This is a genomic window from Pseudomonas yamanorum (assembly GCF_013386765.1).
Taxonomy (GTDB): Bacteria; Pseudomonadota; Gammaproteobacteria; order Pseudomonadales; family Pseudomonadaceae; genus Aquipseudomonas; species Aquipseudomonas yamanorum_A.
Genome location: NZ_JACARE010000017.1, coordinates 13,852 through 70,293, shown reverse-complemented (window position 1 = coordinate 70,293; position 56,442 = coordinate 13,852). Strand labels below are relative to the sequence as shown.

The 56,442-nt window shown below is 62.0% G+C and carries 54 protein-coding genes (1 of these 54 only partly in view); 24 read left to right on the top strand and 30 right to left on the bottom strand.

From position 1 onward, the window contains the following. A protein-coding gene (gene hrpB / locus HX875_RS11780; RefSeq protein WP_177043324.1) for an ATP-dependent helicase HrpB crosses the window boundary here: on the bottom strand, window positions 1-2,418 show its 5' portion. Its footprint begins 90 nt before the window's first position; 2,418 of the gene's 2,508 nt are visible here — the first part of the coding sequence; the start codon lies at window positions 2,416-2,418; its stop codon lies beyond the left edge, outside the window. Window positions 2,419-2,668: 250 nt separating this feature from the next. Between hrpB and HX875_RS11775 the strand changes: the two genes are divergently transcribed. Beyond that, window positions 2,669-3,088, top strand: coding sequence for a polyribonucleotide nucleotidyltransferase (locus HX875_RS11775; protein WP_177043323.1), 420 nt, complete (start codon window positions 2,669-2,671; stop codon window positions 3,086-3,088). A gap of 15 nt (window positions 3,089-3,103) precedes the next feature. Continuing rightward, window positions 3,104-3,997 (top strand): cation diffusion facilitator family transporter, encoded by an 894-nt coding sequence (locus tag HX875_RS11770; protein WP_177043322.1) that lies wholly within the window; start codon window positions 3,104-3,106, stop codon window positions 3,995-3,997. Here the strand turns inward: HX875_RS11770 and HX875_RS11765 are convergent. Continuing rightward, a complete protein-coding gene (locus HX875_RS11765; protein ID WP_177043321.1) occupies window positions 3,994-5,106 on the bottom strand; it encodes a DUF6515 family protein in 1,113 nt (370 codons plus the stop codon). The two genes, HX875_RS11770 and HX875_RS11765, sit on opposite strands and share 4 nt — an antisense overlap. Window positions 5,107-5,520: 414 nt before the next feature. On the opposite strand from HX875_RS11765, the gene HX875_RS11760 reads away from it, so the two are divergent. Beyond that, window positions 5,521-6,000, top strand: coding sequence for an Lrp/AsnC family transcriptional regulator (locus tag HX875_RS11760; RefSeq protein ID WP_003194418.1), 480 nt, complete (start codon window positions 5,521-5,523; stop codon window positions 5,998-6,000). Window positions 6,001-6,187: 187 nt separating this feature from the next. Beyond that, window positions 6,188-6,397: a DUF2788 domain-containing protein gene (locus HX875_RS11755; protein ID WP_026077819.1), complete on the top strand. Its 210-nt coding sequence runs from the start codon at window positions 6,188-6,190 to the stop codon at window positions 6,395-6,397. Here the strand turns inward: HX875_RS11755 and HX875_RS11750 are convergent. From HX875_RS11750 to HX875_RS11735, 4 genes are all read right to left on the bottom strand, one after another. Then, complete coding sequence (locus HX875_RS11750) at window positions 6,392-7,033, bottom strand: pseudouridine synthase (protein ID WP_029616066.1); 642 nt, start codon at window positions 7,031-7,033, stop codon at window positions 6,392-6,394. The two genes, HX875_RS11755 and HX875_RS11750, sit on opposite strands and share 6 nt — an antisense overlap. A gap of 71 nt (window positions 7,034-7,104) precedes the next feature. Then, window positions 7,105-8,604 carry an AMP nucleosidase gene (gene amn / locus HX875_RS11745; RefSeq protein WP_177043320.1) on the bottom strand — a complete coding sequence of 500 codons (1,500 nt, stop codon included), beginning with the start codon at window positions 8,602-8,604 and terminating at the stop codon, window positions 7,105-7,107. Window positions 8,605-8,776: 172 nt separating this feature from the next. Beyond that, complete coding sequence (locus tag HX875_RS11740) at window positions 8,777-10,429, bottom strand: acyl-CoA dehydrogenase family protein (RefSeq protein ID WP_177043319.1); 1,653 nt, start codon at window positions 10,427-10,429, stop codon at window positions 8,777-8,779. 91 nt (window positions 10,430-10,520) lie between these two features. After that, entirely contained in the window at window positions 10,521-12,887 is a 2,367-nt protein-coding gene (locus tag HX875_RS11735) for a hybrid sensor histidine kinase/response regulator (RefSeq protein ID WP_177043318.1), read from the bottom strand. 286 nt (window positions 12,888-13,173) lie between these two features. Here HX875_RS11735 and HX875_RS11730 point away from each other — a divergent pair, with 286 nt between their 5' ends. The 4 genes from HX875_RS11730 (at window position 13,174) to HX875_RS11715 (ending at window position 16,706) form a co-directional block, all read left to right on the top strand. Further along, window positions 13,174-13,971 (top strand): hydroxymethylpyrimidine/phosphomethylpyrimidine kinase, encoded by a 798-nt coding sequence (locus tag HX875_RS11730; RefSeq protein ID WP_003215474.1) that lies wholly within the window; start codon window positions 13,174-13,176, stop codon window positions 13,969-13,971. Window positions 13,972-13,989: 18 nt separating this feature from the next. After that, window positions 13,990-14,613: a thiamine phosphate synthase gene (gene thiE, locus HX875_RS11725; protein WP_177020941.1), complete on the top strand. Its 624-nt coding sequence runs from the start codon at window positions 13,990-13,992 to the stop codon at window positions 14,611-14,613. A gap of 17 nt (window positions 14,614-14,630) precedes the next feature. After that, window positions 14,631-15,914, top strand: a complete 1,284-nt coding sequence (gene hemL, locus HX875_RS11720) for a glutamate-1-semialdehyde 2,1-aminomutase (protein ID WP_177043317.1) — start codon at window positions 14,631-14,633, stop codon at window positions 15,912-15,914. A 225-nt stretch (window positions 15,915-16,139) separates the two neighbouring features. After that, window positions 16,140-16,706 (top strand): tetratricopeptide repeat protein, encoded by a 567-nt coding sequence (locus HX875_RS11715; protein ID WP_063026921.1) that lies wholly within the window; start codon window positions 16,140-16,142, stop codon window positions 16,704-16,706. A gap of 40 nt (window positions 16,707-16,746) precedes the next feature. Here HX875_RS11715 and HX875_RS11710 read toward each other — a convergent pair whose 3' ends face one another. After that, window positions 16,747-17,073 (bottom strand): DUF1820 family protein, encoded by a 327-nt coding sequence (locus HX875_RS11710; RefSeq protein ID WP_003215457.1) that lies wholly within the window; start codon window positions 17,071-17,073, stop codon window positions 16,747-16,749. Window positions 17,074-17,205: 132 nt separating this feature from the next. On the opposite strand from HX875_RS11710, the gene miaB reads away from it, so the two are divergent. The 5 genes from miaB to lnt all read left to right on the top strand — a co-directional run bounded on the left by miaB (window position 17,206) and on the right by lnt (window position 22,638). Continuing rightward, window positions 17,206-18,534: a tRNA (N6-isopentenyl adenosine(37)-C2)-methylthiotransferase MiaB gene (miaB, locus tag HX875_RS11705; protein WP_177043316.1), complete on the top strand. Its 1,329-nt coding sequence runs from the start codon at window positions 17,206-17,208 to the stop codon at window positions 18,532-18,534. 237 nt (window positions 18,535-18,771) lie between these two features. Then, window positions 18,772-19,773: a PhoH family protein gene (locus HX875_RS11700; RefSeq protein WP_177043315.1), complete on the top strand. Its 1,002-nt coding sequence runs from the start codon at window positions 18,772-18,774 to the stop codon at window positions 19,771-19,773. After that, the gene (ybeY, locus tag HX875_RS11695) at window positions 19,766-20,239 is read left to right on the top strand and encodes an rRNA maturation RNase YbeY (protein ID WP_177043314.1); all 474 of its coding nucleotides are present in this window, start codon (window positions 19,766-19,768) and stop codon (window positions 20,237-20,239) included. Before HX875_RS11700 ends, ybeY begins: the two co-directional genes overlap by 8 nt. A gap of 27 nt (window positions 20,240-20,266) precedes the next feature. Continuing rightward, complete coding sequence (locus tag HX875_RS11690) at window positions 20,267-21,106, top strand: HlyC/CorC family transporter (RefSeq protein ID WP_003215451.1); 840 nt, start codon at window positions 20,267-20,269, stop codon at window positions 21,104-21,106. Window positions 21,107-21,114: 8 nt separating this feature from the next. Next, window positions 21,115-22,638, top strand: a complete 1,524-nt coding sequence (gene lnt, locus HX875_RS11685; protein WP_177043313.1) for an apolipoprotein N-acyltransferase — start codon at window positions 21,115-21,117, stop codon at window positions 22,636-22,638. A gap of 120 nt (window positions 22,639-22,758) precedes the next feature. Here lnt and HX875_RS11680 read toward each other — a convergent pair whose 3' ends face one another. Together HX875_RS11680 and HX875_RS11675 are read right to left on the bottom strand one after the other, a co-directional pair. Beyond that, complete coding sequence (locus HX875_RS11680) at window positions 22,759-23,520, bottom strand: YdcF family protein (protein ID WP_177043312.1); 762 nt, start codon at window positions 23,518-23,520, stop codon at window positions 22,759-22,761. A gap of 100 nt (window positions 23,521-23,620) precedes the next feature. Beyond that, a complete protein-coding gene (locus HX875_RS11675; RefSeq protein ID WP_177043311.1) occupies window positions 23,621-23,938 on the bottom strand; it encodes a hypothetical protein in 318 nt (105 codons plus the stop codon). A 261-nt stretch (window positions 23,939-24,199) separates the two neighbouring features. Here HX875_RS11675 and leuS point away from each other — a divergent pair, with 261 nt between their 5' ends. The 5 genes from leuS (at window position 24,200) to HX875_RS11650 (ending at window position 30,214) form a co-directional block, all read left to right on the top strand. After that, window positions 24,200-26,806 carry a leucine--tRNA ligase gene (leuS, locus tag HX875_RS11670; protein WP_177043310.1) on the top strand — a complete coding sequence of 869 codons (2,607 nt, stop codon included), beginning with the start codon at window positions 24,200-24,202 and terminating at the stop codon, window positions 26,804-26,806. Window positions 26,807-26,895: 89 nt separating this feature from the next. Next, on the top strand, window positions 26,896-27,501 hold the full coding sequence (locus HX875_RS11665; protein ID WP_177043309.1) for an LPS-assembly lipoprotein LptE: 606 nt from the start codon (window positions 26,896-26,898) through the stop codon (window positions 27,499-27,501). Between the two features lie 39 nt (window positions 27,502-27,540). Continuing rightward, a complete protein-coding gene (holA, locus tag HX875_RS11660) occupies window positions 27,541-28,578 on the top strand; it encodes a DNA polymerase III subunit delta (protein WP_177043308.1) in 1,038 nt (345 codons plus the stop codon). Window positions 28,579-28,662: 84 nt separating this feature from the next. Next, window positions 28,663-28,827 carry an alternative ribosome rescue factor ArfA gene (gene arfA / locus HX875_RS11655; RefSeq protein WP_003176285.1) on the top strand — a complete coding sequence of 55 codons (165 nt, stop codon included), beginning with the start codon at window positions 28,663-28,665 and terminating at the stop codon, window positions 28,825-28,827. Window positions 28,828-28,888: 61 nt separating this feature from the next. Continuing rightward, window positions 28,889-30,214: a lytic murein transglycosylase gene (locus tag HX875_RS11650; RefSeq protein WP_177043307.1), complete on the top strand. Its 1,326-nt coding sequence runs from the start codon at window positions 28,889-28,891 to the stop codon at window positions 30,212-30,214. A gap of 130 nt (window positions 30,215-30,344) precedes the next feature. Here HX875_RS11650 and HX875_RS11645 read toward each other — a convergent pair whose 3' ends face one another. From HX875_RS11645 to HX875_RS11585, 13 genes are all read right to left on the bottom strand, one after another. After that, complete coding sequence (locus tag HX875_RS11645) at window positions 30,345-31,280, bottom strand: S66 peptidase family protein (protein WP_177043306.1); 936 nt, start codon at window positions 31,278-31,280, stop codon at window positions 30,345-30,347. A 195-nt stretch (window positions 31,281-31,475) separates the two neighbouring features. Then, entirely contained in the window at window positions 31,476-32,495 is a 1,020-nt protein-coding gene (gene lipA, locus HX875_RS11640) for a lipoyl synthase (protein ID WP_371132027.1), read from the bottom strand. Between the two features lie 2 nt (window positions 32,496-32,497). Beyond that, a complete protein-coding gene (gene lipB / locus HX875_RS11635) occupies window positions 32,498-33,145 on the bottom strand; it encodes a lipoyl(octanoyl) transferase LipB (RefSeq protein ID WP_177043305.1) in 648 nt (215 codons plus the stop codon). Next, window positions 33,145-33,420, bottom strand: coding sequence for a DUF493 domain-containing protein (locus HX875_RS11630; protein WP_177043304.1), 276 nt, complete (start codon window positions 33,418-33,420; stop codon window positions 33,145-33,147). Before HX875_RS11630 ends, lipB begins: the two co-directional genes overlap by 1 nt. A gap of 84 nt (window positions 33,421-33,504) precedes the next feature. Beyond that, window positions 33,505-34,662: a D-alanyl-D-alanine carboxypeptidase family protein gene (locus HX875_RS11625; RefSeq protein ID WP_177043303.1), complete on the bottom strand. Its 1,158-nt coding sequence runs from the start codon at window positions 34,660-34,662 to the stop codon at window positions 33,505-33,507. Between the two features lie 185 nt (window positions 34,663-34,847). Then, on the bottom strand, window positions 34,848-35,846 hold the full coding sequence (locus tag HX875_RS11620; RefSeq protein WP_177043302.1) for a septal ring lytic transglycosylase RlpA family protein: 999 nt from the start codon (window positions 35,844-35,846) through the stop codon (window positions 34,848-34,850). Next, window positions 35,846-36,859 (bottom strand): lytic murein transglycosylase B, encoded by a 1,014-nt coding sequence (mltB, locus tag HX875_RS11615; protein WP_177043511.1) that lies wholly within the window; start codon window positions 36,857-36,859, stop codon window positions 35,846-35,848. Before mltB ends, HX875_RS11620 begins: the two co-directional genes overlap by 1 nt. A gap of 17 nt (window positions 36,860-36,876) precedes the next feature. Next, a complete protein-coding gene (gene rodA, locus HX875_RS11610; RefSeq protein WP_050442794.1) occupies window positions 36,877-37,980 on the bottom strand; it encodes a rod shape-determining protein RodA in 1,104 nt (367 codons plus the stop codon). 31 nt (window positions 37,981-38,011) lie between these two features. Further along, window positions 38,012-39,910, bottom strand: a complete 1,899-nt coding sequence (gene mrdA / locus HX875_RS11605; RefSeq protein WP_010174783.1) for a penicillin-binding protein 2 — start codon at window positions 39,908-39,910, stop codon at window positions 38,012-38,014. 15 nt (window positions 39,911-39,925) lie between these two features. After that, window positions 39,926-40,393, bottom strand: a complete 468-nt coding sequence (gene rlmH, locus HX875_RS11600; RefSeq protein ID WP_003185785.1) for a 23S rRNA (pseudouridine(1915)-N(3))-methyltransferase RlmH — start codon at window positions 40,391-40,393, stop codon at window positions 39,926-39,928. 9 nt (window positions 40,394-40,402) lie between these two features. Further along, entirely contained in the window at window positions 40,403-40,897 is a 495-nt protein-coding gene (gene rsfS, locus HX875_RS11595) for a ribosome silencing factor (protein ID WP_003215432.1), read from the bottom strand. Window positions 40,898-40,966: 69 nt separating this feature from the next. Further along, on the bottom strand, window positions 40,967-41,611 hold the full coding sequence (nadD, locus tag HX875_RS11590; RefSeq protein ID WP_177043301.1) for a nicotinate-nucleotide adenylyltransferase: 645 nt from the start codon (window positions 41,609-41,611) through the stop codon (window positions 40,967-40,969). Next, the gene (locus HX875_RS11585) at window positions 41,611-42,876 is read right to left on the bottom strand and encodes a glutamate-5-semialdehyde dehydrogenase (protein WP_177043300.1); all 1,266 of its coding nucleotides are present in this window, start codon (window positions 42,874-42,876) and stop codon (window positions 41,611-41,613) included. The genes nadD and HX875_RS11585 overlap by 1 nt, the downstream gene beginning before the upstream one ends. A 176-nt stretch (window positions 42,877-43,052) precedes the next feature. On the opposite strand from HX875_RS11585, the gene HX875_RS11580 reads away from it, so the two are divergent. Together HX875_RS11580 and HX875_RS11575 are read left to right on the top strand one after the other, a co-directional pair. Next, window positions 43,053-43,736, top strand: a complete 684-nt coding sequence (locus tag HX875_RS11580; protein WP_177043299.1) for a DNA-3-methyladenine glycosylase — start codon at window positions 43,053-43,055, stop codon at window positions 43,734-43,736. A 112-nt stretch (window positions 43,737-43,848) separates the two neighbouring features. Next, complete coding sequence (locus HX875_RS11575) at window positions 43,849-45,165, top strand: bifunctional DedA family/phosphatase PAP2 family protein (protein WP_177043298.1); 1,317 nt, start codon at window positions 43,849-43,851, stop codon at window positions 45,163-45,165. Here HX875_RS11575 and HX875_RS11570 read toward each other — a convergent pair. The 4 genes from HX875_RS11570 to HX875_RS11555 form a co-directional block, all read right to left on the bottom strand. Beyond that, entirely contained in the window at window positions 45,162-45,368 is a 207-nt protein-coding gene (locus HX875_RS11570; protein ID WP_177043297.1) for a hypothetical protein, read from the bottom strand. The two genes, HX875_RS11575 and HX875_RS11570, sit on opposite strands and share 4 nt — an antisense overlap. Window positions 45,369-45,468: 100 nt before the next feature. Beyond that, on the bottom strand, window positions 45,469-46,059 hold the full coding sequence (locus HX875_RS11565) for an LON peptidase substrate-binding domain-containing protein (protein ID WP_177043296.1): 591 nt from the start codon (window positions 46,057-46,059) through the stop codon (window positions 45,469-45,471). Between the two features lie 21 nt (window positions 46,060-46,080). Then, window positions 46,081-46,797: an LrgB family protein gene (locus HX875_RS11560; protein ID WP_177043295.1), complete on the bottom strand. Its 717-nt coding sequence runs from the start codon at window positions 46,795-46,797 to the stop codon at window positions 46,081-46,083. Continuing rightward, window positions 46,794-47,156: a CidA/LrgA family protein gene (locus tag HX875_RS11555; RefSeq protein ID WP_177043294.1), complete on the bottom strand. Its 363-nt coding sequence runs from the start codon at window positions 47,154-47,156 to the stop codon at window positions 46,794-46,796. Before HX875_RS11555 ends, HX875_RS11560 begins: the two co-directional genes overlap by 4 nt. Before the next feature lie 165 nt (window positions 47,157-47,321). On the opposite strand from HX875_RS11555, the gene HX875_RS11550 reads away from it, so the two are divergent. The 3 genes from HX875_RS11550 (at window position 47,322) to HX875_RS11540 (ending at window position 50,268) form a co-directional block, all read left to right on the top strand. Next, window positions 47,322-47,777 (top strand): MaoC family dehydratase, encoded by a 456-nt coding sequence (locus tag HX875_RS11550; RefSeq protein ID WP_010174760.1) that lies wholly within the window; start codon window positions 47,322-47,324, stop codon window positions 47,775-47,777. A gap of 102 nt (window positions 47,778-47,879) precedes the next feature. Continuing rightward, window positions 47,880-49,598, top strand: coding sequence for a C13 family peptidase (locus HX875_RS11545; RefSeq protein ID WP_177043293.1), 1,719 nt, complete (start codon window positions 47,880-47,882; stop codon window positions 49,596-49,598). 28 nt (window positions 49,599-49,626) lie between these two features. Beyond that, window positions 49,627-50,268 (top strand): oxidoreductase, encoded by a 642-nt coding sequence (locus HX875_RS11540; RefSeq protein WP_010174756.1) that lies wholly within the window; start codon window positions 49,627-49,629, stop codon window positions 50,266-50,268. A gap of 127 nt (window positions 50,269-50,395) precedes the next feature. On the opposite strand, the gene HX875_RS11535 is transcribed toward HX875_RS11540, so the two are convergent. From HX875_RS11535 to HX875_RS11520, 4 genes are all read right to left on the bottom strand, one after another. Then, window positions 50,396-50,680 (bottom strand): YceK/YidQ family lipoprotein, encoded by a 285-nt coding sequence (locus HX875_RS11535; protein ID WP_177043292.1) that lies wholly within the window; start codon window positions 50,678-50,680, stop codon window positions 50,396-50,398. Next, window positions 50,673-51,302 (bottom strand): flavin prenyltransferase UbiX, encoded by a 630-nt coding sequence (gene ubiX / locus HX875_RS11530; protein WP_003219402.1) that lies wholly within the window; start codon window positions 51,300-51,302, stop codon window positions 50,673-50,675. The genes HX875_RS11535 and ubiX overlap by 8 nt, the downstream gene beginning before the upstream one ends. Beyond that, window positions 51,299-52,648 (bottom strand): UDP-N-acetylmuramate:L-alanyl-gamma-D-glutamyl-meso-diaminopimelate ligase, encoded by a 1,350-nt coding sequence (mpl, locus tag HX875_RS11525; RefSeq protein ID WP_177043291.1) that lies wholly within the window; start codon window positions 52,646-52,648, stop codon window positions 51,299-51,301. Before mpl ends, ubiX begins: the two co-directional genes overlap by 4 nt. Window positions 52,649-52,709: 61 nt before the next feature. Then, entirely contained in the window at window positions 52,710-54,614 is a 1,905-nt protein-coding gene (locus HX875_RS11520) for a sigma-54-dependent Fis family transcriptional regulator (protein ID WP_177043290.1), read from the bottom strand. A 288-nt stretch (window positions 54,615-54,902) separates the two neighbouring features. On the opposite strand from HX875_RS11520, the gene exaC reads away from it, so the two are divergent. After that, on the top strand, window positions 54,903-56,423 hold the full coding sequence (gene exaC / locus HX875_RS11515; RefSeq protein ID WP_177043289.1) for an acetaldehyde dehydrogenase ExaC: 1,521 nt from the start codon (window positions 54,903-54,905) through the stop codon (window positions 56,421-56,423). The last annotated feature ends 19 nt before the right edge of the window (window positions 56,424-56,442 follow it).

Sequence of the window (56,442 nt, the reverse complement as noted above, 5' to 3'; positions counted from 1 at the left end):
CTTCACCTCGGCGTACGTACTGCGCCAGAAGTTCGCCAGGTCCTGGGTTACCTGCACCGGGCGCCTGGCCGGTGACAGCAGATGCAGCTTGACCACCTGCCGCCCGCCGGCAATGCGCGGCGTGTCCGCCAACCCGAACAATTCCTGCAAGCGCACCGCCAGAATCGGCGGCTGCTCGCTGTAGTCCAGACGCACCGACGAACCCGACGGCACCTTCAGATGGTGCGGCGCCAACTCGTCCAGACGCTGGGGCAACGGCCACGGCAGCAGGTTATGCAGGAAGCTTGCAATATCCAGATTGGCGAAATGGCTCAGGCGCGACACCTTGCCCAGGTACGGCATCAACCAGTGTTCCAGGCTGGCGAGCAAGGCGCTGTCGCTGACGTCCGGCCATTCACTGGCCTTGCCGGTATCCAGATCACGCAGCAGCTTCACACGCGCTTGCCATTGGCGCAGCTCCGGGGTCCAGGGCAATAGCTCCAGGCCTTTGCGCCTTACCAGGTTGACCAGCGCCTGGCTGCGGGCAGACTCGTCGAGGCCGGTCAGCGGCTCGCGGCTGAGCACCAGTTCGCCGACCTTGCGCTGGCGTTCGGCGCGCAGCACGCCTTCGCGCTCGTCCCAATCGAGTTGGTCGACATTGCGCACCTGCTCGGCCAGCACCGAGTCGAACAGCACCGGGTCAAAATCCGCCGCGAGGTAAATCCGTTCTTCGCGCTGGCCCTGGCGGCTGCCCAAGTCGGCGATCACCAGCCAGGGCTGTTTCATCAGGCTGTCGGCTTCGGCGAACAGCGCGGCGCGGCCGTTGGCCAGGCGGTATTCGGCGCCGCCCGCACGGCGTTGTTGCGCTACTCGATCGGGATAGGCCAGCGCCAGCAAGGCGCCAAGCCAGCGCGGGTGATCGGGATCAGCCACTGGCTGCTCGGCCTTGCCTCTTAAATAGCCACGGTATTGCCGGGCCAGTTGCCGGGCGCGCTGCACGCCACCTTGAGTGCCACGGGCCTTTTCTTCGCCGGACAGCAAGGCCAGACGGCTGTGCAAGTCCGCGCCGGCACCACGCAGGATATCGCGCTCCCCCAGCAGTGCTGCCACGTCACAGGCCATGTTTGCCAGACCCAGATCCTGGCCGCGCAACAACAGATGAGCGATACGTGGATGCGCCGGTAACCCGGCCATTTTCTGGCCATGGGCGGTCAGCTTGTCGCCGCTTAACGCGCCGAGGCGCTCAAGCAAATCCTGAGCCTGTGCATAAGCAGCGGTGGGCGGTACGTCGAGCCACACCAACTGCGTGGGCGCCACGCCCCAACGGCCCAGTTGCAGAGCCAGACCGGAAAGATCCGCCGAGAGAATTTCCGCACTGGAATACGCCGCCAGCCCTTCATGCTGGTCCTCGGACCACAACCGGTAACACACCCCCGGCTCCAGGCGCCCTGCCCGGCCTGCGCGCTGGGTGGCGCTGGCGCGGGAGATGCGCTGGGTGTCGAGGCGGGTCATGCCGCTGCCCGGGTCGAAACGCGGGACCCGCGCCAGCCCGGCATCGATCACCACGCGCACGCCGTTGATGGTCAGGCTGGTCTCGGCAATGTTGGTGGCCAGCACCACCTTGCGCTTGCCGGCGGGCGCCGGGTCGATGGCGGCGCGTTGGGCGGCCAGGTCCAGCTCGCCATGCAACGGGCACAGCAACACATCGGTGTTACCACCGAGTGCGTCAGCCAACTGCTGATGGACCCGACGAATCTCCGCCTGGCCCGGCAGGAAAACCAACACACTGCCGGTCTCATCGTGCAGGGCTTCAAGGATGGTCTGCACCAGCCGTGGCTCGATAAACTCCCCAGGCTGGAACGGCCGGCCCCAGCGCATCTGCACCGGGTACATGCGCCCTTCACTGCGCAGGATCGGCGCATCGTCCAGCAACCCGGCCAGGCGTTCGCCTTCCAGGGTGGCGGACATCAACAAGATTTTCAGTGGCTGCTCGTCGCGAAACAGGTCCCGGCCATTCAGGCTCAGGGCCAGCGCCAGGTCGGCGTCCAGGCTGCGCTCGTGGAATTCGTCGAAGATCAGCAAACCCACGCCGTCCAGCGCCGGGTCATCCTGCAGGCGACGGGTGAGGATGCCTTCGGTGACCACTTCGATCCGGGTGTTGGGGCCGACTTTACTGTCCAGCCGGATGCGGTAGCCGACGGTTTCACCGACCTTTTCCCCCAGCTCGCTGGCCAGGCGCTCGGCAGCGGCACGGGCGGCCAGGCGCCGGGGTTCGAGCATCAGGATGGTCTGCCCGGCCAGCCAGGGTTCATTCAATAGCGCCAGCGGCACCCGCGTGGTTTTACCGGCGCCGGGCGGTGCTTCGAGCACGGCTTCATGGCGCGTCGCCAAGGCGTCACGCAGGGCGGGTAAAACATCATCGATTGGCAACGAATTCATACTGGCTCCAAAGCAGAGCGGCGAGTATAACGGCGAACTGCCGGGTGTCGGTGGTGGTCTCAACGACACTGCCCCGTCCTGATGGGAATGCGGTCAAAGGTGGGAGCTGGCTTGCCTGCGATAGCGGTGTGTCAGCCAATACACCAGACACTGAACCACCGCCATCGCAGGCAAGCCAGCTCCCACATTTGATCATCGTCGCCTTGTAGACTGGCTTATAGTCACTTTCATTATGTTCAAGGAGAGTCCCATGCGTGTTGCTTCCCGTATCATCGGCGGTGTTCTGGCCGTCACCCTGCTGAGCCAGTTGACGGCCTGCGGCTCGATTTTCTACCCCGACCGCCGTGGCCAGATCGACGGCAAGATCGACCCGGCGATTGCCGTGCTCGATGCAGTCGGCCTGCTGTTCTATGTAATCCCGGGCCTGATTGCCTTCGGTGTCGACTTCGCCACCGGCGCGATTTACTTCGAGCCTGGCAAGACCGCACAGGTCGCTCCGGAAAAACTCCAGCAAGCCATCGGCGCCGACGGCAAGGTCGACAACGCCAAGCTGCAAACCATCATCCAGAAAGAAACCGGGCGTAACCTGCCGCTGGACGACCCGCGCATGATTCAGTTCAAGGGCAGCGTGCAACAGCTCGCCACCCTGGGCCTGCAACCCGCCGCTTAAGGACTGACCCGCCCCATGACCACCAGTCCCGAACACGCCCGGCTATTGCGCCTGGCCACCCGCGCTTCCGTCGGCGTGGCCTGTGTGCTGATTGTGACCAAGGCCATCGCCTGGTGGCTCAGTGGCTCGGTGAGCATGCTCGCCGGGTTGACCGACTCGCTGCTCGACGGCGTCACCTCGTTGCTTAACTTGCTGGCGGTGCACTACGCATTGCGCCCGGCCGATGACGATCACCGTTATGGCCACGGCAAGGCGGAATCCCTGTCGGGCATGGCCCAGGCACTTTTTATCGCCGGCAGTGCAGTGTTGATCGCGTTCCAGGCGTTCCAGCGCTTGCAGCATCCGGAACCTGTGGGCGCACCGTGGCTGAGTATCGGCGTGATCATCCTGTCCCTGGCGTTGACGGCGGCGCTGCTCATCCTGCAACACCGGGTAATCCGCGAAACCGGCTCCAACGCCATCCGCGCCGACTCGCTGCACTACCGCTCAGACATGATGCTCAACGGCAGCATCCTGCTGGCGCTGGTGCTGGCGGCATTCGGTTTTCATCAGGTGGACGCCTGGTTTGGCCTGGGCATCGCGGCCTACATCTTGTGGAGCGCAATCCAGATCGCCCGGGAGAGCTTCTCGGTGCTGATGGACGAGGAACTGCCGCCGGATGTCAGCCAGCACATGCTGGAACTGGCGTGCAGTGTGCCCGGGGTATTGGGCGCCCATGACTTGCGCACGCGGATTTCCGGCAGCCACTGGTTTGTGCAGTTGCACCTGGAATTACCGGGGGAATTGAGCCTGTCAGTGGCCCATGGCATCAGCGACCAGGCCGCCGATGCCATCCACAAAGCCTACCCGCGAGCCGAAGTGCTGGTGCACGCCGACCCGCAGGAAGTGGTCACGGGCGCGAAGGCCTAGTACTGCACCTGATACCCGCGACTGGTCAGGCAGTTGCCCTGGGCCTGGCGGTAGGTTTGCACCACCGCCGGGTCGGGTGCGTAGGTGACGGTCCTTGGGTCAAAACCACTTTGCTGCACGGCCCAGCGATAGCAGTCATAGCCATCCTGCTGGACTTGCGCCGGTGACTGGCCATTGGCCGGGTAAGCCACCACGTCATAACCATTGCCCTGAGGCACGGGTTGCGGCGCTGGCGCGGCCGGTGGCGGCTGCACCACTACGTACTGCTGGCTGCTTTCTTCGTAGGTGTAATAGGCACCCGCGGCGAGGAAGAACAGCGCACTGCCCACCCACACTTCCCGCGCGTAATCCGGCAGGTATTGCACACGAATCCCGTAAGGCGGCGTTACGACGACGTAGCGCGGGCCTTGTGGACGGTACCAGTAGCCACCCGAGAAGAAGTAGTCCTGGCCGCGATATGGCACGCGGTAGTTGCGATCGGGGAAGCGGTCGACCATGTAGCCCGGGCGGTATTGCGGGCCAGGGCCCCAACCATTGCCGTGCCCGTCGGGGCGGCCTGGCCAGCGGTGATCATTGGGATGGTTATTGCCGCCGCCGTTGCCTCCGTTGAAACCGGGACGGCCCGGACCACCCTGGCCGCCGTTGCCGGCTTGCCAATGCTGGTTGCCATCGTTGTTGCGACGGGGAATGTCCTGGTAGTTGCCGGGACGCGGTTCCTGGGTCTGGCGCACGGTGTCCGGGCGACCCTGGATCGGCAGGTTATTCGCCGGATGCGGCTGTTGCTGTGGCTGCTGGTTGCCTTGCGGACGACCTTGCCACTGGCCCCCGCCATTCGGGCGCTCGACATTCTGATTCTGCGGCCGTGGCTGATTATTTTCGAAATGCTGGTTCTGCGGACGCGGCTGATTGTTCTCCGGGCGAGGAGCTTCAGGACGCGGTTGATTGTTTTGCGGTCGAGGCTGGTTATTCTGCGGCCGCGGCTGGTTGCCCGGGCGCCCTTCCTCATGCTGGCCACCGCCTTCAGAGCGTGGCTGTTCGTCGGCCATCACTTGCGCACCAACGGTTACCATCAGCAAACCAACACCTGCCAAACGCCAGATGCGCTTCATGCTATTCCTCACTGCGGATTAGGGCCTACACGTAAGACTGGAAAACCGGGGCCCGGTTCTGCGACAGGTTATCAGTCACGAGAAGTATTTTCGCAGGCAATAAAAAGGGGCGACCCGTCGGTCGCCCCTTGAGAACTTCGTCCTGGCTCAACGCTTTTGACGTTGGCTCACCTCACGCCGTCTTGTGGACAGTGTGCAGCCCGGGGGCCGGGGCAACCCTGTGGGGTTGGCGGCCGCAGCCGGCCTTATTGGCGGGCTGCAGTGGACTGTATGTCCGGGCAGTGATTCTGTTGATAACTCTACGCCTGGGCCTCGGGCAGATGATTGCGAAGATTGCGTCAATAAACAGTGCTTGCGCAATTTTTAACCCTGGATAGATAATTCGCCGCAATAGTTACGACAAAGGCCAGCCCCATGAGCAAACTTGACCGATACGACCTGAGTATTTTGGCGGAATTGCAGCGCGACGCGAGGATCTCCAACCAGGAGTTGGCCGAGCGCATCGGCCTGTCGCCTTCGCCGTGCTCACGCCGGGTCAAGCAATTGGAGGACGACGGCTACATCGCCCGCCAGGTCGCACTGCTCGACCGCAAGATGCTCGGCCTGAGCCTGACGGCCTACGTGCTGATCGGCATGGACCGACACACACCCGAGCGTTTCGAGAATTTCGAGGCGGCCATCCGCACCTTGCCGCAAGTGCTGGAATGCAGCCTGGTGACCGGGATGGACGCCGACTACCAACTGAAGGTGGTGGTGCCAGACATGGATCACTATCAGAAACTGCTGCTGGGCCACCTGACCCGCATCGAAGGTGTCACCAGCGTGCGTTCGAGCTTTGTGCTGAACCAGGTGCTCAACAGCACCGAATTGCCGCTGACCCACCTGCGCACCTAAGGCCGGAGCGGAACAAATGTGGGAGCTGGCTTGCCTGCGATGCAAACGACTCGGTCTTTCAGAGACACCGAGGTGATGCAATCGCAGGCAAGCCAGCTCCCACAGACCGACGCAGGTCAATGTCGCGCCGACTGCCCTGGCGTATAATCGGCACCCTGCCCCCGCCGGAAACGACCCGATGAACTCGATTGACCCCGCCGTGTTTGAAGAATGGATGATGACCGGCCTGGTCAGCATCCTGATCATTTTCATGGGCTTTATCGTCTGGGACCTGGCGAAGAAATCCAAGGCCGGGCGCTTTGGCTCGATGATCCTGTTCTTCGTGCTGGGACTGGGCGTTGCTGCGTTCATCATCAAGAGCGTGGTGATCGGCCTGATCGAGTCCGGCGCCTTATAAGCGCGCCGGCACTTCCTTCCACTGGCCCTGGTCCAGGCCGTCGATCGACCAGTCGCCAATCCGCACCCGCACCAGCCGCAACGTCGGCAAACCCACCGCCGCCGTCATGCGTCGTACCTGACGATTACGCCCCTCACGAATCACCAACTCCAGCCAATGGGTCGGTACGCTTTTGCGAAACCGCACCGGCGGGTTGCGCGGCCACAGTTGCGGCTCGTCCAGTTGCCGGGCTTCAGCGGGCAGGGTCATGCCGTCGTTGAGTTCCACACCGTCGCGCAGGCGTTGCAGCTGTTCCTCGGTCGGCTCGCCTTCCACCTGCACCCAATAAGTTTTCGCCAGCTTGTGCTTGGGATCGGCGATGCGCGCCTGTAGCTGGCCGTCGTTGGTCAGCAGCAACAGGCCTTCACTGTCACGGTCCAGCCGCCCGGCCGGGTAGATGCCGGGGATGTCGATGAAATCCTTGAGGGTCGCGCGCCCGCCTTCGTCGCTGAACTGGGTCAGTACATCGAAGGGTTTATTGAACAGGATCAATTTGGGCTCGGCCGGTGGCGCCTTGGCGACACGACGCGGGGCTGACGAGGTTTGCGGACTTTTCACACCGGGGCGGCGGGAAACGGGACGGGCAGGACGGGACATGGCAAAGGAACATCTAACGGTCAGGACCGACAATGCTAGTGGCCTGACCGTTAAATAACCATCCCAACCGTTTAGCGGAACGGCGGCTCGTCGAAGCTGCGCAGTTTGCGCGAGTGCAGCGAGTTGAGTTCAGTGCGCAACAGGTCCACCGCCTCGATGCCGATCTTCAAGTGCTGGCTCACCGCACGCTCATAGAACGCGTTGGCCGAACCCGGCAGCTTGATCTCGCTGTGCAGCGGTTTGTCCGACACACACAGCAACGTGCCGTACGGCACCCGCAGGCGGTAGCCCTGGGCGGCGATAGTGCCGCTTTCCATGTCCACGGCCACGGCGCGGGACAGGTTGATCAGCGGACGTTCCTGGGCCCAGCGCAGCTCCCAATTGCGGTCGTCGTAGGTCAGCACGGTGCCGGTGCGCAGGCGTTTTTTCAGCTCTTCGCCCTTCTCGCCGGTGACGTTGGCCGCCGCTTGCTGCAAGGCCATCTGCACTTCGGCCAGGGCCGGGATCGGGATGTTCGGCGGTACGACGCGGTCGAGAATCCCGTCGCGTCGCATGTAGGCGTGAGCCAGCACGTAGTCGCCGATGGTCTGGGATTGGCGCAGGCCGCCGCAGTGACCAATCATCAGCCAGCAATGCGGGCGCAACACGGCCAGGTGGTCGGTGATGTTCTTGGCGTTGGACGGGCCGACGCCGATGTTCACCAGGGTCACGCCGTGGCCATCGCTGGCCTGCAGGTGGTAGGCCGGCATCTGGTAACGGTGCCAGACCACGCCCGCGGCGATGGCAGACGCTTCGCCGTGGTCCATGCTCTTGTCGATGACCACGTTGCCCGGCAGCACCATGCGGATAAAGCGCGGGTCACTGCGCAGCTGTTCCAGGCCGTGCACGATGAACTGGTCAACGTAGCGGTGGTAGTTGGTCAGCAGAATCCACGGCTGCACATGGCGCCAGTCGCTGCCGGTGTAGTGCACCAGGCGGCGCAGGGAGAAGTCGACGCGGGCTGCGTCGAACAGCGCCAACGGCAGCGGGTCGGTGTTTTCCCAGTCGTAGAGACCGTCGGCGATGCCATCGGTGGCAGCCGACAGGTCGGTACTCGGGAACACCCGCGCGAGCGTGGCGGCAGTCACGCCGGAGCCGGCAAGTTCGTCGCCCTGCTCAACCACGTACGGGTAGGGAATGTTCTGCTGGCTGACGCCCACTTCCACCGTCACGGTGAAGTCGTGCATCAACGGCACCAGTTGCTCCAGCAGGTATTTGCGGAAGGCTGACGGATGGGTGACGGTGACGCTGTAGGTCCCCGGCAGCTGGACCTTGGCATATGCCCGGGTGGTCTGTGGGACTTCACCCTGCACCAGGTAGGTCAGGCGAAGTTCCGGGTAACGAAACATCGCACGTTGTTCGGCGTCGGGTTCGACGCGGTCTTTGAGGTAGCGCTTGAGGGCTTGATTGAGCGCGCCAGTGGCACGCTCATGGAGAGCCGCCAGCCGATCCACGGCTTCTTCGGCGGTTTGAACGACAACAAAAGCTTCGGTCACGGTAAGCATCCTGTGTTCTGACTTGCAGGCCCTCATCTTGCCTGTATCCCTGGCGCACTGGAACACCGGAATTGGAATGCGCCTGCAAGAACCCTGCATTCCCTGTGGGAGCTGGCTTGCCTGCGATGGCGGTCTGCCTATTACATTGATGCCAGCTGGCCCACCGCTATCGCAGGCAAGCCAGCTCCCACGTTTTGACCGTGTTTGTTCAGGAAAATAGAGGTGTCGATCGAGCGACAATGGCCTCCACCTCCACACCACGCGGCAAGGTGCCATATACCCGGCCCGACGACTCGCCCAGCCGGCTGGCGATAAAGCCATCACTCACACTGGCGTTGCCCGCCTCCAGCAGCAGCTTGGCCTGCAACGCCACGGCAATGTCCTCGGTGAGCTGCCGGGCACGGTACTGGATGTCCTGGGTGTCCATGAAGGCCGACTTCAACTGTTCGATGTGCCGCGCCAGTTGCCGGTGACCGTGGCCATCCCCCAGTTCGACAAACAATGCCTCCAACACGCCCGGCTCTTTCGACAACGCCCGCAGCACATCAAGGCACTGCACATTCCCGGAACCTTCCCACGTCGAGTTGACCGGCGCCTCACGGTACAAACGCGGCAGGATGCTGTCCTCCACATACCCGGCGCCGCCCATGCATTCGGCGGCTTCGTTGATCATCGCGGGGGCGCGTTTGCAGATCCAATATTTGCCGACCGCCGTCACCAGCCGGGCGAATTTGGCTTCCTGTTCGTTATCCAGGTGGTCCAGCGCGCGGCCCATGCGCATGCTCAAGGCCAGGGACGCTTCGCTTTCCAGGGCCAGGTCGGCCAGCACGTTTTGCATCAGCGGTTGCTCGCTGAGCACCCGGCCGCCCACCAGGCGATGGGCGCAGTGATGGCTGGCCTGGGTCAGCGCCTGGCGCATCAAGGCGCTGGAGCCGACCATGCAATCGAAACGGGTCATGGCCACCATCTCGATAATGGTCGGTACACCGCGCCCTTCCTCGCCGATCATCCAGGCCAACGCACCACGAAACTCCACTTCGCTGGAGGCGTTGGAGCAGTTGCCAAGTTTGTTCTTCAGGCGCTGGATGTAGAACTCGTTGCGCGTGTCGTCCGGGCGGTGCCGGGGCAGCAGGAAACAGGTCAGGCCCTTGTCGGTCTGGGCCAGGGTGAGAAAGGCGTCGCACATCGGCGCCGAACAGAACCACTTGTGCCCCACCAGCTCATACGCCTGGCCCGGGCCGCCGGCACCCACCGGGTAAGCGCGGGTGGTGTTGGCGCGCACGTCGGTGCCGCCCTGTTTCTCGGTCATGGCCATGCCGATGGTGGCGCCGGCCTTGTGGGCAATGCCGACGTTGCGCGGGTCATATTCGGTGGCGAGGATTTTCGGCAGCCAGGTTTCTGCCAGGTCCGGCTGCAAACGCAGGGCCGGGACGCAGGCGAAGGTCATGGTCAACGGGCAGCCGGTGCCGGCTTCGGCCTGGCTGTGCAAGTAGGTCATGGCCGCACGGGCCACGTGGGCGCCGGATTGCGGATGGGCCCACGGCAACGACGGCAAGCCATGCTCGACGGCGGTGCGCATCAGTTCGTGATAGGCCGGATGAAATTCCACCAGATCGATGCGATGGCCAAAACGGTCGTGGCTGTTGAACACCGGTTTGTTCTGGTTGGCCAGGAACCCGGCTTCCATCAACGGCCCGCCCGCCAGTGCGCCGTAGGTATCAATGCGCTGCTCGGCCCAGCCGGCGCCAAAGCGCCGGGACCAGTCTTGCAACGGCAAATCGATACGGTACAGGTTGGTGCCGTCCAGGGACGGTGGCTGGTTGGTGACGTCGTGGGTTTCGGCGAACTGGTGCAGGTTCATGGCAGCCTCCTCGAAAAAGTTGGCCTGCTGATTCAAAGGCCTGTTTCTGAGTTAAGCACCACCCCACCAGAAAGAAAAAGGGGATAAATGCCTAAATGTCTGCACTTTCGCCCTTTTCCGTTGACAGCAACCGAATATGCAACATCGCCTGCAAGGCATCAAATCGTACCGGTTTTGCCAATCGATCCGTCACGCCCACACCGTGGCAATCGTCTCGCTCGGGGCTTTGCGCCGAGCTGCTCAGGGCAATCACCGGCAGCTCTCCACAACCCGGCAATGCACGAATCTGGCAGCACAGCGAAAACCCGCCCTCCGGTACGTCCAGCAGCACCGCATCGAAGGTGTCACTTTGCAACAGCGCCAGGGCCGCTGGCCCGTTGTCGACGGTTTTCACGCGGTAACCGAGCTTGAGCAACATGCCGCGCACCACCAATTGCGCCACACCGTTGTCGTCTACCAGCAACACCGTGCACTCCTGCGGTGTGCGTTGTGCCTGGGGTGCTCGCCGCACGGGCGGCAGCGGGCTGACCGCAAGCTCCAGCTGGAAGCGACTGCCGCGGCGAGGCTCGGAATTGTGGGTGAGGCGCCCACCGAGCAATTCGATCAATTGCCGGCAGATCGCCAGGCCGATGCCCATGCCGCCGTAGCGACGGGTGGTCGAGCCATCCAGCTGGAAGAAGCGTTGGTACAGGGTCGCCTCGTCGAGGTAAGCGAACCCGATGCCGGTGTCGGTGACGATAAAGGTCAGGCGCAACGTCCCGTCGGCCTGTGGCACGCCGACTACCCGCACCCGCACCGACCCTTCGTGGGTGAACTTGAAGGCGTTGTCCAGCAGGCAATCCAGGCATTGCGCCAGCTTGCCGGGGTCGCCGCTGACTCGGTCCGGCAACTCATCCGCCAGATCGATGGAAAACTCCAGGCCCTTGCTCTGGGCGCTGGCCGCGAACTGCTGGCTCAAGGTGTCGAGCAACCCACGCAGGCTGAACACCTCGGGCTGCGGGCTGAGGCGCCCGGCCTGCAATTCGGTGAGGGTGAGGATGCCGTTGACCATGCGCATCATCTCGCGGGCCGAGCCGGCGGCGGTTTGATGGTACTGGGCGAGGTCGCCTTGCAGCGGCTCGGTCTGCATCAACTCCAGGGAACCGATCACACCGTTCATCGGTGTGCGCAGTTCGTGGGTCAGGGTGGCGAGGAATTCATCCTTGAGGCGATTGCTGCGGGCCAGTTGCGTGTTGAGCACTTCGAGCTTCTGGCTGGCGTCAAACAGGATCTGCGCCTGTTGCTCGCGCATCGAGTTGATGCGGTCGGCCAGGGCCAGGGACAGCAACGCCACTTCGAGTGCCGAGCCGATCTGGCTGGCATACATCGTGAGGAACACATTGGGCAGGTAACCCAGCACCATCATCGTATTGACCACACCGCCCAACAGGAACGCGGTCCAGGCAATGATGAAATAACGCGCCATGCGCTGGCCGCAGTACCAGGCCTTGATGGCCGCGACGAAGATGGTCACGGTGAACACCAGCGCCAAACCGGTGGCCAGGCGCAGGGCCAGTGCATAACTGGTGAACAGCGCCAGCACCATCACGACTGCACCGCTGACCGCCAGCGCCAGCAACAGCCGGTTGATCCAGCGACTGTAAAGTGCGGTGTGCAGGAAGCTGCGGGCAAACAGGCTGCCGAACAGCGCCGCCGAACCGATCAGGAATGGCACCGCCGCATTCGCCCACCACGGGCTGTCGGGCCAGAAGTACTGCACGGCCACGCCGTTGACCGACAGTTGATACAGGCCGAACGAGGCAATATAGAGGATGTAGTAGAGGTAGCTGGTGTCGCGCACGCTCAGGTAGATGAACAGGTTGTAGACCAGCATGCCCAGCAGCACACCGTAGATCACACCCAGCACGTAGAGGCGCAACGGCTGCTCTTCGAGGTACGCGGTGGTGGACCAAAGGGTCAGCGGCGCCTGGATCGAGCCTTGGCTTTGCAGGCGCAGGTACAGGGTTTCCTGCTGGCCAGGCAAGAAGTCGAGCTTGAACAGGTAGTTGCTCTGGCGGATTTCGCGGCTGGAAAACGGCAGGCTGCTGCCGGTGCGCGAGACCAGTCGATAGTTGCCAACGCTGTCGGGCTGGTACAGCTCCAGTTGGTTCAGCGGCGGGTAGGCCAGTTCCAGCAGCCAGTGGCGCGAGACATCCGGGTTTTTCGGGCGGTAACGAAGGTCGAGCTTGAGCCAGAACACCGAGCGTGAATAGCCGGCATTCAAGGTGGCTTTGTCATGGGTCTTGAAGCGACTGGCGAGGACCGGCGAGCTGATATCGCCAATGGTCAGGGCGCCACTTGGGTCCTCAAGCACTTGCATCACTTGGCCCAGGGGCAACCGCGTGGTGGTCTCGTTGAACTCGACTGCGCCGGCCAGCATCGGCAGCCCGCTCAACAGTAACATCAGCAAATAGCGCATAGAGCCCCAGCGTGACCTGTCCGGTTATGTCAAAAGCCTCCATTCCTTTTGAGCAGACGTATACCGGCGATACAGTTATTGGTTTCAATCCACTCTAGCATAGCCATTACAGGCCAAAAGACACTATTCAAATGATTTTTTGAAAGGCTCTAGAGCGGGCATTACAGGGCATTTGACCTGTATTTCACGATGATAGCAAACAGCCATTTCGCCATACTTATCCACTAAAAATTCAACCATCGCCCGACAGCCACCCAAAAAGCGTTTGGTGGTAAGCTCGCGCACCATGAATATCTACAGCTCTCGCCCCGTTGTCCTCTGTCTCTCCGGCCATGATCCCAGTGGTGGCGCCGGCTTGCAGGCAGATATCGAAGCCCTGCTCGCCCAGGGTTGTCATGCGGCCCCGGCCGTCACCGCGCTGACCGTGCAGAACACGGTCAACGTCAGCGATTTCCGCGTGCTGGACCGTGAGTGGGTGCTGGCCCAGGCCAACGCCGTGCTCGGCGACTCCGAAGTGGCCGCAGTGAAACTGGGCATGCTCGGTTCCCTGGAAATGGTCGACACCGTGGTCGAATTGCTCAAGGCGCACCCGCATTTGCCGGTGGTCTGCGACCCGGTGCTGCGCGCCGGTGGTGGCGGCAGCCTGGGCAAGGATGAGGTTGGCTATGCGATGCGCGAACGGCTGTTGCCACTGTCGCTGATTGCCACGCCGAACCTGCCCGAAGCGCGCATCCTCGCTGAACTGCCCGAAGGCACGGCGGACGAATGCGCCGCGAAGTTACTGCCCTTCATCAAGCACCTGCTGATCACCGGCGGCCATGGCGACGAGCACGAAGTGCACAACCGCCTCTACAGCCGCGACGGCACGCACCAGACCTTCACCTGCCAGCGCCTGCCCGGCAGTTATCACGGTTCCGGCTGCACCCTGGCCAGCGCGCTGGCCGGTCGGCTGGCACAGGGCGAAGGTTTGGTCAGCGCCGTGCAATCGGCCCTCAACTACACTTGGCGCACCCTGCGTGACGCTGAACAACTCGGCCAGGGGCAATTCGTGCCTCGTCGTCTGCCGTTGGATTTCTGCTCGTAACAACAAGAGGCCTGCCCGATGAAACTACGTGGCCTTTATGCCATTACCGACAGCCAACTGTTGGCCGGCAAGTTCCTGGCCTACGTCGAAGCGGCGTTGGACGGTGGCGTGACCCTGCTGCAATACCGCGACAAAAGCAGCGACGAAGCACGCCGCCTGCGGGAAGCCGAAAAACTGCGGGAGCTGTGCTCGCGCTACAAGACGCAACTGATCATCAACGATGATGCCGAACTGGCCGCGCGCCTCGGCGTCGGCGTGCACCTGGGCCAGACCGACGGCCCGCTGACCCCGGCCCGCGCCTTGTTGGGCTCCAAGGCAATTATCGGCTCCACCTGCCACAGCCAGATCGAACTGGCCGAGCAGGCCGCGCGCGAAGGGGCCAGTTACGTCGCCTTCGGCCGCTTCTTCAATTCCAATACCAAGCCCGGCGCGCCGGCGGCCACCGTTGAACTGCTGGCCCAGGCCCGCGCGCGGTTGCACCTGCCGATCTGCGTGATTGGCGGCATCACCCTGGAAAACGCCGAGCCGTTGGTGGCCCATGGTGCCGACTTGCTGGCAGTGGTCCACGGCCTGTTTGGTGCCGACAGCACCCAGGAAGTCACGCGCCGCGCCCGCGCTTTCAACGATCTTCTAAAATCTTGAATTCAGAGAACACGATCATGTCCCGTTCCGAAACCCTGTTTGCCAATGCCCAGAAACACATCCCCGGCGGTGTGAACTCCCCCGTGCGAGCGTTCAAGAGCGTTGGCGGCACACCACTGTTCTTCAAGCATGCCGAAGGCGCCTACGTCACCGACGAAGATGACAAGCGCTACGTCGACTACGTGGGTTCGTGGGGCCCGATGATCCTCGGCCACAGCCATCCGGACGTGCTGGATGCGGTGCGCCAGCAGCTGCAACACGGCCTGTCCTATGGCGCACCGACCGCCATGGAAACCGAGATGGCGGACCTGGTGTGCGCCATCGTGCCGTCCATGGAGATGGTGCGGATGGTCAGCTCCGGCACTGAAGCCACCATGAGTGCGATTCGCCTGGCCCGTGGTTTCACCGGCCGTGACAGCATCATCAAATTCGAAGGCTGCTACCACGGCCACTCCGACAGCCTGCTGGTCAAGGCCGGTTCCGGCGCGCTGACCCAGGGCGTACCGAGCTCTGCCGGTGTGCCGGCTGCGTTTGCCAAACACACCCTGACCCTGCCGTTCAACGATATCGGTGCGGTGGAGCAGATGCTCAGCGAAGTCGGCCAGGAAGTGGCCTGCATCATCGTCGAGCCGGTGGCCGGCAACATGAACTGCGTGCCGCCTGCACCGGGCTTTCTGGAAGGCCTGCGCGAACAGTGCGACAAGCACGGCGTGGTGCTGATTTTTGATGAAGTGATGACCGGTTTCCGCGTTGCCCTCGGCGGCGCCCAGGCTTACTACGGCGTGACGCCAGACCTGAGCACCTTCGGCAAGATCATCGGTGGTGGCATGCCTGTGGGCTGCTTCGGCGGCAAGCGCGAAATCATGCAGCACATCGCGCCGCTGGGCCCGGTGTACCAGGCAGGCACCCTGTCGGGTAACCCGCTGGCCATGGCCGCCGGCCTGACCACCCTGCGCCTGATCAGCCGCCCAGGCTTCCACGCCGAGCTGACCGACTACACCACCCGCCTGCTGGACGGCCTGCAACAGCGCGCCGATGCCGCCGGCATTCCGTTCGTGACCACCCAGGCGGGCGGCATGTTCGGCCTGTACTTCAGTGGCGCCGATGACATCGTCACTTTCGACGACGTGATGGGCAGCGATGCCGATCTGTTCAAGCGCTTCTTCCATCTGATGCTGGAAGGTGGCGTGTACCTGGCACCGAGCGCCTTTGAAGCCGGTTTTACCTCGATCGCCCATGGTGATGCCGAGCTGAAACTGACCCTCGATGCCGCTGAACGCGCCTTCGCTGCCTTGAAATAAGCGTCTCAAAAATCTGACGTTGCCACTGGCGGCGTCAGATTTGCTACTTTGCTTACAGACATTTCCGTCTTTTTTCGAGAATTTACCTGCAATCCGGCAGATAACTTGCCCACGCAGCAGAAAAACGAGTAAAGACTTTGTAAGCAGGTGCCTGCTTATTTCATAATGCGCGCTTATTGGATCCCCCCGTGGGTCCCGCGCCCCGTCAGAGGTAAGTCGATTCCCATGAAACGCACCGGCCGCACCCTGGTTCTGGGCTGCCTGTTGCTCCTTCAGCCGCTGCTGGCGTTTGCCCAGGCAGGCGGCAACTCGTTGTTAATCCCAGCGATGGGTCGTTGCACCCTCAATACCCAGCCAGAAAGCCAGGCCGAAGCCCTGAGCGCGTGCCAGAAACAGGCCGACGGCGGGGATGCGCAGGCGCAATACGAGTTGGGCGAGTACTTCTACGACAGTAAAAATCCCGCACGCGACCTCAACAAGGCCTTGAGCTACTTCGAGAAAGCCTCGTTGCAGGGCCATGCCCAGGCGCAATTCCAGCTGGGCACCATGTTTTTCCATGGCGAAGGCGTACCGGCCAATAACGTTCAGGCGTACATCGTGCTGAAAATGGCGGCGGTCAATGGCGCTGAAGATGCGCTGGACACGGCCGATGAAGTGGCCGAACACATGCAGCGGGACGAACTGGAAGTGGCGACCCAGGTACTGGGGCAGATTTTCCGCAACTACCTGCAGGAACTGCAGAGCGCAGATGGCAGCTCGCCATTCTCGCCACTGCCTGATCCTTCACGCTGACTGACTGCTCCCGTGCCAGGCATGGGAGCCTTCAACTGTCTTACTTCTCTGGCATCGGCATCGGAAACGGCATGACATTGCTCATGCCACGGGCTTCGCTGATTTTCGGCGTGCCCAGGCGCTCGACTTCGTCGATGCGCACGATCGAATGCATCGGCACAAAACTGCGCACCACGCCTTCGAACTGAGCCTTGAGTTTTTCCTCGCCCGGGTCGACGACCAACTGTGTGCGCTCGCCAAAGACGAACTCTTCCACTTCCAGGAAGCCCCACAGATCACTTTGATAGATCTGCTTGGCGTACATTTCGAACACCTGGCCCTGGTTAAGGAAAATCACCTTGTAGATTGGAGCTTCACGTTTGGTCATGGTGGGCGGGTAACACATCGGGGGATATAAAAGAGGGCGCGAACTATAGCATGGCACCCGATGCACAGTGCTAGGAACCTATCGGCATGCCCCCTATAATGCGCGGTTCTTTACCACCAGTTGACGATCCCCATGGCCAAGAAGCTTTACATCGAAACCCACGGTTGCCAGATGAACGAGTACGACAGCTCGCGCATGGTCGATCTGCTGGGTGAACATCAGGCCCTGGAAGTCACCGCCCGCGCTGAAGATGCCGACGTGATCCTGCTCAATACCTGCTCGATCCGCGAGCGGGCCCAGGACCGGGTCTACTCGCAGCTGGGCCGCTGGCGCGAACTGAAGCTGGCCAACCCGGACATGGTGATCGCCGTCGGCGGTTGCGTGGCCAGCCAGGAAGGCGCCGCGATTCGCGACCGCGCGCCCTATGTGGATGTGGTCTTCGGCCCGCAAACCCTGCACCGCCTGCCGGAAATGATCGACGCCGCCCGCATCACCAAGCTGCCGCAGGTCGACGTCTCATTCCCGGAAATCGAAAAATTCGACCACCTGCCCGAGCCGCGCATCGACGGCCCGAGCGCGTATGTGTCGGTGATGGAAGGTTGCAGCAAGTACTGCACCTTCTGCGTGGTGCCGTACACCCGCGGCGAAGAAGTCAGCCGCCCGTTCGATGACGTGCTGGCGGAGATCATTCACCTGGCCGAGAACGGCGTGCGTGAAGTGACCCTGCTGGGGCAGAACGTCAACGGCTATCGCGGCCAGACCCACGACGGGCGCCTGGCGGACCTCGCCGAGTTGATCCGCGTGGTGGCCGCCGTCGACGGGATCGAGCGGATTCGCTACACCACCTCGCACCCACTGGAATTCTCCGACAGCCTGATCCAGGCCCACGCCGAAGTGCCGGAGCTGGTCAAACACCTGCACTTGCCGGTGCAGTCGGGCTCCGACCGCATCCTCTCGGCCATGAAGCGCAACCACACGGCCCTGGAATACAAATCCAAACTGCGAAAATTGCGTGCGGCAGTGCCGGGGATTTGCATCAGTTCGGACTTTATCGTCGGCTTCCCGGGCGAGACCGAGAAAGATTTCCAGCAGACCATGAAGCTGATTGAAGACGTCGGTTTCGACTTCTCCTACTCCTTCGTCTACAGCCAGCGCCCGGGCACCCCGGCGGCCGACCTGCTCGACGAAACCCCGGAAGCGTTGAAGAAGGAACGCTTGAACGCCCTGCAACACCGCCTCAACCAGCAGGGTTTCGAGATCAGCCGACAGATGGTGGGTTCGACCCAGCGCATCCTGGTCACCGACTACTCGAAAAAGGACCCTGGCGAATTGCAGGGCCGCACCGAAAACAACCGGATCGTCAACTTCCGCTGCGATAATCCGACGCTGATCGGGCAGTTCGCCGACGTGTATATCGACGCGGCGCAACCGCACTCGCTGCGCGGCTCGCTGGTTAACTGAGAGCCCGGCTTTCAAGGCAAATGAAGATCAAATGTGGGAGCTGGCTTGCCTGCGATAGCGATATAACAGGCAGCCTCTCTTTTGGACGTGCCGGCCTCATCGCAGGCAAGCCAGCTCCCACACTGGATCGCGTTTGTTCTTGAGAGCGGGTCCGGGCTATATAAGTGCTTTCGCACACCGCCTGCTGGCGTTATCCTTGATTTCATCTTAATTGCCCCAGGGCGGCTAAAAGCGACCTTGAACGCACCCATAGAACCACATCGTTTTCTCCTCGAGCCCTTTGAGGCTCGCCGTTTCGCCAATCTGTGCGGACAGTTCGACGAGCACCTGCGCCTGATCGAACAACGCCTGAGCATCGAGATCCGCAACCGCGGCAATCAGTTCGAGCTCATTGGTGAACCCCAACACACCACCTCGGCAGAAAACCTTCTGCGCCGCCTCTACCGGGAAACCAAAGGTAGCGAGCTGTCGCCGGAAACGGTGCACCTGTACCTGCAGGAATCTGCGGTGCAAGACTTGGCGAACAACCCGGTGGCCGAAGCCAGCGTGGCCCTGCGCACCAAGAAAGGCATGATTCGGCCCCGCGGCCTGAATCAGCAGCGCTACGTCAAAGAGATTCTGGGCAACGACATCAACTTCGGCATCGGCCCTGCCGGTACCGGCAAGACCTACCTGGCCGTGGCCTGTGCGGTCGACGCCCTGGAGCGCGAGCAGGTGCGACGCATCCTGCTGGTGCGTCCGGCGGTGGAAGCTGGCGAGAAACTGGGCTTTTTGCCCGGCGACCTGGCCCAGAAGATCGACCCGTACCTGCGCCCTCTCTACGACGCGCTCTACGAGATGCTCGGCTTCGAATACGTGGCCAAGCTGATCGAGCGCCAGGTGATCGAGATCGCCCCGCTGGCCTACATGCGCGGCCGTACGCTGAATAACAGCTTCATCATCCTCGACGAAAGCCAGAACACCACCGTCGAACAGATGAAAATGTTCCTGACCCGGATCGGCTTCGGCTCCACAGCCGTGATCACCGGCGACGTCACCCAGGTCGACCTGCCCAAAGGCACCAAGTCGGGCCTGGCCCAGGTGATCGACGTGCTCAAGGACGTGCCGGGGATCAGCTTCACCCACTTCATGCCCAAAGACGTGGTACGTCACCCGCTGGTGCAGCGCATTGTCGAAGCCTACGAGCGCTTCGAACACCGCGACGACCAACCGGCCAAGGACACTCGCCGCGATGCTTGAGCTTGACCTGCAGCTGGCCACCGATGCGCCCGCCCCCAGCGAAGAGCAGTTCCGCCAATGGTGCACCCTGGCCCTGCGCCAGCGCACAGCCGACTCGGAACTGACCATTCGTCTGGTGGACGAACCCGAAGGCCGTGAGCTGAATCACACCTGGCGACAAAAAGACTACGCGACCAACGTGCTGTCGTTTCCCGCCGACGTACCCGATGAGTTACTGGATATCCCATTGCTGGGCGACCTGGTGATCTGCGTCGAGGTGGTTGAGCGCGAAGCCAAGGAACAAGGCAAGGAACTTGAGGCCCATTGGGCCCACCTGGTCATCCACGGCTGCTTGCATCTCTTGGGTTACGACCATATAGACGATGACGAAGCCGAAGAAATGGAAGCACTGGAACGAACGTTGCTTGCAGAATTGGGTCATCGTGACCCATATGCAGACGACGAAATTGCAACTACACCTAACTGAAACAATAAAGGATTTAGAGTAATCGCTATGAGCGAAGACCGATCGAGCAACGGGCAAAAGTCATGGCTGGGGAAACTCACCCAGGCCTTTGCCCACGAGCCGAAAAACCGCCAGGAGCTGCTGGAGCTGCTGCGCGAGGCACACCAGAACAAGTTGCTGGACAGCGAAGCGCTGGCCATCGTCGAAGGCGCCATCCAGGTGGCTGACCTGCAAGTACGGGACATCATGGTTCCGCGCTCGCAAATGGTCAGCATCAAGGCGACCCAGACCCCACGGGAATTCCTCCCGGCCGTGATCGACTCGGCGCACTCGCGCTACCCGGTGATCGGCGAAAGCCATGACGACGTCATGGGCGTCCTGTTGGCCAAGGACCTGCTGCCGCTGATCCTCAAGGAGAACGGCGACAGCTTCAACATCAAGGACCTGCTGCGTCCTGCCACCTTCGTCCCCGAATCCAAGCGCCTGAATGTGCTGCTGCGCGAATTTCGTGCGAACCACAATCACATGGCCATCGTGATTGACGAATACGGCGGCGTGGCTGGCCTGGTGACCATCGAAGACGTGCTGGAACAGATCGTCGGCGATATCGAAGACGAACATGACGTGGAAGAAGACAGCTACATCAAGCCGCTGCCCAGCGGTGACTTCCTGGTCAAGGCCCTGACGCCGATCGAGAACTTCAACGAGTTCTTCGACAGCGAATTCTCCGACGATGAATTCGACACCGTCGGCGGCCTGGTAATGAGCGCGTTCGGGCATCTGCCCAAGCGGAATGAGACCACGGAAATCGGCGCCTATCGCTTTCGCATCCTGAATGCCGACAGCCGCCGGATCCACCTGATTCGCCTGACACCTATTGCCCGCTAAGGACTGACATGCGCCGTATGATTGCACCCGGCTGGCCCGGTAACCTGCTGGCCGTGGTGGCCGGCGCCATCACTACCCTGGCGCTGGCGCCGTTCGATCTCTGGCCGTTTGCGCTGGTGGCGGTCGGGTTCTTTTATGCGGGATTGCGTGAGCTGACACCACGCCAGGCCTTGTGGCGTGGCTGGTGTTTCGGTTTCGGCCTGTTTGGCGCCGGTACCAGCTGGATCTACTACAGCATTCACCACTTCGGCGGCGCTTCGGTGCTGCTGGCGGGCATGCTGATGCTGGCGTTTACCGCAGCCATTGCCTGGTTCTTTGCCCTGCCTGCCTGGCTCTGGGCGCGCTGGCTGCGGCGCAATGAGGCGCCATTGGCCGACGCCCTGGCCTTCGCGGCCTTGTGGGTGGGCCAGGAAGCGTTTCGCGGCTGGTTCCTCACCGGTTTCCCTTGGCTCTACTCCGGTTACAGCCAGCTCGACGCTCCCCTTGCCGGCCTCGCGCCACTGGGTGGCATGTGGCTGATTTCCTTTGCCCTGGCGCTGACCGCCGCGCTGATCTGCAACCTGCCGCGCCTGCTGGCGGGTAAACGCAACCTGTTCATCGGTGCCGGTTTGCTGCTGTTGGTGGCGCCATGGGCCATCGGCCTGGCACTCAAGCATCACGCCTGGACCACCCCCGCCGGCGCACCGCTGACCGTGGCGGCCGTCCAGGGCAACGTCGAACAAAGCATGAAATGGGACCCCGAGCAGCTCAACGCGCAGCTCGCGCTGTACCGTGACATGAGCTTCACCTCCAAGCCCGTGGACCTGCTGGTATGGCCGGAAACCGCGGTGCCGGTACTCAAGGAATCCGTCGAAGGCTACCTGGCCATGATGGGCAAGTTCGCCGCTGACCGGCACACCGCGCTGATCACCGGCGTGCCGATTCGTCAGGAAGTGCACCACCACAAGCGCTTTTTCAATGGCATCACCGTGGTGGGTGAAGGCGATGGCACTTACCTGAAACAGAAGCTGGTGCCGTTCGGCGAGTACGTGCCGTTGCAGGACATGTTGCGTGGCCTGATCGCCTTCTTCGACCTGCCGATGTCGGACTTCGCCCGCGGGCCGGCCGACCAGGCGCTGCTGCAAGCCAAGGGCTATCAGATTGCGCCGTTCATTTGCTATGAAGTGGTGTACCCGGAATTCGCCGCCGGCCTGTCGGCCCGCAGCGACCTGTTGCTGACCATCAGCAATGACACCTGGTTCGGCCGCTCCATCGGCCCGCTGCAACATTTGCAGATGGCCCAGATGCGCGCCCTGGAGGCCGGTCGCTGGATGATCCGCGCCACCAACAACGGCGTCACCGGCCTGATCAACCCGTACGGGCAGATCACCGTGCAGATCCCGCAGTTTGAACGCGGGATTCTCTACGGTGAGGTGGTGCCGATGCACAACCTCACGCCGTACCTGCAATGGCGCTCGTGGCCGTTGATCATCCTGTGCCTTGGCCTGTTTGGCTGGGCCTTGCTGGCGGGCCGGATGTCGAAAACAGTCTGAAGGTGGGAGCTGGCTTGCCTGCGATAGCATCACCTCGGTGTAACTGACACACCGAGGTGCCTGCATCGCGGGCAAGCCCGGCTCCCACAGAAGCCCGGCTCCCACATTTGCGTTGCGGTGTTACCTGTAAAACAACCGGTAGCCCACCTGCCCCACCGCTTCGTTCAGCAACTGACCGTTCTGCCATACCGACTTGAATTCCGGCATCCAGCCACCCAGTGGCCGGGCATTGTCTACGCCCAGAAACCCCACCGGCGCCGGAACGACCGTAAACCCGGCCTTTTCGAAACTCCAGCGCGAACGCGGCATGTGCCAGGCCTGGGTCACGACGACCACACGCTTGATGCCTTGCGGCAACAGAATCTCTGCACTCATCTGCGCGTTTTCCCACGTGGTGCGGCTGCGCTCTTCCTTCCAGCGCACGCTCACGCCAAAGTCATCCTGCATCGACACCGCCATCAACTCCGCCTCGCTGGGCGGCGTACCGTAATGCAAGCCTCCGGTGGTCAGCACCGGCAAGCCCGAAGCCTTGGCCAATCTCGCCGCGTAACGCTGGCGTTCAAGGCCGACACCCGTAGGCTGATCAGAGCCCCACGCCGGATCCCCGCGTTCACGCCCCGAACCCAATATCACGATTGCATCAGCCCGCTGTGCCAGGGTCGCCCATTCGTCACGGGCCAAGGGCGGCTCGGTCTCCAGGGCCTTTGCCCCCCACTGCACCACCACCGGCAGGCTCATCAACCACATCCCGCCGAAGCCCAACGCAAAGCACACCCCCGCGAGTCGTGGACGACTGCGACGAAACCACCAGGCAAGGGCCAGCAACAGCAACAGAATGCCGGGCGGCAACAGCAATTGTTTAATGAAATAACGAATAGGCATCGGGCATCTCCAAAGATGCCCGAAGCCTAAGGTGTAACGGGGTTTAGCGACAATCTTTACAAGAACACACGTTCGAGAAGGCTACCGATTACGCGGTATTTCACTTGAAACGCACGGACCGGAGTTTTTCCGGGCTGCGGCCGGCCGACAAATCCTTGAGCCATACCACCTTGGCCGAGCGTGAAGGCTCTTGCGCCGGCGGGGAGGCCATGCCATGGGACGCGCGATGCTCATTTAACTCCAGATACACCCTGATCACTTCCAGCTCTGCCTGGCTCAAGCCACGCAGTTCCAACTCCAGAGGCCGTTCATCACACAATCGGCCTGCGGTTTTTGCTGCATCCAGTGCTCGACCCAAACGGTCGATCAGTCCTTCGTACACCTGCGGTTTCGTTAAAGTTCGCTGCGAATCAACCATCCCTCACCTCATTGAAGATAAGACTCACTCCCCACTAAACAGCGTAGTCCTGCTGGCCCTGCCTGCCTGACGCCGCGACCAACGGCCTCGGCGGCGCAATCAGGGTTTCCCTCGATAGAGTGGGGTCATGTATGCTACGGCGCTTCCTGTAACTCCACTTCCCGCAGGGTTTGGGCACGGACGCGCCACTTTTTGGTGTCGATCAACCTGAACGTTGCACCGAAGAGGATTAGGCCACCCCTATTCAGTTCAAAAGTAGCCATGCACGAACAATATCAGCCCCGTGAAATAGAAAATGCCGCCCAGTCGTTCTGGGATGAGCAAAAGTCCTTTGAAGTCAGTGAACAGCCAGGCAAGGAGACTTTCTATTGCCTATCGATGTTCCCTTACCCCAGCGGCAAGCTACACATGGGGCACGTGCGTAACTACACCATCGGCGACGTAATCTCCCGCTACCAGCGCATGCTCGGCAAGAACGTCCTGCAACCCATGGGTTGGGACGCCTTCGGCATGCCGGCGGAAAACGCCGCGATGAAGAACAACGTAGCGCCCGCCAAGTGGACCTACGAAAACATCGCCTACATGAAGACCCAGCTGCGCAGCCTGGGCCTGGCGGTGGACTGGTCCCGCGAGGTGACCACCTGCAAGCCTGATTACTACCGCTGGGAACAATGGCTGTTCACTCGCCTGTTCGAAAAAGGTGTGATCTACAAGAAGAGCGGCACCGTGAACTGGGACCCGGTGGACCAGACCGTACTGGCCAACGAACAAGTGATCGACGGTCGCGGCTGGCGTTCCGGCGCGCTGATCGAAAAACGCGAAATCCCGATGTACTACTTCAAGATCACCGCCTACGCGGATGAACTCTTGTCGAGCCTCGACGATTTGCCGGGCTGGCCCGAGCAGGTCAAGACCATGCAGCGCAACTGGATCGGCAAGTCCAAGGGCATGGAAGTACAGTTCCCGTATAACGTCGATTCCATCGGCGCGGCGGGCGTACTGAAAGTCTTCACCACCCGTGCGGACACCCTGATGGGCGCGACCTACGTCGCCGTGGCCGCCGAACACCCGCTGGCCACCCAGGCCGCACAGAACAACCCCGAGCTGCAGGCATTTATTGCCGAATGCAAAGGCGGCAGCGTGGCCGAAGCCGACGTCGCCACCCAGGAGAAAAAAGGCCTGCCGACCGGCCTGTTCGTCGAGCACCCGCTGAGCGGCGAGAAGCTGCCGGTATGGGTCGCCAACTATGTGCTGATGCACTATGGCGATGGCGCGGTAATGGCTGTGCCGGCTCACGACGAGCGCGACTTCGAATTCGCCGTGAAATACAACCTGCCGATCAAGTCCGTGGTGCGCACCAGTTCCGGTGACACCAACCCGGCTCCGTGGCAGGACGCGTACAACGAACACGGCACCCTGATCAATTCCGGCGAGTTCGACGGCCTGGATTTCGAAGGTGCCTTCGACGCCATCGAAGTGGCGCTGATCAAGAAAAACCTCGGTGCCTCGCGCACCCAGTTCCGCCTGCGCGACTGGGGCATCAGCCGCCAGCGCTACTGGGGCTGCCCAATCCCGATCATCCACTGCGAAACCTGCGGTGACGTGCCGGTGCCGGAAGACCAACTGCCGGTGGTACTGCCAGAAGACGTGGTGCCGGACGGCGCCGGTTCGCCCTTGGCGCGCATGCCCGAGTTCTACGAGTGCGCTTGCCCGAAATGCGGCCAGCCTGCCAAGCGCGAAACCGACACCATGGACACTTTCGTCGAGTCCTCGTGGTACTACGCCCGCTACGCCTCGCCGCACTATGAAGGTGGCCTGGTGGAAAAATCCGCGGCCGACCACTGGTTGCCGGTAGACCAGTACATCGGCGGTATCGAGCACGCCATCCTTCACCTGCTGTACGCGCGCTTCTTCCACAAGCTGATGCGTGATGAAGGCCTGGTGAGCTCCGACGAGCCGTTCAAGAACCTGCTGACCCAAGGCATGGTGATTGCCGAGACTTACTACCGTCGCGAAGCCAATGGCGCCTACACCTGGTTCAACCCGGCGGACGTCGAACTGGTGCGTGACAGCAAGGCCAAGGTCATCAGCGCAAAACTGATCAGCGACGGCCTGCCGGTGGAAATCGGCGGCACCGAGAAGATGGCCAAGTCGAAGAACAACGGCGTCGACCCACAGTCGATGATCGACCAGTTCGGCGCAGACACTTGCCGCCTGTTCATGATGTTCGCCTCGCCGCCTGACATGAGCGCCGAATGGTCCGACTCCGGCGTTGAAGGCTCGCACCGCTTCCTCAAGCGCGTCTGGCGCCTGGCGCACGCCCATGTCAGCCAGGGCTTGCCGGGCAAGCTGGACGTAGCGTCCTTGAGCGATGAACAGAAAGCCATTCGCCGCAGCACACACCTGGCCATCCGCCAGGCCAGCCAGGACGTGGGCCAGAATCACAAATTCAACACCGCCATTGCCCAGGTGATGACGTTGATGAACGTGCTGGAAAAAGCGCCGCAAGCCACCGATCTGGATCGCGCACTGATTCAGGAAGGCCTGGAAACCGTCGTCCTGCTGCTGGCGCCAATCACGCCGCACATCAGCCACGACCTGTGGAGCCGGTTGGGCCACAGCGGTGCCGTCATCGATGCCGGCTGGCCGATACAGGATGACAGCGCGCTGGTACAAGACACGCTGCAACTGGTAATTCAGGTCAACGGCAAGCTGCGTGGCCAGATCGACATGCCGGCCAGCGCCAGCCGTGAAGACGTCGAAGCCGCTGCCCGTACCAATGAAAACGTGCTGCGCTTCACCGAAGGCCTGACGATCCGCAAAGTGATCGTGGTGCCCGGCAAACTGGTCAATATCGTCGCTAGCTAATCGGATCGGGCGCCAGGGCATTACCCTGGCGCCGAACAAAACCTCCAGGGCCTCGATAAGGCCCACATGGTTTCAAGGGGAGCATCAAAATGATCAAACGCAATCTGCTGGTTATGGGCCTTGCCGTGCTACTGAGCGCTTGCGGCTTCCAGCTGCGCGGCACCGGCACCACCGAACTGGCGATCAAGGAACTGGACGTCACCGCCCGTAACTCCTACGGCGAGACCGTGCAACAGCTGCGCCAGGTCCTGGAAAGCAGTGGTGTCAAAGTCTATTCAGGCGCGGCTTACAAACTGAACCTGCTGGATGAGAAAGAAGAGCAGCGCAACCTCAGCTATGCCAGTGCCGGGCGTGCTTCGGACATCGAGCTGAGCACCACGCTCTTCTTCGAAATCCAGGGCCACGACCACCTGCCGTTGATGGGCGACAAGATCCAGGTACAGAAAGTCGTGAGCCACGACGGCAACAACCTGGTGGGTTCGGACTCCGAAACCATCCAGGTGCGCAAGGAAATGCGTCGTGAGCTGGTGCAGCGCATGCTTCTGCGCCTGCAACTGATCACCCCGGAAAAACTGGACCAACTGCAACAGACGGCAGATAACAAGGCCAAGGCAGATGCCGATGCGCTGAAAGCTGCGCAAGAGTATGAAAACAGCCAGCCGAAACAATCGCCTGTCGAAGTCCCAGCTGAGTAAGCCAGACGGGGCGCCACTGGCGCCCCGTTCGCCCTGCCTATGAAACTCGCCCCCGCCCAACTCGCCAAGCACCTGCAAGGCAGCCTTGCGCCCGTCTACATCGTCAGCGGTGATGACCCGCTGCTGTGCCAGGAGGCCGCGGACGCGATTCGCACCGCCGCCCGCCAACAGGGCTTCGATGAACGCCAGGTGTTCAGCGCCGACGCCAGTTTCGACTGGGGTACGCTGCTGCAAGCCGGGGCAAGCATGTCGCTGTTCGCCGAGAAACGCCTGCTGGAACTGCGCCTGCCTTCGGGCAAGCCCGGCGACAAAGGCGCGGCGGCGTTGATGGAGTACTGCGCACGTCCTGCCGAAGACACGCTGCTGCTGATCAGCCTGCCCAAGCTCGATGGCAGCGCGCAGAAGACCAAGTGGGGCAAGGCACTGGTGGAAGGGGCACAGACCCAGTTCATCCAGATCTGGCCGGTGGACAGCAATCAACTGCCACAGTGGATTCGTCAGCGTCTGTCCCAATCCGGACTCACCGCCAGCCATGACGCGGTAGAGCTGATTGCGGCGCGGGTGGAAGGCAACCTGCTGGCGGCGGCCCAGGAAATCGAAAAGCTCAAGCTGATGGCTGAAGGCGGCCAGATCACGGTTGAAACCGTACAAGGCGCCGTGGCTGACAGCGCGCGCTTTGACGTATTTGGCCTGGTGGATGCGATCCTGAACGGCGAACCCGCCCACGCCTTGCGCATGCTCGAAGGGCTGCGGGGCGAAGGCGTGGAGCCGCCGGTCATACTCTGGGCCCTGGCCCGGGAACTGCGCCTTCTGGCAAACATTGCCTTGCAATACAGCCAGGGTATCCCGCTGGACAAGGCCTTCAGCCAGGCCCGGCCACCGGTTTGGGACAAGCGCAAGCCGCTGATCAGCAAAGCCCTGCAACGGCACTCGGCACAACGCTGGGCGCAATTGCTGCTGGAAGCCCAGCGCATTGACGCGCAGATCAAGGGCCAGGCCGCGGGTTCGCCCTGGATGAGCCTGAGTCGTTTGTCACTTTTGATGTCAGGACAGCGCCTGGCGTTGCCTGCTGAATAGTCCTACGTATCACTGGGCTGGACAGAATCCAAACTTCGGCCGATGATTCGCACCGCATCATCAACCCGCCAAAGAGTACCCATCATGAGCAAAAAGCCATCCAAGCATGGCCCCAACAAGGCCAAATCTATCATCGCCCAGCCGTTGTTCCGCAGTCGCCAGGAACGAGCCGGCAAAGGCAAAGGCAGCTACCGCCGCGAAGCCTTCCAGTCTAATAGCTGGGAGGCTTCTTACTTTCTGGCTGCCTGAAGGCAAGCGCCCCTCCGGCATGATAAGGTCTGTACCTGATTCGTATTCCCTGGACCCGTGCATGCCCTCTAGTCTTTCCCGTCGTTGGCACCTTCGCCAATTGATCGCTGCCTCCAGCCTCATTCTGTTAGTCGCCTGCGCCGAAAAACCCACCGCAGCCGATGCTCAACCCCTGCCCCCGCTCCAGACTGCACCGGTAGCTGCGCCTGCCGTCGTTGCGCCATTGGCGGTGGACAATCTTGATATCCAGCCGACCCAGACCTTTGCCGAATGGCAGGCGGGCTTTCGCGTGGAAGCCTTGAAGGCCGGTATCACGCCACAGGTCTTCGACACCGCCTTCGCCAATGTCGTGCCTGACATGGCGGTGATCCGCGCCGACCGCAGCCAGCCGGAGTTCTCCCGCCCGGTGTGGGAATACCTCGATGGCGCACTGTCGCCGCTACGGGTGCGCAATGGCCAGTCGCTGCTGGTGAAATACGCCGACATTTTGCAACGCATTGAGGAACGTTATGGCGTTGACCGCCAGGCGCTGGTCTCGGTGTGGGGCATGGAGAGCAACTTCGGCCAGTTCCAGGGCAACAACTCGGTGATCCGCTCCCTGGCGACCCTGGCCTATGAGGGCCGTCGCCCGGCGTTCGCCCAGGCGCAACTGCTGGCGGCGCTGCAAATCATCCAGCATGGCGATATCGCCGCCGACCAGATGAAAGGCTCCTGGGCCGGGGCCATGGGCCAGACCCAGTTCATCCCGACCACTTACAACACCCACGCTGTGGACTTCGACGGTGACGGTCGCCGCGATATCTGGAACAGTCCCGCCGACGCCCTGGCCTCCACCGCGCACTACCTGCAAAGCTCCGGCTGGCAGAAGGGCCAGCCGTGGGGCTTCGAGGTGCAGCAACTGCCGTTGAACTTCGACTACGCCCTGGCCGACGGCAGCGTGCGCAAGACCGTTGGCGAATGGTTGAAACTGGGGATCCAGGTGCCACCGGGCGCCAGCGTCCCGGCCAACGTGGACCAGCTTTCCGCAGCCCTGCTGCTGCCGGCCGGCTATCGTGGCCCGGCATTCCTGGTGCTGGATAACTTCCGCGCGATCCTCAAGTACAACAACTCGTCGTCCTACGCATTGGCCGTTGGCTTGTTGTCGGAACGGTTCGGCGGTGGCGGTGTGATTCGTGGGAGCTGGCCGAAAGACGAGCTGCCATTGACTCGCTCGCAGCGGATGGATTTGCAGACGGTGCTCAGTGCCAATGGTTACGATGCCGGCAACCCGGACGGCATCATCGGCGCCAATACCCGCAAGGCGATTCGTGCAGCGCAACAGTCCCTGGGCTGGCCGGCGGATGGGTATCCGACGGTGAAGTTGCTGGAGTCGTTGCAGAGCCGCTAGATCGTTGTATGGCGACTATCGCCATCGCAGGCAAGCCAGCTCCCACAGTTGACCACGTCGTTCATGATGTACGCGGTCAACTGTGGGAGCAGGCTTGCCTGCGATGAGGCCTTGCGAAGCAACTGAAGGCTCAGGCCTTAAACACCACATCCTGCTCCAACACCAACCGCTTCTCCCCCGCATCCAACCGCACCGCAGCGCCCATCGGCAACGTGAGGTTCGGGTTGCAGTGCCCGCTGCGCCAGCCAGACAGCACAGGAATGCACAACGGTTCGAATGTCTGCTTCAGCAGGCGCTCAAGCGCAATGCTATCAACCCCGGCCACATCCCCCACCACCACACCCGCCACCTGGGCGAGCTTGCCCGCCAGGCGCAAATGGGTCAGCAACCGGTCAATGCGGTACAGCGGCTCGTTCACATCCTCGATAAACAAAATGATGCCCTCGGCATCAATCTCGTAATCCGTGCCCATTACCGCGGCGATCATCGATAGATTGCCACCCAGCAGCCGCCCGCAGGCGATGCCAGGCTCGACGGTGGTCAATGGATAGGCCACAGGGTGAGTCAGCTGGGTACCGGCCTTCACCTGCCCGCGCAGCATACTGAACAGCGATGACTCGGTAGGCTGTTGCTTTTCACCTAACAAGTCAGCGTTGTACATCGGCCCGTGAAAGGTGACGAAGCCGGCGTAACGGTTGATCGCCAGGTGCAACGCGGTGATATCGCTGTAGCCTACAAATGGCTTGGGGTTGGCCCGCAGCAGGTCAAAGTCCAGGCGGTCCAGCAGGCGTGGGGTGCCGTAGCCGCCCCGCAGGCAAAAAATCGCGTCGATGGACGGATCGGCGAACGCCGCGTGCAGGTCGTTCAGGCGTACATCATCACTGCCGGCCAGGTAGCCATCACGCTGTCCCACACCGGGGAAAATCCGCAGTGTGTAGCCCCGGGCGCGCATCCATTGCGTGGCCTTGTCGATATCCAGCTCGGCCGGCCCGGCAGGGGCAATCAGCCCGATCACGCCTTCGGCGCGCAGCGCAGGTACCGCACAAGTGGTTAATTGAGTCGTCATCCATGGTTCTCCTCGTGTGGATTGCCCAAGGCACTCTAAACAGCAATGGTTGCAAACAGAAGAGGATGACTTAACCGCAACATGTAGGAGCGAGCTTGCTCGCGAAGGTCGTAAACGATAACGCGCGCATCCTGGATGCGCGCGGTGCTCTTGAGTTCTTCGCGAGCAAGCTCGCTCCTACAGTGAGGGCGAGGCTTACGAGACCAGGCTGGCCTTGACCAGTTTCGCCTGCTCGTCGGCGTGGTACGAGGAACGTACCAGCGGGCCGGAAGCGACGTTCTTGAAGCCCATCTTGTAGCCTTCTTCGGCAAACCAGGCGAACACGTCCGGGTGCACGAAGCGCTGTACTGGCAAGTGGCTGCGGGACGGCTGCAGGTACTGGCCGAGGGTCAGCATGTCGATGTCGTGTTCGCGCATGCGCTTCATGACTTCGATCACTTCCTCGTCGGTTTCGCCCAAGCCCAGCATCAGGCCGGATTTGGTCGGGATGTGCGGCATCATCTGCTTGAATTTCTGCAGCAGGGTCAGCGACCACTGGTAATCCGAACCCGGGCGCGCAGCCTTGTACAGGCGCGGCACGGTTTCCAGGTTGTGGTTGAACACATCCGGCGGCTCGGCAGCGGTGATTTCCAGCGCGACGTCCATGCGGCCACGGTAGTCCGGGACCAGAGTCTCGAGCATCACGTTCGGCGACAGCTTGCGGATCTCGCGGATGCAGTCGGCAAAATGCTGGGCACCGCCGTCACGCAGGTCATCGCGGTCTACGGAGGTGATCACGACGTACTTGAGTTTCAGGTCGGCGATGGCGATGGCCAGGCTTTCCGGCTCATTGACGTCCAGTGGCTTCGGCCGGCCGTGGCCAACGTCGCAGAACGGGCAACGACGGGTGCAGATGTCACCCATGATCATGAAGGTGGCGGTGCCGCCGGAGAAGCACTCGCCCAGGTTCGGGCAGGATGCTTCTTCGCAAACGCTGTGCAGCTTGTGTTTGCGCAGCAGGGCCTTGATACGGTCGACTTCCGGCGAAACCGGGATGCGCACGCGGATCCAGTCAGGCTTTTTCGGCAGTTCGGTGGTCGGAATGATCTTCACCGGGATGCGTGCAACCTTCTCGGCGCCGCGCAGCTTCACGCCGGCTTCTACCTTGGCACGCGGGGCCGGACGCTCGGTGATATCCAGCGTCGGGATCATGGTTTGCACTGCATCAGTAGTCATAATCAGTCGATTCCGCCCGTTAGGGTCGTCTGCTCAGCATAGTCGAGGTGTTTGACGAGCTGCGCGCGCAGCCGGGCACTTACCTCGGCAAATTCTAGTGGTGTTGCGTGATCACTCAACTGGGTCATCGCCAAACCGGCGTAACCACAGGGATTGATCCGTCGAAACGGCGCCAGGTCCATGTCCACGTTCAAGGCCAGGCCATGAAAGGAACACCCGTGGCGAATCCGCAGGCCCAGGGAGGCGATTTTCGCGCCATCGACGTAAACCCCCGGTGCGTCCGGCTTGGCCACTGCGGTCACACCGTAGCTGGCCAGCAGCTCGATCAGGCATGACTCCATGCGACTGACCAGCTCACGCACGCCAAAACCCAGCCTGCGCACGTCCAGCAACAGATAAGCCACCAATTGGCCTGGGCCATGGTAAGTCACCTGCCCGCCGCGGTCGACCTGCACCACCGGGATTTCTCCCGGCAGCAGCAAATGCTCGGCCTTGCCGGCCTGGCCCTGGGTGAAAACCGGCGGGTGCTCCACCAGCCAGATCTCATCCGGGGCTTGCGTGCCGCGCTCGTTGGTGAACCGTTGCATGGCGTGCCACACCGGTTCGTATGCCATTTGGCCGAGCTCGCGAAAGCCCAGGGTCTGTGACATCACAACACCATGTGCACGAAGCCGGTAGCCCGCAGTTCGCTGTTGATGTTGTAGAGCTGGTCCTGGTCAGTCGCCACGATGTGCAACTGAATGGTGGTGTACTTGCCGCTGGAGCTGGAACGCTCATCCACGCGCTCATCATTGATCGTCGCATGTTTCTTGACGATCTCAATGATCGTGTCCTTGCGACCCACGCCCGTGTCGCTGATTACCTTGATGGGGTAATCCTTCACCGGAAATTCGATCTTTGGCGCCTTTACTTCGGTATCGGTCATGGCGTAACGGCCTCGTAAGCGTAAGCCGTGGCGACGGGCATAACCCCGCGCCGGATCAGCGCAGGGTCATGCAGGTGCACACTATCAGTTGAACAAGCTGTAGAAGAATAGACGGATGCTATCCCACACGCGTCGGAAGATACCACCTTCGTCGACGGCGTCCAGAGCGATCAGGTCGGCGCTGTGGATCACTTTATCGTCCAGTTTCACTTCGACCTTGCCGATGACATCGCCCTTGGCGATCGGTGCGACCAGTTGCGGGTTCATGGTCATGCTGGCAGCGAGCTTCTTGAGCTGGCCTTTAGGCATGGTCAGGGTCAGGTCTTCAGCCAGGCCGGCCTTGACTTGATGGGTCGCGCCTTTCCATACAGGGGCTTGAGCCAGCTCGGTGCCCTTCTGGTAGAAAGTCTGGGTTTCGAAGAAACGGAAGCCATAAGTCAGCAGCTTCTGCGTCTCGGCCGCACGGGCCTGCTCGCTGTTGGTACCGAATACCACGGCAATCAGGCGCTGCCCGTCACGCACAGCAGACGACACCATGCAGTAGCCGGCTTCGTCGGTGTGACCGGTTTTCAGGCCATCGACGGTCTTGTCACGCCACAGCAACAGGTTGCGGTTAGGCTGCTTGATGTTGTTCCAGAAGAACTCTTTCTGGGAGTAGATCGCGTAGTGCACCGGGTCGACACGAATGATCGCGCGAGCCAGCAGCGCCATGTCATGGGCCGAAGAGTAGTGCTCAGGGTTCGGCAGGCCGGTCGGGTTCATGAAGTGGCTGTTGGTCATGCCCAGATCGCCGGCTGTCTTGTTCATCATGTCGGCGAACGCATCTTCGCTGCCGGCGATGTGCTCGGACAGGGCCACGCTGGCGTCGTTACCGGACTGGATGATGATGCCGTGCAGCAGGTCGCTGACAGTCACCTGCGAGCCGACCTTGATGAACATCCGCGAACCGCCGGTGCGCCAGGCGTTTTCGCTGACGGTCACCGGATCGTTTTCACCGATCTGGCCGCGACGGATTTCCAGGGTCGCGATGTAGGCCGTCATCAGCTTGGTCAGGCTGGCTGGGGGCAGGCGCTGGTCACCGTTGTTCTCCACCAGCACGTTGCCGCTGGCGGCGTCCATGAGGACCCAGGCCTTGGCAGCCAGTTGCGGGGAAGCCGGCACCATTTCAACCGCCCAGGCGGCCGGGGTGATGATCAGCGAAAGAAGCAGGCACGTGCGTTTGGCTAAGGTGGTGATGTTCATCCGTCTCTCGAAATTGCTTATGGAAACTTGCCCTCGCGGGCAAAACTATTCAGACAGCCCGTCGCCAGACTGTCGCGTGTTCGGTTGTACGCCCACCCCTTGCCCCTGGGTTTTTATTGTTCAACGAGCCAACAACCAGGGCTCAAACCCGCATGCGAGCCTGAACCATCAATCCTTTGTCTTGCTTATTCGGCGGTGACCACGCTGGGTTGCCCCAGGTTGGCCAGGCGCACGCTGTTCTGCACTTGCGCAACTTCGCTCGGCGAGCCGATCGGGCCCATCCGCACACGGTGCAGGGTCTGCTGGTTACGCACAATAGAGCTGATAAATACCGGCGCGCTGACCATCCCGCTGAGCTTGGACCTTAACAGCTCTGCTGCATCCGGGTTGGCGAAAGCGCCGACTTGCAGGTACTGCCCGCCCACTGTCGAAGCCCCAGGCGCTGCATGGGGTACGACGACCGTGTCCGGGGCGTGCTGCGCCGGTGGCGGTGTCCACTGCTCGATCTTGCCGGCCGACGCGGTGACTTGCGGTTGCGGGGTTTGCGGCTCGTTGAGCATCAACGGTGCCGGCTTGCCACGCTGGGCCCAGTACTGCGCCGGGTCGATCCCTTCTACCTTCACGCGCGCGGTGCCGGTCTCGGCATAACCGAGTTTCTTGGCGGCCGCGTAGGACAGGTCGATGATCCGGTCCGAATAGAATGGCCCGCGGTCGTTGACCCGCAGGATTACCGTGCGGTTGTTGTCCAGGTTGGTCACGCGAACGTAGCTGGGCAACGGCAGGGTCTTGTGGGCTGCGCTCATGCCGTACAGGTCATACACTTCGCCGTTGGCGGTGTTCTGGCCATGGAACTTGGTGCCGTACCAGGACGCCGTGCCCGTTTGCACGTAGGTTTTGGAGTCTTGCAGCGGGAAGTAGTTTTTGCCCAGCACGGTATAGGGGTTGGCCTTGTAAGGACCGGTGTGCAGGGTCGGCGTGGCATCCGGGATTTTCGAAACATCCACGTCCCACCACGGCGCGCCGTCTTTGTGGGCGCGGTTGATGTCCAGGCCCGGCTGGGAACGGATCGCCGTACCGCCAGACTTTTGTGCCGGACCGCGACTGGTGGAGCAACTGACAACCAGCAAGGACAACGCGGCGAACGCCACCAGCTTGAGCGGTTTATTGAACGGCGATGCCCGCATTACTTGTTGCCCCGTGCTTGGACCAGCATGTCTGACAGCTGATGCACGGCCATGGCGTACATCACACTGCGGTTATAACGCGTGATTGCGTAAAAATTCTTCAGGCCCATCCAGTATTCCGGGCCGTTCTCGCCTTCAAGGCGGAACGCCGTCACCGGCATATCATCGCGTGGCGCATTCTGACTCGACCAGCCCAGCGCCCGCAACTCCCCGACCGTCTTGACGGGCTCGATACCCTGGGTCAGGCCTTCATCGGCGCGGTCACCGGTCACCTCGGCACGAATCACCACCGGCTCGCCGCCTACCCAGCCGTGACGCTTGAAATAGCTGGCAACGCTGCCGATGGCATCATCGGGGTTGCTCCAGATATTGATATGGCCGTCGCCGTCAAAATCCACGGCATACGCGCGAAAGCTGCTCGGCATGAACTGCGGCAGGCCCATGGCCCCGGCGTAGGAGCCCTTGAGGGTCAACGGGTCGACCTGTTCTTCACGGGCCAACAACAGGAACTCGCGCAGTTCCTTGCGGAAAAATTCGGCGCGCGGCGGGTAATCGAAGCCCAGGGTCGACAAGGCGTCGATCACCCGGTAGCTGCCGGTGTTGCGGCCGTAGAAAGTTTCGATGCCGATGATTGCCACAATCACCTGGGCCGGTACGCCGTACTCCTGCTCGGCGCGGGCCAGCACGGCCTCGTGCTGGCGCCAGAAGTCCACGCCACGCGCCACGCGGGCGTCGGTCAGGAACATCGGGCGATATTCCTTCCACTGCTTCACGCGTTCGGCGGGCCGGGAAATGGCGTCGAGGATCGCCTGCTTGCGCTGGGCCTCGCGGAACACGCCCATCAGCTGTTCACCGGCGAAACCATAGTCACGGGTCATCTCACCGACGAACTCGGCAACCTGGGGCGAACCGTCGTAGTCGCCGGCCTGCGCTTCCTGCACAGCGGCTCCCAGCAGGCCCAGCAGGCCCATCCAGGACACGTGCCGAGCAGCCCAGCCGCGCATTACTTGCATTGACATCTTCACCTTATTCAAACCTGTGCGATCCACTTACGATGGGTATGGATCGACATCAAAACCCCAAACGCTGACAGCAATGTCACCAGCGAAGTTCCGCCGTAGCTAATGAACGGCAACGGCACCCCAACCACCGGCAACAGGCCACTGACCATACCGATGTTGACGAAAACGTAAACAAAAAACGTCATTGTTAGGCTGCCGGCAAGCAATTTGCCGAACAGCGTCTGCGCCTGGGCAGTAATCACCAGGCCGCGACCGATCAGCAGCAAGTAAATCAGCAACAGTGCGCAGATGCCTACCAGGCCGAACTCCTCGCCCATCACCGCGATAATAAAGTCGGTGTGGCTTTCCGGCAAAAAGTCCAGGTGCGACTGGGTGCCCAGCAGCCAGCCCTTGCCGAATACGCCGCCGGAACCGATGGCCGCCTTCGACTGGATGATGTTCCAGCCGGTGCCCAGCGGGTCGCTCTCGGGGTCGAGGAACGTGAGGATTCGCTGCTTCTGATAGTCGTGCATGAAAAAGAACCACATGGCCACGGCCACCGGCACCGCTGCAGCCAGCACGCTGAGGATCCAGCGCCAGCGCAGGCCGCCCATGAACAGCACGAACGCGCCGCCCGCGAGGATCAGCAGCGAGGTACCGAGGTCGGGCTGGCGCACGATCAGGATAAACGGCACGCCAATCAATATCAGGCTGATGCCCACGTGCTTGAGCTGGGGCGGCAGTGTGCGTTTTGACAGGTACCAGGCGATGGTCGCCGGCATCAAAATCTTCATGAATTCCGACGGCTGGAAGCGAATCACCCCCGGGATGTTGATCCAGCGAGTGGCGCCCATGGCGTTGTGGCCCATCACGTCCACGACCACCAGCAGCAACACGCCGGCGACGTAACCCAGCGGCACCCATCGCGCCATGAAGCGCGGCTCCAGCTGGGCAATCACCACCATCGACAACAGGCCCAGGCCAAACGAGGACGCCTGCTTGATCAGCAGGTCCCAGTTCTTGCCACTGGCCGAATACAGGACGAACAGGCTGCCCGCCGCCAGGGTCAGCAGCAGGATCAGCAACGGCCCATCAATGTGCATACGCTGCAGCAAGGTGGCGCGTCGGCGCATCACATCCTCACTGGAAAGGATGCGATCAAAATTACTCTTCACTGGCCGTAACCTCGGTGCTTGAAGGGGGGCCGCCATATTCGGGCTTGAGCCTGCCGTCGTCGGCCAACAGCCAGGCGTCCATCACCTGGCGCACCACGGGCGCGGCCACGCCGGAGCCGGACTCGCCGTTCTCGACCATCACCGCCACGACGATTTTCGGGTTGTCGGCCGGGGCAAAGCCTACGAACAAGGCGTGGTCACGGTGACGTTCCTGAACTTTGGAGCGGTCGTATTTCTCGCCCTGCTTGATCGCGACCACCTGGGCCGTACCGCTCTTGCCGGCAATCCGGTACTGCGCGCCCACTGCCGCTTTACGCGCTGTACCCCGGGCGCCGTGCATCACTTGCTGCATGCCGTGGTTAACCTTGGTCCAGTCGGACGGGTCGCGCAGCACAATGTCGGGAATCGGGTTTTCATCCAGCGGGCGTTCGCCCTCGATGGTCTTGGCCAGATGCGGACGGTTCCACACACCTTTGTTGGCCACCAGCGCAGTGGCCTGGGCCAGTTGCAGCGGCGTGGCCTGCATATAACCCTGGCCGATCCCCAGGATCAGGGTTTCGCCCGGGAACCAGGCCTGGCGGCGGGTCGCACGCTTCCATTCACGGGAAGGCATCAGGCCCGGAGATTCTTCGAACATGTCCAGGGAGACTTTCTGACCGAGGCCGAACTTGCCCATGTAGGCCGACAGCCGATCAATCCCCAGCTTGTGGGCCAGGTCATAGAAGTAGGTGTCATTGGAACGCATGATCGCCGTGTCCAGGTCCACATAGCCGTCGCCGGTGCGGTTCCAGTTACGGTATTTGTGATCGTAGTTGGGCAGCATGTAGTAACCGGGGTCAAACACGCGGCTCGACGCCGTGACCACACCGGAATCCAGGCCGGCAATCGCCACCGCTGGCTTGATGGTCGAGCCCGGCGGATACAGGCCGCGCAGCACGCGGTTGAACAACGGCCGGTCAATGGAATCACGCAACTCGGCATAGGCCTTGAAGCTGATCCCGGTGACAAACAGGTTCGGGTCAAAACTTGGCTGGCTGACCATCGCCAGCACTTCGCCAGTGCTTGGGTCCAGCGCTACCACGGCACCCCGGCGACCGCCCAGGGCCATCTCCGCCGCTTCCTGCAACTTGATGTCCAGGCTCAGCACGATGTCCTTGCCGGGCACCGGGTCGGTGCGCTTGAGCACCCGCAATACACGGCCACGGGCGTTGGTCTCGACTTCCTCGTAACCCACCTGCCCGTGCAGTTCCGGCTCGTAGAAACGCTCGATGCCGGTCTTGCCGATATGGTGGGTGCCGCTGTAGTTGACCGGGTCGAGGGTCTTCAGCTCTTTCTCGTTGATCCGGCCCATGTAGCCCACCGAATGCGCGAAGTGCGCCCCTTGCGGGTAGTGACGCACCAGCTGCGCCACCACTTCCACACCCGGCAGCCGGAACTGGTTCACCGCGATCCGGGCGATCTGCTCTTCGGTCAGCTCGAACAGGATCGGCACCGGCTCGAATGGCCGGCGACCCTGCTTCATGCGTTTTTCGAAGATCACCCGGTCTTCCGGCGTCAGTTGCAGCACTTCGACGATTACATCGAGGATTTGCTGCCAGTCGCCGGAACGTTCACGGGTCATGCTCAGGCTGAAGCTGGGCCGGTTATCCGCTACCACCACGCCATTGCGGTCGAAAATCAGCCCACGGGTCGGCGGAATCGGCTGCACGTGCACCCGGTTGTTTTCCGACAGCGTGGAGTGATAGTCGTACTGGATCACTTGCAGGAAATACAGGCGGGCAATCAACACGCCCAGCAGTACCACCACCAAAATCGCGCCGAACACCACCCGCGCGCGTACAAGACGTGCGTCTTTCTCGTGGTCCTTGATGCGGATCGGCTGGGTCATCAGGCAGGGCGCAGATTATTTGTGGTAAGGGTGCCCGGACAGAACTGTCCAGGCGCGATACAGCTGTTCACCGATCAGGATTCTTACCAACGGGTGCGGCAGTGTCAGGGGCGACAGCGACCAGCGCTGGTCCGCCCGCGCGCACACTTCCGGCGCCAGCCCTTCGGGGCCGCCGACCATGAAGTTGACCGTGCGCGAATCCAGGCGCCAGCGATCCAGTTCCACCGCCAACTGCTCGGTGCTCCAGGGCTTGCCGTGCACTTCGAGGGTCACGATCCGCTCGTTGGGCCCGACCTTGGCCAACATGGCTTCGCCTTCCTGACGGATAAAGCGCGCCACGTCGGCATTCTTGCCCCGGGTGTTGAGCGGTATTTCCACCAATTCAAGCGCCAATTCGGATGGCAGGCGCTTGGCATATTCATGCCAGCCTTCTTCCACCCACTTGGGCATGCGTGAACCGACAGCGATCAGACGCAGGCGCACAGCCGTTCCTTATTCCTGGTCTTTATTGAGCTTGTCGAAGTGCGCGTGGCCAACTTCAGGGCTGTGGTGCTTGCCATCAGCGGCACGGCTCTGCTCGGCGCCTTTCCACAGACGCTCCAGGTCGTAGAACTGACGGGCGTTGCTGGTCATCATGTGAACGATCACGTCGTCCATGTCCAACAGAACCCAGTCGCTGTCGCCCTTGCCTTCTTCACCCAATGGCTTGACGCCCTGGGCTTTGACCGCTTCGCGAACCTTGTCCAGCATCGCGCCGATCTGGCGGTTGGAGGTACCGGTGGCGATGATCATGAAGTCGGTGATGCTCTGCTTGTCGCGCACGTCCAGGACCTGGATGTCCTGGGCCTTCACGTCTTCCAGGGCAGCCACGGCAACCTTGACCAGCTCTTCGCCAGCCAGCTCAGGGCCGGTGTGGGCTTCTACTGGCAGAGGAGCGCTCTTGAACGTGCCTTTGCGCTTAACTTTGCTTACGTCTTTGTTCGTCATATAAAACTCGTTTTGCTCGTATGTTCGGGCGCTCGCTGCACGACTGTTCGTGCGTTCAAGCGCGCCTTTTCAGTTCGACGCACGGTAAAGCCCGTGCGCATCGATGTAGGCCAGGACCGCGTCAGGCACCAGGAAACGTACCGACTTCCCGCTGGCCAGCAGTTGACGGATCTGGGTGGCAGACACCGCAAGCGGGGTTTGCCAGACGAATGCAATATTCCCGCTCGGCCCGGTCAGGGCCAAAGGGTCACTTACCGACCGCGCTGCCAGCAGGTTGCGCAAGGCATCCGGCGATTCTGCGTCGGCATCCGGGCGTTGCAGCACCAGGATGTGGCAATGCTGGAGCAACTCTTCCCAGCGGTGCCAAGTGGGCAGGCCGCAAAACGCGTCCCAGCCCAAAAGTAGAAATAACTGGTCATCCGCGGCCAACTCGGCCCGCATCAGTTCCAGGGTGTCGACAGTGTAGGACGGTTTGTCGCGTTTGAGTTCGCGGTCGTCCACCACCAGCGGTGCAATGCCGTCCACAGCGAGACGGACCATCTCCAGGCGCTGCTGCGCAGACACCTGCGGCGTGTCGCGATGGGGCGGCCGGGCATTCGGCACCAGGCGCAGCTCATCCAGCCCGAGGGCGTCCGCGACTTCCAGGGCGCTGCGCAAATGGCCGATGTGCACGGGGTCGAAGGTACCGCCGAGCAGCCCGATGCGTTTACCCATCAAGTGCGCACATGACCGTCACCGAAGACCACGTACTTCTCGCTGGTCAGCCCTTCCAGGCCAACCGGGCCGCGTGCGTGGAGCTTGTCGGTGGAGATACCGATCTCCGCCCCCAGGCCATATTCGAAGCCGTCGGCAAAGCGCGTCGAGGCGTTGACCATTACCGAAGCGGAATCCACTTCGTTGAGGAAACGCCGGGCATCGCTGAAATGCTCGGTGACAATGGCGTCGGTGTGCCTGGAGCCGTATTTATTGATGTGGTCGATGGCCTGGTCCAGGTCGTCGACAATGCGGATCGACAGGATCGGCGCCGTGTACTCGGTGTACCAATCCTGCTCGGTGGCTTCGATCACGTCGCTGCCGAGGATCGCCCGGGTACGTTCGCAACCGCGCAGCTCGACGCCCTTGTCGCGGTAGATGGCAGCCAGCGGCGGCAGCACGCGCTCGGCAATGCCGGCGTGCACCAGCAGGGTTTCCATGGTGTTGCACGGGGCGTAGCGATGAGTCTTGGCGTTGTCGGCAATGCGGATCGCCTTGTCGAGGTCAGCGGCGACGTCGATGAACACGTGGCAGACGCCATCCAGGTGCTTGATAACTGGCACCTTGGCATCGCGGCTCACGCGCTCGATCAGGCTCTTGCCGCCGCGCGGCACGATCACGTCGACGAACTCCGGCATGGTGATCAGCGCGCCAACGGCGGCGCGGTCGGTGGTTTCCACCACTTGCACCACTTCGGCCGGCAGTTCGGCCACGGCCAGGCCCTGCTGAATGCACGCGGCAATGGCGCGGTTGGAATTGATCGCCTCGGAACCGCCCCGCAGGATGGTAGCGTTGCCGGACTTGAGGCACAGGCTCGCGGCGTCGATGGTCACGTTTGGACGCGACTCATAGATGATGCCGATCACGCCCAGGGGCACGCGCATCTTGCCGACTTGAATGCCCGACGGCAGGTAGCGCATATCGCGGATTTCACCGATGGGGTCAGGCAGCTTGGCCACCTGACGCAAACCTTCGATCATGTCGTCGATACGGGCCGGCGTCAGCGCCAGGCGATCCAGCAACGCCGGCTCCAGACCATTGGCCCGGCCGTTGGCCAAATCCTGTTCGTTGGCCGCGCTGAGCTCGGAGCGCGAAGCATCCAGAGCGTCGGCGGCCGCCAGCAAGGCGCGGTTCTTCTGCGCGGTGCTCGCACGGGCGATCAACCGCGAGGCCTGACGGGCAGCGCGACCCAGGCGGGTCATGTAGTCAAGAACGGACTCAGTCATGGTCTGGTGGGGTCTTGGCAAAGAGGAAAGCGGCAGATTATAGCTGTGACGCCGTCCTACGGACAGCGGTGAGGGGCGGATGGTCGAAATGAACTGTAAAAACCTGACGTTCAGCGGGAATTAAGGCTGGAGTTGTTATCATCCTGTCACATTTAGCCCTGTCACCTTTGATCGCCATGTCCAGTTTTGCTCCGCTGATCCCCGCCAACGCCCTGCCCGACGGCTTTTTCGACCGTGACGCGCAATTACTCGCGCGGGAATTGCTCGGAAAAATCATTCGCCATCGCGTCGGCGATTTGTGGCTGTCAGCGCGAATTATTGAAACCGAAGCCTATTACCTCGCCGAAAAGGGCAGCCACGCGTCGCTGGGCTACACAGAAAAGCGTAAGGCTTTGTTTCTGGACGGCGGCCACATCTATATGTACTACGCCCGCGGCGGTGACTCGCTGAACTTCAGCGCTCACGGCCCGGGAAATGCGGTGCTGATCAAATCGGCCTATCCATGGGTCGATGAAGTGTCCGGCCCGGCCAGCCTGGCGCAGATGCTGTTGAACAACCCGGACGCCAGCGGCAGGCCACGCGCCTCGCAAAAGCTGTGTGCCGGCCAGACCTTGCTGTGCAAGGCCCTGGGTTTGAAGGTGCCGATGTGGGACGCCAAGCGCTTTGATCAAGAGTTGCTGTACGTCGAAGACGTAGGCCTGGCGCCCGGCCAGGTTATCCAGACCACCCGCCTGGGCATTCCCGGCGGTCGCGATGAACACCTGATGTACCGCTTCGTCGATGCCGGCTATGCGCCGTATTGCACACGGAACCCGCTGCGCCGGGGCCAGGTCGAAGGCCGCGACTATTTTTTGATTTGAAAACCTACATAAACCTGTAGGAGCCCGGCTTGCCGGCGATAGCGGACTCAAGGACGCCATCGCCGGCAAGCCGGCCCCCTACAAGGACGATCTACAAAAAGGAGTTGTTTTTATGGGCCCATGGCTCGATGGCATTACCGGCTGGCTGACCCTGAACCCGCAATGGCTGGCCGTGGCGGTGTTTATCGTGGCGTGCGTGGAGTGCCTGGCTATTGCCGGCCTGATCGTACCTGGCACGGTGTTGCTGTTTGCCATCGCCGCACTGGCCGGCAGCGGCGCGTTGTCCCTGGGGGAAACCCTGTTGCTGGGCTTCCTTGGCGGCCTACTGGGCGATGTTGTTTCCTACTTCCTTGGTCGCCATTTCCACCAGAACATCCGGCGCCTTCCTGGCCTGCGGCATCACCCTGAATGGATGAGCGGCGCCGAGACTTACTTCCAGAAGTACGGCATCGCCAGCCTGCTGGTAGGACGCTTCATTGGCCCGCTGCGGCCAATGCTGCCGATGGTCGCCGGCATGTGCGACATGCCCTTCCCGCGTTTTGCCGCCGTGAGCCTGTTGGCCGGCGCGGGCTGGTCGGTGGCGTATCTGCTGCCGGGCTGGGCCACCGGCGCGGCCTTCCGCCTGCCGTTGCCCGAAGGGTTCTGGCCGGAGGCCGGGATTGTCGTCGCGTGCCTTGCGGTGCTGATCGGCGTGAGCCTCAACAGCAGCCTGCGCGGTCACCGGCGCGCCACCCTGTGGATGGGTTGTATCGGCGGCACACTGTTGATTGCGCTGTTTATCGGCTATCCCTACCTGAACGACTTTGACCAGGGGCTGATGGCCCTGGTGCAGGAACACCGCGGCCCGGCGATCGACCGGGCGATGGTGATGGTGACCCAGCTCGGTGAGTTCAAGAAGATGTTCGTCGCCAGCGCGGTGCTGACGGGCCTGCTGGTAGTGGCGCGGCAATGGCGCCAGGCAATCTTTGTCGGCGCCACCCTGCTGGGCGCCGCGCTGATCAATACCGGCACCAAGCTGTTTTTTGCGCGGATGCGCCCCGAAGTGCTGACCGACCCGCTCACCAGCTTCAGCATGCCCAGTGGCCATGCGTCCGGTTCGTTTGCGTTCTTCCTGGCGTTGGCGGTGCTGGCCGGTCGCGGTCAACCTACCCGCCTGCGCCTGACCTGGCTGGTGCTCGGTTGCATCCCCGCCGCCACCATCGCCGTGTCCCGGGTGTACCTGGGCGCCCACTGGCCCACGGACATCCTCGCGGGCACCCTGCTGGCGATGACGGTATGCGCCTTCAGCCTGCACTTCAGCCAGCACCGCAGCCTGTTGCCGCCGATGCCGCCGAAAGTCTGGTGGTTGATATTGCCGGTATGTGGGGCGGTGCTCGGCTTCATTGCGTTTACCGGCACGTCCCACGCGCTTCTCAGGTATGCCTACTAAGCAGGGCCCAGCCAATCCGATGGGGCAGCGCGGCGTTCCACACTGCGTTCGCGCCGCTCCAGAAGCATTTCGTCAGCAATATCCGCGGCGCGTTCGGCGATGTACTCCGCGCCGCGACTGTCGTTCAAATGAAGTATTTGCGTGGTGATGGCCATAAAAAACGCATCCCATACCACCTGCTCTGCCTGCGAAAGCCGAATCATCCTTTTCCCCTGATCATCGTTACGTGATTGCCAACTATTTCAGGCAACGGGATCAGGACAACGACGAAAAATCTGAAGATCGCAGCGGAAAACTCTCTGATCAGGTGAACAGCTCGCCCTGCAGCTCATCCAGCAATAGCTGAATCGCATCCAGCCGTTGCTGCGGGTCATCGAGCTGCAACAGGTCGATCTTGTCGGCTTCGGTGAAGGGCAGCAGGTACGCCAGTTGGTTGCCCAAGGCTTGCTGGCCATCGGCGTGGGTGCCCATGTCCAGGGACGCCACCATCGGGTGCTCGGCCAGGGCGTGGAGCAACGCCAGCAAGTCGGCGTCTTCTTCTTCCAAGGGCTGCTCCGGGTGTTCGTCAAGCCATTGCACTTCGGCCACCAACAGTTGGTCCTTCTGCACACCGGTGTCACGCACGCGAAAACGCCGGCCACCCTCGACCCGAATCCCCAGCAGTCCATTGTCCTGCTGCTTGAAGTCACGGATCAGCGCTTCGCAGCCAATCAACGCATAACCATCCGGTGCCAGCCCGACCTCCTTGCCGTCGAGAATGCACACCACGCCAAAGCTTTCGCCCTTTTTCATGCAGCGGCTGATCATGTCCAGGTAGCGCGCCTCGAACAGTTGCAGGTCGAGGGTGCACCCGGGAAACAGCACGGTATTGAGCGGGAAAAGCGCCAGACTCATAAAGGTTTCCTTAAACCCGACTTAAATAACCAGCGACACGGCCAACGGCAGGAACACCGCCGTGGCCACGCCCATCAGACTCATGGCCAGCGCGGCAAAGGCGCCGGTCTCTTCGCTTTCCTGCAAGGCCACCGACGTACCCACGGCGTGGGCGGTCATGCCCAGGGCCATGCCCCGCGCCTCGGGGCTGTGTACGCCCAGGCGCGACAAATACGCCGGCCCGATCATCGCGCCGATCACCCCGGTGATCAGCACAAACACCGCCGCCAAGGCGGCCACGCCACCGATCTGCTCAGCCACCAGCATCGCGATCGGCGAGGTTACAGACTTGGGCGCCATGGTCATCAGCATCATGTGTTCCGCGCCAAACCACCAGCCCAACAGCACGCACAAGCCGGTGGCCAATACGCCACCTATCACCAGCGTAGTAAAAATCGGCCAGAACAATTGGCGAATCCGTCGCAGATTCAGGTAAAGCGGCACCGCCAGGGCTACCGTCGCCGGCCCCAGCAGGATGCTCATGATCTCGGTGCTCTTGCGGTACTCGACGTAGGTCAGGCCACAACCGAGCAGCACGCCGATCACCAGCAGCATCGACACCAGCACCGGTTGCAGGAAGATCCAGCGGGTTTTCTCGAAACCGGCCAGCACCAGTTGATAGGCGCCGAGGGTGATGCCGATGCCGAACAGGGGATGATGAATCACCGCAGCCCAGGCGCCCTGCCAATCCACGGTCATTGGCCCTCCTCCCGCTGCGCCTGACGCTTGACCAGCTTTTGCATCAGCACACCGACAAAGCCCATGGCCACCACCAGCGACAACACCAACGCGCCGACGATGGCCCAGAAGTCGGCAGCGATGTCCTTGGCATACACCATCACCCCCACCGCCGGCGGCACCAGCAGCAACGGCAGGTAACGCAGCAGGCTGCTGGCCGCCAGGCTCAGGGGCTCACCGACTTCGCCGCGCCAAACCAGGTATGCCAGCATCAGCAACAGGCCAATGATCGGCCCCGGCAACACCGGGACAAACAAATGATTGATGGCCGTGCCGAGCAATTGAAACAGCACCAGCCATGTCAGACCGCGTAACAGCATCCGTTCTTCTCCCCAAAAGCGTGTCGGCATTATAAGCACGCCGCCTCTATGGAACGGCATTCGCCAAAAGCATGGTGGGTTGACCGGGCCAAGTGCCCATGATGATCTACATTGGTTCTCTGGACCTGTCCAAAAATACAAAATGACGAACTAAGGAGAGTCGCAATGCCCTCAGTACCCGTAGCGCAACTCAAGGATTATGTCGGCAAGGAACTGGGACGTTCCGCATGGCTCACCATCGACCAGGAGCGCATCAACCTGTTCGCAGAGGCCACCGGCGATTTTCAGTTCATCCACGTCGACCCGGTGAAGGCCGCCCAGACCCCGTTCGGCGGTACCATCGCCCACGGTTTCCTGTCGCTGTCGCTGATACCCAAGCTGATCGAAGACATCCTGATCATGCCCGAGGGCCTGAAGATGGCGGTCAACTATGGCCTGGACAGCGTGCGTTTCATCCAGCCGGTGAAGGTGGATTCCAGGGTGCGCCTGGCCGTGACCCTGACCGACGCCACCGAGAAAAAGCCCGGGCAATGGCTGCTTAAAGCCACTTGCACCCTGGAAATCGATGGCCAGGAAAAACCGGCGTACATTGCGGAGTCGTTGTCACTCTGCTTCGTCTGAGCCGGGCCGTGGTGAGCCCGTCTGCTCACCACATTTCATGTAAATTTATGTATAGATCTCGCAGCTGCGGCATACTCGGCGCTCAATTATCCGGATCCCGCTATGCGCCCACTCGCTCCCCTTGCTCTTGTCCTTTTGCTCACCGCGTGCGGCGACGGCGAATCGCTGTTGCCGCCCGATGCGCGGCTGCCCGATGGCGGTCGTTACCGGGGCGATGTGGTCAATGGCTTGCTGCAAGGCCAGGGCCGGGTGGATTACCCCAACGGCAGCTGGTACGCCGGTCAGTTCGACAAAGGCCAGTGGCACGGCCAGGGCGAATGGCATGGCAGCAACGGCGAAGTCTATAAAGGCCAGTTCCAGCAAGGCCTGTTCGACGGCCAAGGCAGCCTGACCACGGCGGGCAACAGCTACGTCGGCGGTTTCAAGCAAGGCAAGCGCAACGGCGAAGGCACCCTCAAAGAAGGGCAGATGACCTATCGCGGCGAATTCAAGGACGACCAGTATTCCGGCCTCGGCCGCCTCGAACTGGCCGACGGCAGCCAGTACCAGGGCCAGTTCGCCCACGGCAAACCCAACGGCGAAGGCCAGCGCAACGACGACAGCGGTAACCAGTTCAGCGGCCACTTCGTCGATGGCCAACTGGAGGGCAACGGCACCTTCAACAGCGCCGACGGCGACATGTACATCGGCCACTTCAAGCAGAACCAGCTCAACGGCAAGGGCCGCTATGAAAACGCCGACGGCGACGTGTGGATCGGCGAGTTCAAGGAAGGCGCCCTCAGCGGCAAGGGCGAACTGATTGGCGTGGACGGCAGCCATTACGTGGGCCAATTCGTCGACTGGCGCTTCACCGGCCAGGGCCGCCTGAACCTCACCGACGGCAGCTTCTATATTGGCGGCTTCGACAGCGACAGTTATCAAGGGCGCGGCACCCTGGTGCTGACCGACGGCACGGTGCAGGCCGGCACCTGGGTCAACGGCATGCGGGTGCGCGACGCCGATGGCAAATTGTTGCCTGACCCGCTGGAGATCGGCCTGTTTGCCCAGGGCCGCCTGCTGGATGAGGCCCTCGCCGCGGTGCCCGCCTCCAAATCAGGGGTGGAGCTGTACACCCTGGTGGTGGCCGGCGACGGCAAACAAAGCGTATTCCTGCGTGAAGCCGACTACGTCAGCAACATGCTCGCCACACGATTCGGAGCCTATGGCCAGATCCGCCTGGTCAACCACCGCGACCATATCGCCGACCGCCCCATGGCCACCCGCGAAAGCCTTCGCCGTGCGGTCCAGACCCTCGCCGAACGCAGCGGCCCGCAAGACCTGGTGTTCATCTACCTGACCAGCCATGGCACCCACGAACACGAACTGGTGCTCGACCAGCCGCGCATGGAACTGGCCGACCTGCCAGCCGATGAGCTGGCCGCGGTAATGGCGCCGCTGAAAAACCGCGACAAGATCGTGGTGATTTCAGCCTGCTACTCCGGGGGTTTCATCCCGGCCCTCAAAGACGAACACACCCTGATCATGACCGCCTCACGCGCCGACCGCGTGTCGTTCGGCTGCTCCGAAGAGGCCGACTTCACCTACTTCGGCGACGCCCTCTTCGCCCAGGCCTTCAACCAGACCGATGATTTGCAGCAAGCCTTCAAGCTGGCGCAAACCCACGTGGCCGAACGCGAGCAGGCGGATAACTTCGAAGCCTCCGAGCCGCAGATCTGGGCCCCCAAAGGCGTCATTGCCCATTGGCAATTATTACGCAAACAGCAGGCACGAAAAGCGCTGGAAAGCGTCTCAATGAATAGCAAGGAAGCCAAGAGCAACTAAGCTGAATCTGTACCAAGGGGGAAACATCATGTACCTGACGCCTCAGCATATCTTGCTCGCCGGAGCCTCCGGCCTGACCGGTGAACACCTGCTGGACCGCCTGCTCAACGAGCCGACCGTGACCCGCGTGCTGGCACCCAGCCGCAAGCCGCTGGCCGAGCATCCACACCTGGAAAACCCGGTGGGTGACCCGGCGGTGTTCCTGCCGCAACTGAGCGGCCAGGTGGACATCGCCTTCTGCTGCCTGGGCACCACCATCAAACAGGCTGGCTCCGAAGAAGCCTTCCGCGCCGTTGACCTGGATATGGTCGTGGCCTTCGCCAAGCGTGCTCGGGAAATGGGCGCGCGGCACCTGATCGTGATCAGCGCGATTGGCGCCGACCCGAAATCCTCGATCTTCTACAACCGGGTCAAGGGTGAGATGGAACAGGCGTTGAAAGCTCAGGGTTGGCCACAACTGACCATTGTCCGGCCTTCGTTGCTGCTGGGTGAACGGTTGGAGCCAAGGTTGGCCGAGCAACTGGCTGGCCCATTGTCGCGACTGATTCCGGGCAAGTACCACGGCATTGAAGTGTGCGAACTGGCGCGGGCGATGTGGCGGCTGGCGCTGGAAGAGCAGGATGGGGTGCGGGTTGTGGAGTCGGATGAGTTGCGCAAGCTCGGCAAGTAGTTTTGCAGTGGGCCGGCTGGCCTCATCGCGGGCAAGCCCGGCTCCCACACTGACCGCTGTCATGGCGAACCCAGCCTCATGTGTGAGCTGGCTTGCCTGCGATGAGGCCAGCCGCCCCTTTCAGCCCCTAAAGCCCGCCCGTCGCGTTAAATCCAACCCCCAGCACCGTCAGCACCGACAGTGGCAACAGCAGCGTGTCGAGCAAGGCGCTGGCCGGTAGATCGACATGGGGATAGCTCGGCGCCTCGGCTCCGAAACGGTCCATCGCGCAGCACCCGCCCTGAATCGCATACATATCCAGGCGCGTCCCGGCATACACCACCGGCGCGCCGGGTTGCGCCGCGTCCAGCGTGCGCGCAGTGGCGCAACCGGTCAGATGCAACGCCAGCAACAGCATCAGAAATTTATTCATCACTGCTCAAATGGTGTTCGCCCCAGCGCGGCAGCATGTCCTGAGGGATATTCAGCAGGTTGAGAATCCGCGCCACCACAAAGTCCACCAGGTCATCGATGGTTTGCGGCTGGTGATAAAAGCCCGGCGACGCAGGCAAGATAGTCACGCCCATGTTCGACAGTTTGAGCATGTGTTCCAGGTGGATACTCGAATACGGCGCCTCGCGCGGCACCAGAATCAACTGGCGACGCTCCTTCAAGGTCACGTCCGCCGCACGTTCGATCAGGTTGTTGCAGGCCCCGGTGGCAATCGCCGACAGGGTCCCGGTGGAACATGGCACCACCACCATCGCGGCCGGCGCGCCGGAGCCCGAGGCCACCGGCGACATCCAGTCTTCCTTGCCATAGACCTTGATCTGCCCCGCCGCCGCACCGGTGTACTCGGTAAGGAAGGCCTGCATCATCTGCACCTTGGGCGGCAACGCAACGTCGGTCTCGGTGGCGAGCACCAGTTGCGCCGCCTTGGAGATCAGGAAGTGCACCTCGCGGTCTTCGCGCACCAAACAGTCAAGCAGGCGCAAGCCATAGGGCGCGCCGGACGCACCGGTCATCGCCAGGGTGACGCGCTCCGGGCCGCTCACTTCAGGGCCTCGGCCAGCTTGCCGTGCAGGCCGCCGAAGCCGCCGTTGCTCATGATCACCACTTGGGTGCCGGGCTTGGCCTGGTGTTTCACGTGCTCGATGATGCCGTCCAGCGAGTCGCAGCAAATCGACGGCACGGTGCACAGCGCAGCGATGGCGGGCAGGTCCCAGCCAAGGTTGGCCGGTGCATACCACACCACCTGGTCGGCATCGTTGACGCTTTCCGGCAAACCGTCACGGTGGGCGCCCAGCTTCATGGAGTTGGAGCGCGGTTCGATAATCGCGATCACCTGGGCATCCCCCACGCGCTTGCGCAAGCCATCCAGGGTGGTGGCGATGGCCGTCGGGTGGTGGGCAAAGTCGTCGTAGATGGTAATCCCGTTCACTTCAGCGACTTTTTCCATGCGGCGCTTGACGCTCTTGAACGCGCTCAACGCGGCAATGCCCATGGACGGCACCACGCCGACGTGCCGCGCGGCCGCCAGGGTAACCAGAGCGTTGGCGACGTTGTGCTGGCCGGTCATGTCCCACTCGACGATGCCTTGGGCGACGCCTTCGAACAGGACTTCAAATTTTGAGCCGTCTTCGCTTAGCAGCTTGACCTGCCATTGCCCGCCCGCGCCCGTGGTTTGTACCGGGGTCCAGCAACCCATCTCGATCACCCGCTGCAAGGCCGGTTCGGTAGTCGGGTGAATCACCAGGCCTTCGCTGGGAATGGTACGTACCAAGTGGTGGAATTGCCGCTCGATAGCTGGCAGATCGGGGAAGATGTCGGCGTGATCAAACTCCAGGTTGTTCAGGATCGCCGTGCGCGGGCGGTAGTGAACAAACTTGGAGCGTTTGTCGAAGAACGCGCTGTCGTACTCATCCGCTTCGATGACAAAAAACGGCGTGTCACCGAGGCGCGCCGACACCGAGAAGTTTTGTGGCACACCGCCGATCAGGAAGCCCGGGCTCATGCCCGCATGCTCCAGCACCCAAGCCAGCATGCTGCTGGTGGTGGTCTTGCCGTGGGTACCGGCAACCGCCAGCACCCAGCGGCCTTGCAGCACATGGTCGGCCAGCCATTGCGGGCCAGACACGTACGGCAAACCTTTATTCAGTACATATTCGACCGCCGGGTTGCCGCGCACCATGGCATTGCCGATCACCACCAGGTCCGGAACCGGGTCGAATTGCGCCGGGTCGTAACCTTGGGTCAGCTCAATGCCCTGGGCCTGCAGTTGCGTGCTCATGGGCGGGTAAACGTTGGCGTCGGAGCCAGTAACGTGATGGCCCAGTTCTTTGGCCAACACTGCCATTGAGCCCATGAACGTGCCGCAAATACCGAGAATATGAATGTGCATAGTCGACCTCGTAAAACATCGAGGCAGGTTAGCGTAGGGAGGAACAAATCGCACCCTTTAGCTAACGGGCAATCCCGTGTTTGCGCAGCTTTCTATACAGGGTGTTACGGCTGACACCCAGTTGCTCGGCCGTGTGGCTCATATGCCAGCGCTGTTGCTCCAAGGCATTGAGCAGCGCCAGGCGCTCTGCGTCGTCCAGGGGCGAGTCCGAAAGCTCGTCCGCCCTCGCGGGCTGCGGGCGCGCCTGGCGAATCACTGCCGGCAAGTCTTCAAGCCCGATACGTCCGTCGTCACACAACGCCGCCAACGTGCGCAACACGGTGCGCAACTGCCGCACATTGCCCGGCCAGGCAAATGCCAGCAGTGCCTGCCGCGCGGGACTGTCAAGCAACACCGACTGATCGCCCGCCTCCTCCGCCAGCAGAAAATCCAGTAACTGCGACTTGTCGCTACGCTCACGCAGGGGTGGCAGGGCGATTTCCAGACCGTTCAGCCGGTAGTACAGGTCCTCGCGAAAGCTGCCGTCCTGTACCCGCTCCAGCAAATTACGGTGGGTGGCGCTGATGATTCTGACGTTCACCGCCTGTGGCTCGCCGCCGATAGGCACTACCAGCCGGTCTTCCAATACCCTTAACAGCCGGGTTTGCAACGCCAAGGGCATATCGCCGATTTCGTCCAGGAACAACGTACCGCCGTCCGCCTGCTGCAGCTTGCCGCGCATGCCCTCCTTGCGGGCGCCGGTGAAGCTGCCGCCGCGGTAGCCGAACAGCTCGCTTTCGATCAGGCTTTCCGGGATGGCTGCACAGTTCAGTGCAATAAACGCTTTGTCGGCCCTGAGGCTGGCATGGTGCACCGCCTTTGCAAATGCCTCCTTGCCAGAGCCGGTTTCGCCATTGACCAGCAACGGCACGTCGCGCTCAAACACACGCAACGCCTTGCGGAAATCGTTTTGCAGCGCCGCGTCCCCCAGGCAAATGCCCGGCAGCCGCGCCCGCTCGGGCATCGGCTGAGGAACCGGCGCCGGCACACTGCGTGGCTGGCCGCGCAACACCGCGAACAACCCACGGCCATCGCGGGTACGCAGGGGCCAACTGGCGCTGGCATTCGCGCTGGCACGCCCGAGCAACTCATCCAGGGAGCAATCGAAAAACGCCTCCACCGGCTGCCCCAACAACCCACCACGAATTTGCCCAAGCAGGTTCAATGCACTCTGGTTCACCGCGCAAATGCGCCCTTCGCCATCGAACGCCAGCAGCCCTTCGCTGAACAGGCCCACGGATTCGGCCTGCAAATGAAAGCGCAGCAACCAGTGGTTCTCGAAATGCCGCAGGAAGTAACAACTCTCGATCATCTTCGCCGAAAGATTGACCAGCGCCATAGTGTGGAACTGACTCTGGCGCGACACCGCCTCGCGCGCCGACGACACATCCAGCACCGCCAGCAGCTCACCATGGGGATCAAACACCGGACTGGCCGAGCAGGTAAGGCCGGTATGGCGGCCACGGAAGTGTTCATCGCGATGAATGGTGAGGGACTGGCGCTCCACCAGGCAGGTGCCGATGCCGTTCGTACCTTCGCAGGCCTCGCTCCAGTCCGCGCCCAGCCACAACCCGGCGCGCTCGAAAATCTTGCGCTCGCTGGGAGCGGTGACACAGTTGAGGATCACCCCGCGAGCATCGGTGAGCAGCACCGCATGGCCGGCACCGGAGAGCTGTTGATGCAGGCTGTTCATTTCGCTGCCGGCGATGCTCAGCACTTGTTGCAGGCGTTCGCGGCTTTCCAGCAGCCGGCCATGTTCGAGCACCGTGGGGGCGATGGTCAGCGCGGGGTCGAGGTGATAGTCCTCCAGGCAACGCAGCCAGGAGCGGGCGATGGACGGATCGCTGCCGGGGCCGTGCAGCGGGTCCTGGCCACGGGTGACGGTCAAGACTTGCTGGGCATGGCGACTGAAATGATCGTTTTGCATGTTCTTATTATTCTCCCTGCGTGAACTACAAACCGCGCGCGAGTGCCCAGCATCCTCCAGCCTCCCGACCATTGCAATCCCGGGCAGACCCACCGGTCACAGGCTGTACCGTTTGTGGCACAAACTGTCACTCGGGTTGTATCAAGTGTGTCACAGCAACGGTTTTCAACAACCTCCAACCCCTTGATTTACGGGCACTGCGAGGCACTGGCCCAACCTTTGCTCTACGCTTTAACAAGCACAACCGTGCGTCCTCCAATAAACACAAAAAGCCAGGAGATACTCACCATGCGTTACGCACACCCCGGTACTGAAGGCGCTATCGTTTCGTTCAAGGCCAAGTACGGCAACTACATCGGCGGTGAGTTTGTCGCGCCGGTCGATGGCAACTATTTCACCAACACCTCGCCGGTCAACGGCAAACCCATTGCTGAATTCCCGCGCTCCACGGCCAAGGATATCGACAAGGCCCTGGACGCTGCCCATGCCGCCGCTGACGCCTGGGGCAAGACCTCGGCCCAGGACCGCTCGCTGGTGCTGCTGAAAATCGCCGACCGCATCGAACAGAACCTCGAACTGCTGGCCATCACCGAAACCTGGGACAACGGCAAGGCTGTTCGCGAAACCCTGAACGCCGACATCCCGCTGGCCGCCGACCACTTCCGCTACTTCGCCGGCTGCATCCGCGCCCAGGAAGGCAGCAGCGCCGAAATCAACGAACACACCGCCGCTTACCACTTCCACGAGCCGCTGGGCGTGGTCGGCCAGATCATCCCGTGGAACTTCCCGCTGCTGATGGCCGCCTGGAAACTCGCGCCAGCCCTGGCCGCCGGTAACTGCGTGGTGCTCAAGCCCGCCGAGCAAACCCCGCTGGGCATCAACGTGCTGATGGAACTGATCGGCGACCTGCTGCCGCCAGGCGTGCTGAACGTGGTGCACGGCTACGGCAAAGAAGCCGGCGAAGCCCTGGCCACCAGCAAGCGCATCGCCAAGATCGCCTTCACCGGCTCCACGCCAGTGGGCTCGCACATCATGCATGCGGCGGCCGAGAACATCATTCCGTCCACCGTTGAGCTGGGCGGCAAGTCGCCGAATATCTTCTTCGCCGACATCATGAAAGCCGAGCCGCAATTCATCGAGAAGGCCGCCGAAGGCCTGGTGCTGGCATTCTTCAACCAGGGCGAAGTGTGCACCTGCCCTTCCCGCGCACTGGTGGAAGAGTCGATCTACGACGACTTCATGAAAGTGGTGATGAAGAAGGTCGAGTCGATCAAACGCGGCGACCCGCTGGACACCGACACCATGGTCGGCGCCCAGGCGTCCGAGCAGCAGTTCGACAAGATCCTGTCCTACCTCGAAATCGCCAAGGGCGAAGGCGCCGAGCTGCTGACTGGCGGCAAGGTCGAGAAGCTGACCGGCGATTTGGCCACCGGCTATTACATCCAGCCTACCCTGCTCAAGGGCACCAACCAGATGCGGGTGTTCCAGGAAGAAATCTTTGGCCCGGTGGTGAGCATCACTACCTTCAAGGATGAAGCCGAAGCCCTGGCGATCGCCAACGACACCGAGTTCGGCCTGGGTGCCGGCCTGTGGACCCGCGACATCAACCGCGCGTACCGCATGGGCCGGGCGATCAAGGCCGGGCGTGTGTGGACCAACTGCTATCACCTGTACCCGGCGCATGCCGCGTTCGGTGGTTACAAGAAGTCCGGTGTAGGCCGTGAGACTCACAAGATGATGCTTGATCACTATCAGCAAACCAAAAACCTGCTGGTGAGCTACGACATCAATCCGCTGGGCTTCTTCTAACTAACAACTCGCTCCCACA

Bases quoted from the DNA above. Each gene is read 5' to 3' on its own strand.
- HX875_RS11565 (WP_177043296.1), bottom strand. From the start codon at position 46,059: ATGAGTCTGGCGCTTTTCCCGCTCAATACCGTGCTGTTTCCCGGGTGC.
- HX875_RS11765 (WP_177043321.1), bottom strand. From the start codon at position 5,106: ATGAAGCGCATCTGGCGTTTGGCAGGTGTTGGTTTGCTGATGGTAACC.
- amn (WP_177043320.1), bottom strand. From the start codon at position 8,604: ATGAGGGCCTGCAAGTCAGAACACAGGATGCTTACCGTGACCGAAGCT.
- mpl (WP_177043291.1), bottom strand. From the start codon at position 52,648: ATGCACATTCATATTCTCGGTATTTGCGGCACGTTCATGGGCTCAATG.
- arfA (WP_003176285.1), top strand. From the start codon at position 28,663: ATGAGCAAAAAGCCATCCAAGCATGGCCCCAACAAGGCCAAATCTATC.
- HX875_RS11715 (WP_063026921.1), top strand. From the start codon at position 16,140: ATGAAACGCACCGGCCGCACCCTGGTTCTGGGCTGCCTGTTGCTCCTT.
- HX875_RS11675 (WP_177043311.1), bottom strand. From the start codon at position 23,938: ATGGTTGATTCGCAGCGAACTTTAACGAAACCGCAGGTGTACGAAGGA.
- HX875_RS11665 (WP_177043309.1), top strand. From the start codon at position 26,896: ATGATCAAACGCAATCTGCTGGTTATGGGCCTTGCCGTGCTACTGAGC.
- HX875_RS11570 (WP_177043297.1), bottom strand. From the start codon at position 45,368: ATGATTCGGCTTTCGCAGGCAGAGCAGGTGGTATGGGATGCGTTTTTT.
- HX875_RS11680 (WP_177043312.1), bottom strand. From the start codon at position 23,520: ATGCCTATTCGTTATTTCATTAAACAATTGCTGTTGCCGCCCGGCATT.
- HX875_RS11750 (WP_029616066.1), bottom strand. From the start codon at position 7,033: ATGTCCCGTCCTGCCCGTCCCGTTTCCCGCCGCCCCGGTGTGAAAAGT.
- thiE (WP_177020941.1), top strand. From the start codon at position 13,990: ATGAAACTACGTGGCCTTTATGCCATTACCGACAGCCAACTGTTGGCC.
- HX875_RS11575 (WP_177043298.1), top strand. From the start codon at position 43,849: ATGGGCCCATGGCTCGATGGCATTACCGGCTGGCTGACCCTGAACCCG.
- HX875_RS11645 (WP_177043306.1), bottom strand. From the start codon at position 31,280: ATGACGACTCAATTAACCACTTGTGCGGTACCTGCGCTGCGCGCCGAA.
- HX875_RS11735 (WP_177043318.1), bottom strand. From the start codon at position 12,887: ATGCGCTATTTGCTGATGTTACTGTTGAGCGGGCTGCCGATGCTGGCC.
- mrdA (WP_010174783.1), bottom strand. From the start codon at position 39,910: ATGACCCAGCCGATCCGCATCAAGGACCACGAGAAAGACGCACGTCTT.
- HX875_RS11740 (WP_177043319.1), bottom strand. From the start codon at position 10,429: ATGAACCTGCACCAGTTCGCCGAAACCCACGACGTCACCAACCAGCCA.
- mltB (WP_177043511.1), bottom strand. From the start codon at position 36,859: ATGCAAGTAATGCGCGGCTGGGCTGCTCGGCACGTGTCCTGGATGGGC.
- HX875_RS11545 (WP_177043293.1), top strand. From the start codon at position 47,880: ATGCGCCCACTCGCTCCCCTTGCTCTTGTCCTTTTGCTCACCGCGTGC.
- lnt (WP_177043313.1), top strand. From the start codon at position 21,115: ATGCGCCGTATGATTGCACCCGGCTGGCCCGGTAACCTGCTGGCCGTG.
- holA (WP_177043308.1), top strand. From the start codon at position 27,541: ATGAAACTCGCCCCCGCCCAACTCGCCAAGCACCTGCAAGGCAGCCTT.
- HX875_RS11520 (WP_177043290.1), bottom strand. From the start codon at position 54,614: ATGCAAAACGATCATTTCAGTCGCCATGCCCAGCAAGTCTTGACCGTC.
- miaB (WP_177043316.1), top strand. From the start codon at position 17,206: ATGGCCAAGAAGCTTTACATCGAAACCCACGGTTGCCAGATGAACGAG.
- HX875_RS11625 (WP_177043303.1), bottom strand. From the start codon at position 34,662: ATGAACATCACCACCTTAGCCAAACGCACGTGCCTGCTTCTTTCGCTG.
- HX875_RS11760 (WP_003194418.1), top strand. From the start codon at position 5,521: ATGAGCAAACTTGACCGATACGACCTGAGTATTTTGGCGGAATTGCAG.
- HX875_RS11560 (WP_177043295.1), bottom strand. From the start codon at position 46,797: ATGACCGTGGATTGGCAGGGCGCCTGGGCTGCGGTGATTCATCATCCC.
- HX875_RS11690 (WP_003215451.1), top strand. From the start codon at position 20,267: ATGAGCGAAGACCGATCGAGCAACGGGCAAAAGTCATGGCTGGGGAAA.
- lipA (WP_371132027.1), bottom strand. From the start codon at position 32,495: ATGACTACTGATGCAGTGCAAACCATGATCCCGACGCTGGATATCACC.
- HX875_RS11710 (WP_003215457.1), bottom strand. From the start codon at position 17,073: ATGACCAAACGTGAAGCTCCAATCTACAAGGTGATTTTCCTTAACCAG.
- nadD (WP_177043301.1), bottom strand. From the start codon at position 41,611: ATGGGTAAACGCATCGGGCTGCTCGGCGGTACCTTCGACCCCGTGCAC.
- ybeY (WP_177043314.1), top strand. From the start codon at position 19,766: ATGCTTGAGCTTGACCTGCAGCTGGCCACCGATGCGCCCGCCCCCAGC.
- HX875_RS11585 (WP_177043300.1), bottom strand. From the start codon at position 42,876: ATGACTGAGTCCGTTCTTGACTACATGACCCGCCTGGGTCGCGCTGCC.
- HX875_RS11550 (WP_010174760.1), top strand. From the start codon at position 47,322: ATGCCCTCAGTACCCGTAGCGCAACTCAAGGATTATGTCGGCAAGGAA.
- rodA (WP_050442794.1), bottom strand. From the start codon at position 37,980: ATGCGCCGACGCGCCACCTTGCTGCAGCGTATGCACATTGATGGGCCG.
- HX875_RS11620 (WP_177043302.1), bottom strand. From the start codon at position 35,846: ATGCGGGCATCGCCGTTCAATAAACCGCTCAAGCTGGTGGCGTTCGCC.
- rsfS (WP_003215432.1), bottom strand. From the start codon at position 40,897: ATGACGAACAAAGACGTAAGCAAAGTTAAGCGCAAAGGCACGTTCAAG.
- HX875_RS11775 (WP_177043323.1), top strand. From the start codon at position 2,669: ATGCGTGTTGCTTCCCGTATCATCGGCGGTGTTCTGGCCGTCACCCTG.
- lipB (WP_177043305.1), bottom strand. From the start codon at position 33,145: ATGTCACAGACCCTGGGCTTTCGCGAGCTCGGCCAAATGGCATACGAA.
- HX875_RS11770 (WP_177043322.1), top strand. From the start codon at position 3,104: ATGACCACCAGTCCCGAACACGCCCGGCTATTGCGCCTGGCCACCCGC.
- leuS (WP_177043310.1), top strand. From the start codon at position 24,200: ATGCACGAACAATATCAGCCCCGTGAAATAGAAAATGCCGCCCAGTCG.
- HX875_RS11730 (WP_003215474.1), top strand. From the start codon at position 13,174: ATGAATATCTACAGCTCTCGCCCCGTTGTCCTCTGTCTCTCCGGCCAT.
- hemL (WP_177043317.1), top strand. From the start codon at position 14,631: ATGTCCCGTTCCGAAACCCTGTTTGCCAATGCCCAGAAACACATCCCC.
- HX875_RS11630 (WP_177043304.1), bottom strand. From the start codon at position 33,420: ATGACCGATACCGAAGTAAAGGCGCCAAAGATCGAATTTCCGGTGAAG.
- HX875_RS11540 (WP_010174756.1), top strand. From the start codon at position 49,627: ATGTACCTGACGCCTCAGCATATCTTGCTCGCCGGAGCCTCCGGCCTG.
- HX875_RS11535 (WP_177043292.1), bottom strand. From the start codon at position 50,680: ATGAATAAATTTCTGATGCTGTTGCTGGCGTTGCATCTGACCGGTTGC.
- HX875_RS11650 (WP_177043307.1), top strand. From the start codon at position 28,889: ATGCCCTCTAGTCTTTCCCGTCGTTGGCACCTTCGCCAATTGATCGCT.
- HX875_RS11555 (WP_177043294.1), bottom strand. From the start codon at position 47,156: ATGCTGTTACGCGGTCTGACATGGCTGGTGCTGTTTCAATTGCTCGGC.
- exaC (WP_177043289.1), top strand. From the start codon at position 54,903: ATGCGTTACGCACACCCCGGTACTGAAGGCGCTATCGTTTCGTTCAAG.
- HX875_RS11580 (WP_177043299.1), top strand. From the start codon at position 43,053: ATGTCCAGTTTTGCTCCGCTGATCCCCGCCAACGCCCTGCCCGACGGC.